At 72.4% G+C, this 57,671-nt stretch carries 39 protein-coding genes (2 of these 39 only partly in view); 19 read left to right on the forward strand and 20 right to left on the reverse strand.

Going from position 1 to position 57,671, the window contains the following annotated elements:
* Positions 1–1,037, reverse strand: partial view of a helix-turn-helix domain-containing protein gene (locus DMA15_RS01785; RefSeq protein ID WP_125510898.1) — the 5' portion only. Its footprint begins 25 nt before the window's first position; the window shows 1,037 of its 1,062 coding nt (coding positions 1–1,037); its start codon is at positions 1,035–1,037; its stop codon lies off the left edge, out of view.
* A gap of 141 nt (positions 1,038–1,178) precedes the next feature.
* Between DMA15_RS01785 and DMA15_RS01790 the strand changes: the two genes are divergently transcribed.
* On the forward strand, positions 1,179–1,619 hold the full coding sequence (locus tag DMA15_RS01790; protein WP_125510899.1) for a nitroreductase family deazaflavin-dependent oxidoreductase: 441 nt from the start codon (positions 1,179–1,181) through the stop codon (positions 1,617–1,619).
* A 130-nt stretch (positions 1,620–1,749) separates the two neighbouring features.
* Here DMA15_RS01790 and DMA15_RS01795 read toward each other — a convergent pair whose 3' ends face one another.
* Positions 1,750–2,355 (reverse strand): CGNR zinc finger domain-containing protein, encoded by a 606-nt coding sequence (locus DMA15_RS01795; protein ID WP_125510900.1) that lies wholly within the window; start codon positions 2,353–2,355, stop codon positions 1,750–1,752.
* Positions 2,356–2,420: 65 nt separating this feature from the next.
* The gene (locus DMA15_RS01800) at positions 2,421–3,614 is read right to left on the reverse strand and encodes a 12-oxophytodienoate reductase (protein ID WP_125510901.1); all 1,194 of its coding nucleotides are present in this window, start codon (positions 3,612–3,614) and stop codon (positions 2,421–2,423) included.
* Positions 3,615–3,792: 178 nt separating this feature from the next.
* On the opposite strand from DMA15_RS01800, the gene DMA15_RS01805 reads away from it, so the two are divergent.
* Positions 3,793–4,662, forward strand: a complete 870-nt coding sequence (locus tag DMA15_RS01805) for a MoxR family ATPase (protein WP_125510902.1) — start codon at positions 3,793–3,795, stop codon at positions 4,660–4,662.
* Between the two features lie 77 nt (positions 4,663–4,739).
* Positions 4,740–6,125 carry a VWA domain-containing protein gene (locus DMA15_RS01810; RefSeq protein WP_125517191.1) on the forward strand — a complete coding sequence of 462 codons (1,386 nt, stop codon included), beginning with the start codon at positions 4,740–4,742 and terminating at the stop codon, positions 6,123–6,125.
* Positions 6,126–6,204: 79 nt separating this feature from the next.
* Here the strand turns inward: DMA15_RS01810 and DMA15_RS01815 are convergent, their stop codons facing one another.
* Positions 6,205–6,867 (reverse strand): endonuclease, encoded by a 663-nt coding sequence (locus DMA15_RS01815; RefSeq protein ID WP_125510903.1) that lies wholly within the window; start codon positions 6,865–6,867, stop codon positions 6,205–6,207.
* 135 nt (positions 6,868–7,002) lie between these two features.
* Between DMA15_RS01815 and DMA15_RS01820 the strand changes: the two genes are divergently transcribed.
* The 4 genes from DMA15_RS01820 (at position 7,003) to DMA15_RS01835 (ending at position 14,540) form a co-directional block, all read left to right on the forward strand.
* A complete protein-coding gene (locus DMA15_RS01820; protein ID WP_240659649.1) occupies positions 7,003–8,316 on the forward strand; it encodes an ATP-grasp domain-containing protein in 1,314 nt (437 codons plus the stop codon).
* 81 nt (positions 8,317–8,397) lie between these two features.
* Positions 8,398–10,437 (forward strand): CocE/NonD family hydrolase, encoded by a 2,040-nt coding sequence (locus DMA15_RS01825; protein ID WP_125510905.1) that lies wholly within the window; start codon positions 8,398–8,400, stop codon positions 10,435–10,437.
* 138 nt (positions 10,438–10,575) lie between these two features.
* Positions 10,576–12,129, forward strand: coding sequence for an FAD-dependent oxidoreductase (locus tag DMA15_RS01830; protein ID WP_125510906.1), 1,554 nt, complete (start codon positions 10,576–10,578; stop codon positions 12,127–12,129).
* Positions 12,130–12,320: 191 nt separating this feature from the next.
* A complete protein-coding gene (locus DMA15_RS01835; RefSeq protein WP_125510907.1) occupies positions 12,321–14,540 on the forward strand; it encodes a sialidase family protein in 2,220 nt (739 codons plus the stop codon).
* On the opposite strand, the gene DMA15_RS01840 is transcribed toward DMA15_RS01835, so the two are convergent.
* Genes DMA15_RS01840 through DMA15_RS01855 form a run of 4 tightly spaced genes read right to left on the reverse strand, consistent with a single transcriptional unit; the run spans position 14,519 to position 19,344 of the window.
* Positions 14,519–15,685: an XdhC/CoxI family protein gene (locus DMA15_RS01840; protein ID WP_125510908.1), complete on the reverse strand. Its 1,167-nt coding sequence runs from the start codon at positions 15,683–15,685 to the stop codon at positions 14,519–14,521. The two genes, DMA15_RS01835 and DMA15_RS01840, sit on opposite strands and share 22 nt — an antisense overlap.
* Positions 15,678–17,816, reverse strand: coding sequence for a xanthine dehydrogenase family protein molybdopterin-binding subunit (locus tag DMA15_RS01845; protein WP_125510909.1), 2,139 nt, complete (start codon positions 17,814–17,816; stop codon positions 15,678–15,680). The genes DMA15_RS01840 and DMA15_RS01845 overlap by 8 nt, the downstream gene beginning before the upstream one ends.
* A complete protein-coding gene (locus tag DMA15_RS01850) occupies positions 17,813–18,805 on the reverse strand; it encodes a xanthine dehydrogenase family protein subunit M (RefSeq protein ID WP_125510910.1) in 993 nt (330 codons plus the stop codon). The genes DMA15_RS01845 and DMA15_RS01850 overlap by 4 nt, the downstream gene beginning before the upstream one ends.
* Entirely contained in the window at positions 18,802–19,344 is a 543-nt protein-coding gene (locus DMA15_RS01855; protein ID WP_125510911.1) for a 2Fe-2S iron-sulfur cluster-binding protein, read from the reverse strand. The genes DMA15_RS01850 and DMA15_RS01855 overlap by 4 nt, the downstream gene beginning before the upstream one ends.
* A 244-nt stretch (positions 19,345–19,588) precedes the next feature.
* On the opposite strand from DMA15_RS01855, the gene DMA15_RS01860 reads away from it, so the two are divergent.
* Positions 19,589–20,167: a TetR/AcrR family transcriptional regulator gene (locus DMA15_RS01860; protein ID WP_125510912.1), complete on the forward strand. Its 579-nt coding sequence runs from the start codon at positions 19,589–19,591 to the stop codon at positions 20,165–20,167.
* Here the strand turns inward: DMA15_RS01860 and DMA15_RS01865 are convergent.
* A complete protein-coding gene (locus DMA15_RS01865; protein WP_125510913.1) occupies positions 20,130–21,089 on the reverse strand; it encodes a DNA-binding protein in 960 nt (319 codons plus the stop codon). The genes DMA15_RS01860 and DMA15_RS01865 overlap by 38 nt on opposite strands.
* Positions 21,090–21,245: 156 nt before the next feature.
* Between DMA15_RS01865 and DMA15_RS01870 the strand changes: the two genes are divergently transcribed.
* From DMA15_RS01870 to DMA15_RS01880, 3 genes are read left to right on the forward strand one after another with little or no spacing between them, the layout of a single operon-like run.
* Entirely contained in the window at positions 21,246–21,941 is a 696-nt protein-coding gene (locus tag DMA15_RS01870; protein WP_125510914.1) for a type 1 glutamine amidotransferase domain-containing protein, read from the forward strand.
* Positions 21,942–21,944: 3 nt separating this feature from the next.
* The gene (locus tag DMA15_RS01875; RefSeq protein ID WP_125510915.1) at positions 21,945–22,577 is read left to right on the forward strand and encodes a TetR/AcrR family transcriptional regulator; all 633 of its coding nucleotides are present in this window, start codon (positions 21,945–21,947) and stop codon (positions 22,575–22,577) included.
* Entirely contained in the window at positions 22,577–23,926 is a 1,350-nt protein-coding gene (locus DMA15_RS01880; protein ID WP_125510916.1) for an aldehyde dehydrogenase family protein, read from the forward strand. Before DMA15_RS01875 ends, DMA15_RS01880 begins: the two co-directional genes overlap by 1 nt.
* Before the next feature lie 12 nt (positions 23,927–23,938).
* Here the strand turns inward: DMA15_RS01880 and DMA15_RS01885 are convergent, their stop codons facing one another.
* Together DMA15_RS01885 and DMA15_RS01890 are read right to left on the reverse strand one after the other, a co-directional pair.
* Positions 23,939–24,628: a M15 family metallopeptidase gene (locus DMA15_RS01885; RefSeq protein ID WP_125510917.1), complete on the reverse strand. Its 690-nt coding sequence runs from the start codon at positions 24,626–24,628 to the stop codon at positions 23,939–23,941.
* 294 nt (positions 24,629–24,922) lie between these two features.
* Complete coding sequence (locus tag DMA15_RS01890; RefSeq protein WP_240659650.1) at positions 24,923–28,021, reverse strand: BTAD domain-containing putative transcriptional regulator; 3,099 nt, start codon at positions 28,019–28,021, stop codon at positions 24,923–24,925.
* A 188-nt stretch (positions 28,022–28,209) separates the two neighbouring features.
* Here DMA15_RS01890 and DMA15_RS01895 point away from each other — a divergent pair, with 188 nt between their 5' ends.
* A complete protein-coding gene (locus DMA15_RS01895) occupies positions 28,210–28,836 on the forward strand; it encodes a histidine phosphatase family protein (RefSeq protein ID WP_125510918.1) in 627 nt (208 codons plus the stop codon).
* 188 nt (positions 28,837–29,024) lie between these two features.
* Here the strand turns inward: DMA15_RS01895 and DMA15_RS01900 are convergent, their stop codons facing one another.
* A complete protein-coding gene (locus tag DMA15_RS01900) occupies positions 29,025–30,389 on the reverse strand; it encodes an FAD-dependent oxidoreductase (RefSeq protein WP_125510919.1) in 1,365 nt (454 codons plus the stop codon).
* A 268-nt stretch (positions 30,390–30,657) separates the two neighbouring features.
* Here DMA15_RS01900 and DMA15_RS01905 point away from each other — a divergent pair, with 268 nt between their 5' ends.
* From DMA15_RS01905 to DMA15_RS01915, 3 genes are all read left to right on the forward strand, one after another.
* Positions 30,658–32,001 (forward strand): hypothetical protein, encoded by a 1,344-nt coding sequence (locus DMA15_RS01905; protein WP_125510920.1) that lies wholly within the window; start codon positions 30,658–30,660, stop codon positions 31,999–32,001.
* 104 nt (positions 32,002–32,105) lie between these two features.
* Positions 32,106–33,371, forward strand: a complete 1,266-nt coding sequence (locus DMA15_RS01910) for a MoxR family ATPase (protein ID WP_125510921.1) — start codon at positions 32,106–32,108, stop codon at positions 33,369–33,371.
* On the forward strand, positions 33,368–34,648 hold the full coding sequence (locus DMA15_RS01915; protein ID WP_125510922.1) for a VWA-like domain-containing protein: 1,281 nt from the start codon (positions 33,368–33,370) through the stop codon (positions 34,646–34,648). The genes DMA15_RS01910 and DMA15_RS01915 overlap by 4 nt, the downstream gene beginning before the upstream one ends.
* Before the next feature lie 45 nt (positions 34,649–34,693).
* Here DMA15_RS01915 and katG read toward each other — a convergent pair whose 3' ends face one another.
* Entirely contained in the window at positions 34,694–36,925 is a 2,232-nt protein-coding gene (katG, locus tag DMA15_RS01920; protein WP_125510923.1) for a catalase/peroxidase HPI, read from the reverse strand.
* A gap of 267 nt (positions 36,926–37,192) precedes the next feature.
* Between katG and DMA15_RS01925 the strand changes: the two genes are divergently transcribed.
* Both DMA15_RS01925 and DMA15_RS01930 read left to right on the forward strand, forming a co-directional pair.
* Positions 37,193–37,609 (forward strand): Fur family transcriptional regulator, encoded by a 417-nt coding sequence (locus DMA15_RS01925; RefSeq protein ID WP_125510924.1) that lies wholly within the window; start codon positions 37,193–37,195, stop codon positions 37,607–37,609.
* A 242-nt stretch (positions 37,610–37,851) separates the two neighbouring features.
* On the forward strand, positions 37,852–38,496 hold the full coding sequence (locus tag DMA15_RS01930) for an FMN-binding negative transcriptional regulator (protein WP_125510925.1): 645 nt from the start codon (positions 37,852–37,854) through the stop codon (positions 38,494–38,496).
* Between the two features lie 66 nt (positions 38,497–38,562).
* On the opposite strand, the gene DMA15_RS01935 is transcribed toward DMA15_RS01930, so the two are convergent.
* A complete protein-coding gene (locus DMA15_RS01935; protein WP_164551662.1) occupies positions 38,563–39,117 on the reverse strand; it encodes an LmbU family transcriptional regulator in 555 nt (184 codons plus the stop codon).
* 655 nt (positions 39,118–39,772) lie between these two features.
* Here DMA15_RS01935 and DMA15_RS01940 point away from each other — a divergent pair.
* Positions 39,773–40,966, forward strand: coding sequence for a transposase (locus DMA15_RS01940; protein WP_240659651.1), 1,194 nt, complete (start codon positions 39,773–39,775; stop codon positions 40,964–40,966).
* Positions 40,967–41,407: 441 nt separating this feature from the next.
* Complete coding sequence (locus tag DMA15_RS01945; protein ID WP_164551663.1) at positions 41,408–42,250, forward strand: DUF4097 family beta strand repeat-containing protein; 843 nt, start codon at positions 41,408–41,410, stop codon at positions 42,248–42,250.
* A 31-nt stretch (positions 42,251–42,281) separates the two neighbouring features.
* Here DMA15_RS01945 and DMA15_RS01950 read toward each other — a convergent pair whose 3' ends face one another.
* The 6 genes from DMA15_RS01950 to DMA15_RS01975 all read right to left on the reverse strand — a co-directional run.
* Positions 42,282–43,040, reverse strand: coding sequence for an alpha/beta fold hydrolase (locus DMA15_RS01950; RefSeq protein WP_206302624.1), 759 nt, complete (start codon positions 43,038–43,040; stop codon positions 42,282–42,284).
* Between the two features lie 8 nt (positions 43,041–43,048).
* Entirely contained in the window at positions 43,049–44,371 is a 1,323-nt protein-coding gene (locus tag DMA15_RS01955) for a lysine N(6)-hydroxylase/L-ornithine N(5)-oxygenase family protein (protein ID WP_125510929.1), read from the reverse strand.
* A gap of 102 nt (positions 44,372–44,473) precedes the next feature.
* The gene (locus DMA15_RS01960; protein WP_125510930.1) at positions 44,474–46,030 is read right to left on the reverse strand and encodes an FAD-dependent monooxygenase; all 1,557 of its coding nucleotides are present in this window, start codon (positions 46,028–46,030) and stop codon (positions 44,474–44,476) included.
* 50 nt (positions 46,031–46,080) lie between these two features.
* A complete protein-coding gene (locus tag DMA15_RS01965; RefSeq protein ID WP_346428901.1) occupies positions 46,081–49,329 on the reverse strand; it encodes an AMP-binding protein in 3,249 nt (1,082 codons plus the stop codon).
* 136 nt (positions 49,330–49,465) lie between these two features.
* On the reverse strand, positions 49,466–52,582 hold the full coding sequence (locus tag DMA15_RS01970) for a type I polyketide synthase (protein WP_125510931.1): 3,117 nt from the start codon (positions 52,580–52,582) through the stop codon (positions 49,466–49,468).
* A gap of 1 nt (position 52,583) precedes the next feature.
* Positions 52,584–57,671, reverse strand: partial view of a type I polyketide synthase gene (locus tag DMA15_RS01975; protein WP_125510932.1) — the 3' portion only. It continues 1,515 nt past the right edge of the window; the window shows 5,088 of its 6,603 coding nt (coding positions 1,516–6,603); the start codon falls outside the window, past its right edge; the stop codon is at positions 52,584–52,586.

A 57,671-nucleotide genomic window follows, 5' to 3' on the forward strand; every position in this document is an offset into this window, starting at 1 on the left:
AGCAGGCGCGCGCCGATCACGGCGGTCTGCAGTGTGTAACGGTGCACGGGGTCCGAGGGGTTGGCCCCGGTCAGTCCGTGGATGCGTTCCAGCCGGTAGGTCAGGGCGCGCACGCTCAGCGTCAGTCGGCGGGCCGCCTCCGCCGCGACACACCCCGAGTCGAAGTACGCGGCGAGCGTGTCGATGAGCGGCTGCGCTCCGCCGCGGGCCTGGCGCAGCGGGCCGAGCGTGTTGAGCACGAGGTCGGCCATGGCCTGCCGGTCGCGGGTGAGGACGGGGTAGACGAGCAGGTCGGCCGCGTGCAGCACGGGGTCGTCGAGCTCCAGGCGCCCGGCGAGATCGAGGGCGTTGAGCGCTTCCTCGTACGACTGGACGACGCCGCCGGGGCCGGGCTGCGGGCGGCCGATGGCGACGCGGCCGCCGTCGGTGACGGCGTACGCGTGCTTGGCGAAGAAGGTCAGGACCTCGTCCTGGTCGCCGGGGGCGACGCACACCAGGCGGCCGTCCTTGGTGGTGAGCAGGATGCTGCGGTCGCCGAACCGGCCGATCAGGGCCCGCTCGACCTCGCGGGGGACCGCGTGCCCCTCCTCGTATCCGTCGGGGCCCTCGGCGACGGCGACGGCGTGCTCGTAGGAGAGGCGCAGTCCGAAGCGTTCCGCGCGCTCGGCGAGCAGGCCGAGGTCGCTGCGTCCGTAGAGCAGGTCGTCGATGAACTCGCGCCGGGCCGCCTCCTCCTGGCGTACGGCGAGGCGCTGGGCGCGTTCGTAGCCCTCGGCGAAGGCGTCCATGGCCTGCTCGGCGGCGGCCAGGGCGCAGTCGACGGAGAGCGCGCGCTCGGCGGGCCAGTGGGCGCGGGTCGCCGCGAGGTGCGCGCCCACCAGGGCCCGGAGGCCGAAACCGGCGTCGGCGGCCCGCTCCCCCAGCACGCGCCGTGAGGCCAGCTCATCCCGGGTGAGCCGACGGCCCGTCGACGAGGCGGCGGCGAGGATGTGGGCATAGCCGTCGAGGTACTCCTGCGGTATGTCCTGCCCCGCCATGCCGCCCCCTGTCGTCCTGTTGCCGTTGAACCGTTGATGCCTTTTTAACGCATGGCGCACCGGCGGGCGACGGCCGGGCCTGCCCGGCGCTCCGGGGCACGGGCCCGGAACAATCGGCTCGCCCGGACCGTTGGACAGGGCATGCCTTTGACTGGAGAGTACGAACCCGGCACGTGGGACTGGGCCACCAAGCAGACCGAGTTGTACGAGAGCTCGGGCGGCACGGAGGGCACGACTCTGAGGGGCAAGCCCGTCATCGTGCTGACGTCGATCGGCGCCAAGAGCGGGAAGCTCCGCAAGAACCCCCTGATGCGCGTCGAGCACGACGGGGAGTACGCGGTGGTGGCGTCGAAGGGCGGCGACCCCGCGAACCCGTCCTGGTACCACAACCTCATCGCCCACCCGCATGTGGAGTTGCAGGACGGGCCGGTGAAGAAGGACTACCGCGCGCGGGTCGTCACCGGCGAGGAGCGGCGGATCTGGTGGGAGCGGGCGGTCGCGGTGTGGCCGGACTACGACGACTACCAGAAGAAGACGGCCCGTGAGATCCCGCTCTTCGTCCTGACGCCTGTCGAGTCCTGACGCCCGTCGGGTCCTGACGCCCGTAAAGTCCTGACCCCTCGTCACCCGGCCGTTCGCTGTCCGCTCCGGCCCCCTGGGAGAGCCCCGGCGGCCGGAGCGCACGGCGTGCGGCTGACGCGCCGGGGTCGCGTCAGGACTCCTGTTGGCGTCGACGGGCCCGGTAGGCCCGCAGGTTCGCCGCGTTGCCGCATGTCCGCACGTCGTGCCAGACGCCGCTGTTGTTGCGGGAGCGGTCGTAGAACGCGACTCGGCAGAGCGGGTTGCGGCAGGTCTTGAGGCGGCGCGCGGTGTCCGTCTGCTGGCCTTCGTACACCGCCGCGAGGGCCAGTGCGACGAGGTGGGCCCCTCCGGTGCCCCGCGGCTCCAGGCGTACGACGCCGTCCTCACCGAGCCGTAGCGCGGCCTCTCCGGAGTACGCGCCGCCCGGCCCGAGGCCCCCGGCCGCCTCGCCCTGCTCTTGCCCCTGCCCCGCGACGAGCTTGCCCAGCGTCTCGCGGAACGACCGCAGCTCGCGCAGGCCCTCGGCGTCAAGGGTGACGCGCGGCGCTGGCTGCCCGGTGGCCGAAGTCCACTCGGCGACGACCTCCTTCGCCCACTCCTGCGCCGAGGCGCGCCCGTCGAGCAGGTCGGGGTGCGGGGGCGCGCCGGCGGCGACGGTGTTGAGCAGGTCCTGGACGAGTCCGAGGCCGCCGGGCGCGGCCTCCAGGCGGTACCGCGCGGTCGCGGGCCAGGTCATGGCGGATCACTCTCCGGGGTTCGAACGGGGCGCCCCACTCTTTCACGCGAGGCCGCGCGCCCCGCTCACACCAGGGCGTCGAGGAGCGAGGCGTCGTACGGCACCGCCTTGTCCAAGCGGCCGGTGAGCGCCTTGACGGGCCAGCCGGGGTCGGCGACCAACGCGCGTGCGACGGCGACGAGGTCGAACTCGTCGCGTTCCAGCCGGTCCAGGAGCGGGTCGATACCGGTGACGCCGGACCGCTGTGCGCGCCCCGGCGCCCCGGCGAACTGCCGGTCGAGACCGACGGAGCCCACGGTGATCGACGGCCTGCCGGTGAGCTTCTTCGCCCAGCCCGCGAGGTTCAGGTCACTGCCCGCGAACTCGGGGAGCCAGTAGCGCCGCGTGGAGGCGTGGAAGGCGTCCACACCGGCCGCCGCGAGCGGGGTGAGCAGCTGCTCCAGCTCGGCCGGGTTCTCGGCGACGCGGGCCTCATAGTGGTCGGTCTTCCACTGGGAGAGGCGGAAGACGACCGGGAAGCCGGGTGAGACCACCGCACGCACGGCGGCGACGATCTCGGCGGCGAACCGCGCGCGGGAGGCGTGGTCCCCGCCGTAGGCGTCACCGCGGGTGTTCGTGCCGTGCCACAGGAACGCGTCGATCAAGTAGCCGTGCGCGCCGTGCAGTTCGACGCCGTCGAAGCCGATGCGCTCGGCGGCGGCGGCCGCCTCGGCGAAGGCCTCGACCACCGCGTCGATGTCGTCGAGCGTCATGGCCCTGCCGTGCGGGCGCCCGTCGAGGTCGATCCCCGAGGGCCCTTCCGCGGGTACGCCGAGCGGCGGGACGGCGTCGGTGCGGAGCACGCCCGTATGCCACAGCTGGGGCATGATCCGGCCGCCCGCCCCGTGCACCCGTTCGACCACCCTCGCCCAGCCCGCCAGGGCCTTCTCCCCGTGGAAATGCGGCACGCGGTCGTACGCGGCCGCCGCGTCCCGCCCCACGTAGGTGCCCTCGGTGACGATCAGCCCGGCGCCTCCGGCCGCCCGCCGCGCGTAGTACGCGGCGACGTCCTCACCGGGCACTCCGCCCGGCGAGAAGCGTCTGGTCACGGCGGCCATCGCGATCCGGTTGCGCAGCGTCAAGTCACCCAGGGCGAAGGGCTGTCCCAGCAGGCGTGCGGCACGGGACCGCGAATCGAGGGCCGTGTCCGTAAGGACTGAAGGGGCCGAAGGGACTGAAGGGGCGTTAGGGGGCGAAGGCGTCGCGTCGGTCTTCTCCATCACAGGCTCCTCTGCCTTGCATACGTGATCGTCTCGCGCAGGTGATCGTCTTGCGTGCGAAATCAACGAAAGAAGCGTAACTCATTTACCTCTGTCGCCCTGGCTCCAGGACGTGACGTGCGCCGCAAACGGCGTCCGGGTGTTGTGGGGGTGCGGCCGGAACTGATCAGGTGCGCTCATGACGACCGGGTACTTCACGTCCGTCGACGAGGTCGCGGTCCGCCTGGCGGAGGCCGGATATCTGGCCTCGCCCGCGGTCGCCACCACCGTCTTCCTCGCCGACAGGCTCGGCAAGCCGCTGCTCGTGGAGGGCCCGGCCGGGGTGGGCAAGACGGAGCTGGCGAAGGCCGTCGCGCAGGTCGCGGGCGCCCGCCTGATCCGGCTCCAGTGCTACGAGGGCGTGGACGAGTCCCGCGCGCTCTACGAGTGGAACCACGCCAAGCAGTTGCTCCGCATCACCGCCGGGCGCGACGAGTCGTGGGACGAGACGCGCACGGACATCTTCAGCGAGGAGTTCCTGCTCTCGCGCCCGCTGCTCACGGCGATCCGCGGCACCGAGCCGAAGGTGCTGCTGATCGACGAGACCGACAAGGCGGACGTCGAGGTGGAGGGCCTGCTCCTCGAAGTCCTCAGCGACTTCCAGGTCACCGTTCCCGAGCTGGGCACGATCAGCGCGGAGCGGCGCCCGTTCGTGGTCCTCACCTCCAACGCGAGCCGGGAGCTGTCCGAGGCGCTGCGCCGCCGCTGTCTGTTCCTCCATATCGGCTTCCCCGAGGAGGAGTTGGAGCGCCGCATCGTCCGGATGAGGGTGCCGGGCCTGGACGAGGTGCTCGCCGATGCGGTGGTGCGGGTGGTGGGCGCGCTGCGCGCCATGGATCTGCGGAAGGTGCCGTCGGTCGCCGAGACCATCGACTGGGCGCGCACCCTGCTGGCGCTCGGTGTCGGCACCCTGGACGAGACGGTCGTACGCGACAGCCTCGGCGTCGTCCTGAAGCACCAGGACGACGTACTGAAGGCGGCAGCCAAGCTGGACCTGGACGCCGTGTGAGGGCGCTCCCCGACCCCGGGGCGCCCGCTGCCGAAGAGGCCGGTGCCGAAGGGGCCGCCGCCGCAGAAACCCGCGCCGTGGAGACCCGTGCCGAGGGGGTCACCGGCAGGCTCACCGGTCTCGTCAGGGCGCTGCGCTCGCACGGTCTGCGGATCGGCCCGGGCGAGACCGTCGACGCGGCGGCCGCCCTTGAAGCGCTCGGCCTCGCCGACCGCGAGCGGGTCAGGGAAGGGCTGGCCGCCGCGCTGCTCCACCAGGAGAGCCAGCGGGCGGTCTTCGATCCCGTCTTCGAGCTGTACTTCCCGTTGGGCAGAGGTGTCTCGGCACAGGAGGGCGGCGCCGAGCCCGACCGGGAGGCGCTGCGCGAGCGTCTGGTCGCCGCGCTCGCTGCGGACGACCAGGCGCTGCTCGGCCGGTTGGCGCGCGAGGCGGTGGACGGCTTCGGCGGGTACGGCTCGGCGCAGGGGTCAGACGGCTGGTCCTCCCACCAGACGCTGAGCCGCCTGCGGCCCGAGACGCTTCTCGCGCGTGTTCTCGCCGCTCTGCGCGCGGGGGCCACCGGCGCTCCCGAGGGGGCCGCCGCGTTCACGGACCGGCTTGAGCCCGACGAGATCCGGCGCCGCATCGAAGGGTTCCGCGAGCGCGTCCGGACCGAGGCGCGCCGCCGGGTCGCCGAGCGGCGCGGCACCGAGGAGATCGCCCGCCGGGCCGTGGCGACCAGCGCCGACCGGGTCGACTTCCTGCTCGCGGGCCGCGCGCAGCTCGACGAACTGCGCAGGGCCGTGTATCCGCTGGCCCGCAAACTCGCGACCCGGCTCGCCGCCCGGCGCAGACGGGCCGCACACGGCAGCATCGACCTGCGCCGCACCCTGCGCGGCTCCCTGTCGACCGGCGGTGTGCCGATGCGGCCGGTGCTGCGCCGCCGCCGTCCCGCACGGCCCGAACTGGTGCTGCTCTGCGATGTGTCCGGCTCGGTGGCGGGCTTCGCGAACTTCACGATGCTGCTGGTGCAGGCGCTGCACGACCAGTTCAGCAAGGTGCGCGTGTTCGCGTTCGTCAACCGTGCCGACGAGGTGACCGGGCTGCTCGCGCGCGGCTCCGCGGACCCGGCGGGCCTCGGCGCCCGCATCCTCGGCGAGGCAGCGGTGACCGGCTGGCACGGCAGCAGCGACTACGGCACCTCCCTCTGCGAGTTCGCCGAGCGCCACCTCGACGCGGTCGGCCCGCGCACCACGGTCTTCGTCCTCGGCGACGCCCGTACGAACATGAGCGACCCGAACCTCCCGGCGCTGCGGCAGATCGCCGGGCGGGCCCGCCGGGTGTACTGGCTCAACCCCGAGCAGCGCGCGCAGTGGTCGACCGGTGACTCGGCGGCGTACGCGTACGCGGAACTGGTCGAGATGCACGAGTGCCGCAACGCCCGGCAGCTCGGCGAGCTGATCGCGCGGCTGCTGCCGGTGTGAGACGCGGCACGGGGCGGCAACGGCCCGCGCGCGGCGGGCGACGCCCGGTCAGGACCGGTCAGGACCGGCAGCCAGGTCGTCAGGACCGGTCAGCCCCCGCCGCCACGTCGTCGGCGATGGACTTGTCCAGGGCGGCGCGCACCAGCGCCGCCGACAGGGCCGCGGGGTCCGTGTCCCCGGCGAGGCGCAGCAGTTCCTCCTCGTCCTCGGGCAGACCGAGCCGGCCCGCGCCTTGCAGCGCCTTGCCGCCCAGGCGGGGCCCGACCCGCGGCCACACCCGCTGCACCTCGCGCAGGAAGATGTCCGCGCCCGTCGGGCCGAGACCGGGCACGGTCTGGAGCAGGCGGCGCAGCGCGGCGTCGGTGTCGGCGGCGTCCCGCAGGCGGCGCAGATCGCCCCCGTACTCCCGCAGGACCAGCTCGGCGCCCTCGCCCAGCTGGGTGGAGGTGCTCTCGTCGTAGCGGCGGTACCCGCCGCGGCCCAGCGCGTCGACCCGCCGCTGCCACGACGCGTCGGCCATGCGCCGCGGGTCACGCAGGCCGGCGGCGAACAGCTCCTGGGCGGCACCGACGGCCGCGGCGGCGCGGATGCGGGCGCTCAGCAGTACGGACAGGACGAGGAGTTGGTACAGCGGCTGCGGGGTGTCCCGCAGCCGGATGCCCGCCTCCTCGGCGTAGGTGCGCCCGTGGGCGTCGAGCAGTGCCCGCACGACGGCCCGGTCGCGGTCGCGTCGGTCGGCCATGGTTCTCCTCCCGGTCGGATCGTCTCCCCCGCCATCATGGCCGACGTGTGCGTCTCCGGCCTGCGGGTACACAGCCGCTCTGACGTCGGAAAAGAGACTCGGAACAGAAACTCCGGGCAAGGAGAGGGAACATCTGTGGCTGCACACCAGAAGAACGTATTCGTGATCGGCCTGGACGAGGCCAATCTGCCCACACTGCGTGCCATCCCGCACGCGCGGGACTACCGGTTCCATCCGCTGCTCACGGTCGACGAGCTCCAGGGCGGCGAGGTCTCCGTACCGGATCTGCTGGCGAAGGCGCGGAAGGTGCTCGACGGGTTCGACGGCGACATCGACGCGATCGTGAGCTACTGGGACTTTCCGGGCAGCACGCTCGTGGCGATGCTCGGTGACCAGTACGGCACCCGCAGCACCAGTCTCGAGTCGATCGTCAAGTGCGAGCACAAGTACTGGAGCCGCCTGGAGCAGCAGAAGGTGGTCGACGAGCACCCCCGCTTCGGCCGGGTCGACCTGGAGGCCGAGTCCCCGCGGCCGCCCGAGGGCGTGCGCTTCCCGATGTGGCTCAAGCCCGCCCTGTCGTACTCCTCGAAGCTGGCGTACAGCGTGAAGGACCAGAAGGAGTTCGACGAGGCCGTGGCGAGGATCAAGGAGGGGATCGGCACGGTCGGCCGGCCCTTCGAGTACATCCTCGACCAGATAGAACTGCCCGAGGAGATGGCGGGGATCGGCGCCCAGGTCTGTCTCGCCGAGGAGGCGCTCTCGGGCATCCAGGTCGCGGTCGAGGGATACGTCCACCGGGGCGAGGTCACCGTCTACGGCGTCCTGGACTCCATCAACTACCCCGACTCCTCGTGCTTCCTGCGCCACCAGTACCCCTCCACCCTGCCGGAGCCGGTGGTGCGGAGGCTGCACGACGTCTCCGTGCGCGTGATGCGGCAGATAGGCATGGACGACGCGACCTTCAGCATCGAGTACTTCTACGACCCCGGCACCGACGAGCTGAACCTGCTGGAGATCAACCCCCGGCACTCGCAGTCGCACGCGGAGCTGTTCGAGTACGTCGACGGCGTGCCGAACCACCACTGCATGGTCAGCCTCGCCTTCGACGAGGACCCGGCGATGCCCCACCGCGAGGGCCCCTGCGCGACCTCCGCCAAGTGGTACTACCGGTGGTTCGCCGACGGCGTCGTGCACAACGTGCCCACGCGCGAGGACATCGACCGCATCGAGCGCGAGATCGGGAACGTGCGGATCGAGGTCAACGTCGAAGAGGGGCAGCGGCTCTCCGACTCCGGCCACCAGGACAGCTACAGCTTCGAGCTGGCCCACATCTACACCGGGGGCGACAGCGAGGAGGAGCTGCGGCGCAAGTACGACCGGTGTGTGGCCGCGCTCGGGCTCACCTTCGACGACACGGAGCCCGGCGGCCGCGACCAGACCAACGACTAGCACGACCGGACAGAACCCCACAGAACCCCAGGACTCCGCCTGCCCCGGCGGAGGAAGCAACCGAGAGGATGGCACGGCCCCATGCGTTACGTGGGCAATCTCCCGTACGCGACCAAAGAGGAAGAACACGTCGTCGTCCCGATGTCCGACGGCACCCGCCTTTCGGCGCGGATCTGGCGCCCGACGTCCTCGGACGACACGCCGGTACCGGCCGTCCTGGAGTACATCCCGTACCGCAAGCGCGATCTGAGTTCCGTGCGCGACTCGATCCACCACCCCTACATCGCGGGCCACGGCTACGCGTGCGTCCGCGTGGACGTGCGCGGCACGGGCGAGTCCGAGGGCGTCCTGCGGGACGAGTACCTGGAAGTGGAGCAGACCGACGCCGAGGAAGTGCTGGCCTGGCTGGCCGAGCAGCCCTGGTGCGACGGGTCGACCGGCATGATGGGCATCTCCTGGGGCGCGTTCGCCGCCCTCCAGGTCGCCGCGCGCCGGCCGCCGAGCCTGAAGGCCATCGTCATCTCGTCGTTCACGGACGACCGGTACGCCGACGACATGCACTACATGGGCGGCGCGATGCTGTCCGACAACCTCGCCGAGGCGGGCACCATGTTCGCCTACGCCACCTGCCCGCCCGACCCGGCCGTGGTCGGCGACCGCTGGCGCGAGATGTGGCACGAGCGCATGGACCAGGCACGCCCCTGGGTCCTGGAATGGCTGCGCCACCAGCGCCGCGACGACTACTGGAAGCACGCCTCGGTCTGCGAGAACTACCAGGACGTACGCTGCCCCGTCCTCGCCTCCAGCGGGTGGGCGGACGGCTACTCCAACGCCGTGACGCGGCTGCTCGGCCATCTGGACGTGCCGCGCAAGGGGTTGATCGGCCCCTGGTCGCACAAGTATCCGCATCTGGGTGAGCCCGGCCCCGCCATCGGCTATCTCCAGGAAGTGGTGCGCTGGTGGGACCACTGGCTCAAGGGCGAGGACAACGGCGTCATGGACGGCCCGATGCTGCGGGCCTGGATGCAGGAGAGCGTGCCGCCCTCGACCTCCTACGAGGAGCGTCCTGGCCGCTGGGTCGGCGAGCCCGAGTGGCCCTCGCCGCACATCCAGGAGGTCGCGCATCCCCTGCTGCGTCACCGCATCGCCTGGCAGGGCGAGCCGGTGGCGGAGCAGGAGGACGCCGGTGAGGCCATGACCGTGCAGTCCCCGCTGTCGGTCGGCCAGTTCGCCGGGAAGTGGGCCTCCTACAACGCGCCGCCCGACCTGCCCTACGACCAGCGCGAGGAGGACGGCGGCTCGCTGGTCTTCGACTCCCCCGAGCTGACCGAGCCGGTGGAGATCCTCGGCTCGCCCCGCGTCGACCTGGACCTCTCGGTCAGCGAACCGGTCGCCACAGTCGCCGCCCGCATCTCGGACGTCGCCCCCGACGGGCGGGCCACCCGGGTGACGTACGGCGTGCTCAACCTGACCCACAGGGACGGCACGGGCGAGCCGCAGCCGCTGGAACCGGGCCGCCGCTACCGAGCGACCCTCCAGCTCAACGGCGTGGCCCAGTCCTTCCCGCCCGGACACCGCATCCGGCTCTCGCTGTCCACGTCGTACTGGCCGCTGGCCTGGCCCCCGCCCCGGCCCGTCCTGCTCAGCGTGTACGAGGGCTCCAGCGCGCTGCGGCTTCCGGTGCGGCCGGTCGCCGAGCCGGACAACGCGCCGCAGCGCCCCTTCGAGGAGCCCGAGGGCACCGAGCCGCTGGCCACCACCCGGCTCTCGCCGCCGGACCAGCGCTGGGAGGTCAGGCGTGACCTGGTCGGCTACAACTCCGCGCTGGAGATCGTCAAGGACCGGGGCACCGTCCGGTACGAGGAGATCGGGCTCGACGCCGGCTGCCGCGCCTTCGAGCGGTACACGTCCACCGGTGACGACTTCACGTCGGTGGCCGGTGAGTCGGAGTGGACGATGCGGTTCGCGCGGGACGACTGGGACGTGAGCGTACGGACCCGCACGGTGCTGCGGTGCGACGAGGAGAACTTCTTCGTCGACGCGACCCTCGACGGTTACGAGGGTGAGCGCCGCGTCTTCTCCCGTACGTGGAACGAGACGCTGCCCCGCGACTGGCTCTGACCGGACCGGCGACCCCCCGCCCCACAAGCGCGCAATGCCCCTTTTGCGTAGCCTGTGGGCAAGATCCCCCGCCGGGTTAGCCCGGCGGGGGCGGGGGAACCCGCACCCCCCACGAGCACCCAGAGACCAGGAGTCCCCATGGCCGTCGCACCCCGCACCGGACCGCTGCCGGGCCGGCCCGAGTCCTACTGGATGGACAGCACCGGACCCACGTCCTACCCGCCGCCGGCCGGGGACAGCGAGGTGGACGTCGTCGTGGTCGGCGGCGGTATCGCGGGGCTCGCCACCGCGTGGGAGGTGGCCCGCGACGGGCGCACGGTCGCCGTCCTCGAAGCGGACCGCATCGCCGCCGGGGTCACCGGCTACACCACCGCTAAGCTGACCTCGCTGCACACCCTCGTCTACGAGGAGCTGCGCCGCACCCGGGGGCCCGAGGCCGCCCACCTGTACGCCAGGTCCCAGCAGGAGGCGGTGGAGCACGTGGCCGCGGTCAGCACGGAGCTGGGCATCGACTGCCAACTGGAGCGTGCCCCGGCCTACACCTACACCGTCCGGCCGGAGGAGACCGACAAACTGCGGGCCGAGGCGGAGGCGGCCCGTGAGGCCGGTCTGCCCGCCGAGTACACCGAGATCACCGGGCTGCCCTTCGATGTGGCGGGCGCGGTGCGCGTCGACGACCAGGCGCAGTTCCACCCCCGCGCCTACCTGCTGGCGCTCGCCGAGGACCTGTGCGCGCGAGGGGGCGTCATCCACGAGCGCACCCGGGTGACCGGTCTGCGCGAGGGCTCCCCGTGCAAGGTGACCACCGAGTCCGGGCACACGGTCACCGCGAAGTCGGTCGTCGTCGCCACCCATTACCCCGTCTTCGACCGGGCCCTGCTCTTCGCCCGGCTCTCGGCCCAGCGCGAACTCGTCGTCGCCGCGCCGCTCGCCCCCGGCCAGGACCCCGGCGGCATGTACATCACGCAGGACGAGGGCAAGCGGTCGGTGCGCACCGCGCCGTACGGCGACGACGGCGGGCGGCTCCTCATCGTCACGGGTGAGGGCTTCACCCCGGGCACGGGCGACGCCGCCGCCGGGTTCCGCGCGCTGGACACCTGGATGCGGGAGCGCTTCGACGTCGCGGAGACGGCCTACCGGTGGGCGGCGCAGGACAACTCCGTGACCGATGGCGTGCCGATGGTCGGCCCCTTCCATCCCGGCGCCCGGAACACCTATGTGGCCACGGGGTTCGGCGGCTGGGGCATGAGCGGCGGCATCATGGCGGGCAGGCTGCTGGCCCGGCTGATCCGCGGGGAGAAGTCCCCCTGGGCCGACCTGTACGACCCGCGCCGGCTGCTCAGCACCCTGCGCGAGGCGCCCGCGCTGCTGAGCCAGCAGGCCGAGGTCGCCAAGCACTTCGTCGGGGACCGGCTGCGCACCTCGCACGTCGACTCGGTGGACGAGATCCCGCCGGGCTCGGGCGCGGTGGTGCGGGTCGAGGGGCGCCGCTGCGCGGTCCACCGCGACGAGAGCGGCGCACTGCACGCCGTCTCCGCCCGCTGTACGCATCTGGGGTGCCTGGTCGCCTTCAACGAGGCGGAGACCACGTGGGAGTGCCCGTGCCACGGCTCCCGCTTCGGCACCGACGGGGAGGTCCTCCAGGGACCGGCCACCCGTCCGCTGGAGCCCCGGGAGCTGCCGGACTCCTGAACGGGCCGGGGCCCGCCCCCGGCGATGTGGCGCCGTGACGGCGCCGCTTTCCCGTACCGCCCTCGCGGCGCCACTCCTCACGTACCGCGCCACGTTCGGCCACAACGGCCAACTTCCGCCCTTCTGCTCCCCCGCCCTCTCTCGTAACGTCAGCACGGCTTGTTATGGCCATGACGAAGAAGAGGGTGCCCATGCGCAGACGCCTGCTTCATCTGGTCCTCGCCCCGCTCGCGGGCGTCGTCCTCCTGGCAACCGCACCGGCGAGCGCGGCGCCGCCGGGGCCGGATGATGTCTACCGCCCCGTCCGCGGGCCCGCCGCACCGGCCGAGTACCGCTATCTGCAGAAGACCGTGCCGGGTGAGTCGATCCCCCGGCACGCCCACGAGAACGCCGCCGCGCAGGCGCGTGGACTGCCCACCACCGGCGGCCGGTGGAAGGCGCTCGGCCCCACCAACATCGGCGGCCGGATCGTGTCGCTCGCCCTCGACCCGAAGCGGGCCGACACCCTGTACGCGGCGGCGGCGAGCGGCGGGATCTGGCGCAGCACGGACGCGGGCCAGACGTTCAAGTCCGCCTGGCCGGACAGCTGGACGCAGGCGATGGGCGCGGTCGCCACCGGGCCCGACGGCGCCCTGTACGCGGGCACCGGCGAGCCCAACCCCGGCGGCGGCAGCATCACGTACGAAGGGACCGGCCTCTACCGCAGCGCCGACGGCGGGCGCCACTGGCGGCGGATCGGCCTGCGTGACTCCGGTGCCATCAGCGCCATCACGGTGGACCCCCGCAACCCGCGCCGCATCTACGTGGCCGCCGCGGGCTCGCTCTACAACGGCGGCGGCGACCGCGGCGTCTACCGCTCGGAGAACGGCGGCAAGACCTGGCGGCGGATCCTTTCCGGCGCCAACGAGTTCACCGGAGCCACCGAGATCATCGTCCGGGGCAAGCGGCTCTACGCCGTGCTGTGGGACCACCGCCGCACGCCCGAACTGCGCACCTACGGAGGCGTGGGCTCCGGGATCTTCCGCAGCGACGACGACGGCAGGTCCTGGCGGCGGCTCGGCGGCGGGCTCCCCGAGCGGGGCCCGGACGTGGGGCGGATCGGTCTCGCGGTCGCGGGCGAGAAGGCGTACGCGATCGTCAACAAGACCGGCGGGCCCTTCGAGGGCTTCTACGCGTCCACCGACGGCGGCGACAGCTGGCGGCGCACCCCGGCCGACCAGAAGCTGACCGCGTCGCAGTCGACGTTCGGCTGGTGGTTCGGCAAGGTGTGGACCGACCCGAAGGACGCCGACCATGTGCAGGTCGCGGGCGTGCCGCTGATGACGACGAAGGACGGCGGCGCCACCTGGAGCGCCGACGACACCAGCATCCACGTCGACCAGCACGCGATGGTCTGGGACCCGCGCAGGCCGGGCCGCGTCTATCTCGGCAACGACGGCGGCGTCTACCGCTCCGACGCGAACGGCGACGGCGGCTGGGTCAAGGCCCGGCACGAGCCGTACACCCAGCTCTACAGCGCGGCCATCAGCCCGCAGGACACCGGCCGGATATCCGGCGGCTCGCAGGACAACGGCTCGCTGCGCTCCTGGGGCGGGGACCGCTTCAACGAATACCTCGGCGGGGACGGCGAGGAGAACCTGATCAACCCCACCGACGTGAACAACGTCTTCGCCTGCTACCAGTACGGCAACTGCTTCCGCTCCACCGACGGCGGCGACACCCTGACGTACTTCGCGGACAAGACGACGTACAAGCGGCGCAACTGGTTCACGCCCGTCGTCTTCGACCCCAGGAACCCGAAGATCCTCTACTACGGCTCCGAGGTCCTCAACCGCTCCACGGACGGCGGCGCGACCTGGCAGCCCATCAGCCCCGACCTGTCCGGCGGCCCAGGTCCCGACCCGAACTACGCCAACTACGGCACGATCACCTCGATCGCGCCCGCGGGCGACGGCCGCACGGTCTACGCGGGCACCGACGACGGCCGGGTCTGGGTGACCAAGGACCTGGGCGCGCACTGGACGAAGCTGGCCGAGGGCCGCGCCTGGGTGACCCGCGTGGTGGTCGACCCGCGCGACCCCGACCGCGTGTACACCACCCACTCCGCCTACCGCTCCGGGTCCAACAAGGCGCATGTGTACGGCAGTTCGGACGGCGGCAGGCACTGGAGGGACCTGTCGGGCAATCTGCCGGACGCGCCCGTGAACGACCTCGTCCTCGGGCACGGCGGGCGCCTGCACATCGGCACCGACCAGGGCGTGTTCACGTCCCGGTCCGGCAAGCCGTCGTGGTCGCGGCTCGGGCGGGGCATGCCCGCGGTCCCCGTCGACGACATCGAGTACGACGCGGGACACCACCGCCTGGTGGCGGCCACGTTCGGCAGGGGCTTCTACGAACTGGCCACCCGCTGAAGACGGCTTCCAGACGGGAGAAGGCTCCCGGGCGCCTCATGATGAATCGGCGTCCGTGAGCCGGTGAGCGGCAGACCCGTACCGCCCTGTCCGGCCGCGACGATCTCCGCCGCGATGGACAGGGCGGTCTGCTCGGGCGTACGGGCGCCGAGGTCGAGGCCGATCGGCGAGTGCAGCCGGGCCAGTTCGTCCTCGGTGACGCCGACCTCGCGGAGCCTGCGGTTGCGGTCCTCGTGAGTGCGGCGCGAGCCCATCGCGCCGACGAACGCGACGGGCAGCCGCAGCGCCGCCGAGAGCAGCGGCACGTCGAACTTGGCGTCGTGGGTGAGCACGCACAGGACCGTGCGCTCGTCCGTCGCGGTGCGCTCCAGATAGCGGTGGGGCCACTCGACCACGATGTCGTCCGCCTCGGGGAACCGGACCGGGGTGGCGAAGACGGGGCGGGCGTCGCAGACCGTGACGTGGTAGCCGAGGAACTTCCCGGCGCGGACCAGGGCCGCCGCGAAGTCGACCGCCCCGAACACGATCATGCGGGGCGGGGGCACGCTCGACTCGACGAGGAACGTCAGGGCGCTCCCGCAGCGCGACCCGCTCTCCGAGACGACGAACTCGCCGGTGCGGCCGGCCGCCAGGAGGGCGCGGCTCTCCCCCGCCGCCGTGCGGTCCAGGTCCGGGTGCCCGCCGAGGCTCCCCTCGCGGGTGCCGTCGGCGCGCACCACGATCGCCCTGCCGAGCAGGTCGGCGGGGCCCGCGGTGATCCGGGCCAGCGCGGCCGCCTCGCCGCGGGCGGCGGCCGACAGGGCGGCGGCGAACACCGCCCTGTCCGGCGCGTCCGCGGCCACCGGGGTGACCAGCACCTCGATGACACCACCGCAGGTCAGACCCACGGCGAAGGCGTCCTCGTCGCTGTACCCGAACCGCTCGACCGCGACCCCGCCCTCCTGGAGGGCCTGGACGCACAGGTCGTACACCGCCCCTTCCACGCAGCCGCCGGAGACCGAGCCGATGGCCGTGCCCTCGCCGTCGACCGCGAGGGCCGCGCCGGGACCGCGCGGTGCGCTGCCGCCGACGTGCACGACGGTGGCGACCGCGAAGTCCCGGCCCTCCTGGACCCATCGGTTCAGGTCGTCGGCGATGTCAAGCACCGCTGCCGCCCGCCTCGGTCGCACGGTCCTCGATCACCCGGTCGGGGCGAATCGGCAGGTTCCGGTGGCGGACGCCCGTCGCGTGCCAGACCGCGTTGGCGATCGCCGCGGCGGCGCCCACGATGCCGATCTCGCCGATGCCCTTGATCCCGACCGGGTCGTCGGGGTCGGGGTCGTCGACCCAGTCCGCCTCGATGTGCGGCACGTCGGCGTGCGCGGCGACGTGGTAGCCCGCGAGGTCGGGGCCGACCGGCGCGCCCGTGGCCTGGTCCCTGACCGCCTCCTCGTGCAGCGCCATGGAGAGGCCCCAGATCATGCCGCCGGTCAGCTGGCTGCGCGCGGTCAGCGGGTTGATGATCCGGCCCGCGGCGAAGATGCCGAGCATGCGGCGTACGCGCACCTCGCCGGAGGCGACGTCCACGGCGACCTCGGCGAACTGCGCGCCGTAGGAGTGACGTTCCTTCTGCGCGAGTGTGCCGAGCAGGGCGCCGGTGTCGGCCTTCGCGGTGATGCCCTCGGCGGGGATGTCACCGCCGGGGACGAGCTTGTCCCGCAGTTCGCGCGCGGCCGCCGTGACCGCCCAGCCCCAGGAGCGGGTGCCCATCGAACCGCCCGCGATCATCGCGAAGCCGAAGTCGCTGTCGGCGACGCGGACCCGGATCCGCTCGGGCGCCACCTCCAGGGCGTCGGCGGCGATCAGCGTGAGCGCGGTCCGCGCGCCGGTGCCGACGTCCGCGGCGGCGATGCGGACGGTGAACGTCCCGTCGGCCTCGGCCGTCACGCCCGCCGTCGCCGGGCCGACGAGCACCGGGAAGGTCGCGGCGGCCATGCCGGTGCCGATCAGCCAGCGCCCCTCTCGGCGCACGCGGGGGCGCGGATCGCGCTCCGCCCAGCCGAACCTGCGCGCGCCCTCCTCGAAGCAGCCCGAGAGGTTGCGGCTGCTGAAGGGCAGCCCGGAGACGGGTCCGACCTCCGGTTCGTTGCGCAGGCGCAGCGCTATGGGGTCCACGCCGCACTTCTCGGCCAGTTCGTCGAGCGCGCACTCCAGAGCGAAGGAGCCCGGGGCCTCGCCGGGGGCCCGCATCCACGTGGGCGTCGGCACGTCGAGGCGTACGACGCGGGTGTGGGTGTGGTGCGCGTCGGCGTCGTACATCGGACGCCCGAACCCGGCGCTCGGCTCGATGAATTCATGGATGGTCGAGCTGAGGCTCAGCCCTTGGTGGTCGAGGGCGCGCAGCCGGCCGTCGGGCTCCGCGCCGAGCCGGACGCGCTGCGTGGTGGGGCTGCGGTAGCCGACGAGGGAGAACATCTGGCGGCGCGTCAGCACGACCCGCACGGGCCGGTCGAGGACGGTCGCCGCCATCGCGGCGAGGACCTGGTGGACCCGCAGGCCCTTGGAGCCGAAGGCCCCGCCGACGTGCTCGGAGCGGACCCGCACCGAGCCGGGGTCGAGGGAGAACACCTTCGACAGCTCGTCCGCGACCCAGCTGCTGCCCTGGTTGGAGTCGACGACGTCGAGCCGGCCGCCGTCCCAGCGCGCGGTCGCCGCGTGCGGCTCCATCGGGCTGTGGTGCTCCTCGGGCGTGGTGTACTCGGCGTCCACGACGTGGGTGCTGGCGGCGAGTTGGGCCTCCAGGTCGCCCTTCTGCGTGCGCATGCCGTCGGCCTCGGGGGTGTAGCTGCCGGGGTGCGCGGCGGAGAACGCGATGTCGTGCGGCTCCTGGTCGTAGTGGACCACCAGGGACTCGGCGGCCTCCCTGGCCTGCTCGGACGTCTCGGCGACGACGAGCGCCACGGGCCAGCCCGCGAACGGCACCCGGTCGTGCTGGAAGACCCCGACGACCGGGTCGGGCGAGCCGAGGAGCCCCTGGTAGTCGACGTCGACTCGGGGCGCGTTCCCGTGGTGCAGGACGGTCAGGACGCCGGGCATCGCGAGGACCGGTTCGGCCTCGACGGAGGTGACGCGGCCGCGGGCGATGGTGGACAGCACCAGCCAGCCGTGGGCGAGGTCGGCGAAGGGTATCTCGCCCGCGTAGCGCGCCGCGCCGGTGACCTTGTCGCGGCCTTCGACGCGGGTGTGCGCGGCGCCGACGGCGCCGGTCACCTTGGTGGGTCCGGTCGTCGTGGTCATCGGGCGGCCTCCTCGGTGAGTTCGGTCAGCAGGGCCACGACGAGGTTGCGCGTGAGCGTCACCTTGTACGCGTTGTCGGCCAGCGGCTCGGCCGCGGCCAGTTCGGCGTCCGCGGCGGCGGCGAACGCCTCGGCGGTCGCCGGGCCGCCGGTCAGGACCCGCTCGGCCTCCCGCGCCCGCCACGGCCGGGACGCGACCGCCCCGAAGGCGACGCGCACTTCGCGTACGACACCGTCCCGGACGTCGAGCGCCCCGGCGATGGAGCCGATGGCGAACGCGTACGAGGCGCGCTCGCGCACCTTGCGGTAGCGGGAGCGGGCGGCCACCGGGGCGGGCGGCAGCGTGACGCCGGTGATGAGCGCGCCGGGCGGCAGCGCGGTCTCCAGGTGCGGGGTCTCCCCCACCGGCAGATAGAACTCGGCGAGCGGCGACTGGCCCGGCCCGTCGACCGTTTCGTACGTGACGACGGCGTCGAAGGCGGTGAGCGCCACGCCCATGTCGGAGGGGTGGATGGCCACGCAGTGCGCGGTGGCGCCGAGGATCGCGTGGTTGTGGTGCTCACCCTCCACGGCGGAGCAACCGCTGCCGGGGGTGCGCTTGTTGCAGGGCTTGCTCAGGTCGGTGAAGTAGCCGCAGCGGGTGCGCTGGAGCAGGTTCCCGCCGACGGTCGCCATGTTGCGCAGCTGACCGGAGGCGCCCGCGAGGACGGCCTCGGCCAACGCGGGGTAGCGGCGCCGCACTTCGGGGTGGGCCGCGAGGTCGCTGTTGGTGACGGTCGCCCCGACGCGCAGCCCGCCGTCGTCGGTGGACTCGATGCCGTCCAAGGGCAGTTCGCGTACGTCGACGAGGAGGGCGGGGCGCTCCACGCCGGTCTTCATCAGGTCGACGAGGTTGGTGCCGCCGCCGAGGTAGCGGGCGTCGGGGTCGGCGCCGAGCAGGGCGACCGCCCCGGGCACGTCGTGCGCCCGCTGGTATCCGAAGTCCCTCATGCGCTCTCCTCCTCGGCGCGGGCCGCCTCCGCGACGGCCTGCACGATCGATACGTACGCGCCGCAGCGGCACAGGTTGCCGCTCATCCGCTCGCGGATCTCCTCGGCGGTGAGTTCGGGGACGCCCGCTTCGGGCCGCACGTCGGTGGTGGCGGCGCTCGGCCAGCCCGCCGCGTGCTCCTGGATCACGCCGAGGGCCGAACAGATCTGGCCGGGGGTGCAGTAGCCGCACTGGAGACCGTCGAGGTCGAGGAAGGCCTGCTGCACGGGGTGCAGCCGGTCACCGTCGGCGACGCCCTCGATGGTGGTGATCTCGCGCCCCTCGGCGGCGACCGCGAGCTGCAGGCAGGAGACGGCGCGGCGGCCGTCCATCAGCACCGTGCAGGCGCCGCACTGGCCCTGGTCGCACCCCTTCTTGGTGCCGGTGAGGTCGAGCCGCTCGCGCAGCGCGTCGAGCAGGGTGGTGCGGTGGTCGACGGTCAGTGTGTGCTTCTCGCCGTTGATGTTGAGGGTGAGGGCACTGGACGTCGATGGGGCCATGAGCAGCCTTCTTTCGCAAAATCGCGTCGAACGAGGCGGTCCCGCCAAGAGATTCGGGAGAGGTTGCGCTGTACAGAGAAGCCGGAGAAGGAGAAGGGTGCCCGGGGCGGGCGGAGTGCCCGCGTGGCCGTGTCCGGCGCTATGGTGACCCTAAGTGGACAGCTGTCCATGAGCCTTCGAACTTAGCGGACACCTGTCCGCTTAGCAAGGCCGAATCGGGCCGTGAGGCGCGGGAGGAGAGCGAGTGGGGCAGCACAAGGACGCACCCTTGCGCTCGGACGCGCAGCGCAACCGCGAGCGCATCCTGGAAGTGGCCCTGGTGGAGCTGACGCGGGCGAGCGACGCGCCGTTGAGCGTGATCGCACGGAAAGCCGGCGTCGGCCAGGGCACGTTCTACCGCAACTTCCCCAACCGCGAGGCGCTCGTCCTTGAGGTGTACCGCTACGAGGTCCAGCAAGTCTCCGACGCGGCCTGCCAGTTGCTCCACACCCGCCCGCCCGACCAGGCCCTGCGGGAGTGGATGGACCGCCTCGTGCAGTACGCGATGGCCAAGGCGGGCCTGGCCGACGCCATCCGCCGGGCGACCAGCGCGCTCGGCAGTCTCGCCGGGGTGGGCCGCGGCCCGTTGACCCACGCCGTGGCGGTCCTCCTGGAGGCGAACGAGAAGGCGGGCACCATCCGGCCCGGCGTGAGCCCCGACGACTTCCTGCTCGCCATCGCGGGGCTGTGGCAGATCGACCCGCACGGCGACTGGGAGGCGCGCGCGGGACGCCTCATGGACCTCGTCATGGACGGACTGAAGGCCGGGGCTCCGGGGCGCTGAGCATGTCCAGAAGGTAGACCGCGCCCTCACGCAGCGAGGCGCTGGCTTTGGTGCCGGCGCGCAGCCGGAGCGCCGTGGCGGTGAGCGACTCCGCCGTGCGGGTGGACCGGAGGCGGGCGGCGCGGGGCGCGAGGTCGGCGAGGACGTCCTCGGCCTCCCGCCAGGCCCCGGCCCCCGCGAGCGCCGCCAGCAGCTGCGCGCCGAACAGCTCGCGATAGGCGGGGCCCCCGGGGGCCGTCGCGGCCCGGTGCAGCAGCGGGATCGCCCGGTCCCAGCGGTGCAGCCGGGCGAGGACCCAGCCCTGGTGGCCGAGGAGTTCGGTGTCGTCGATCCACCAGGCCCAGGGCGGGTCGTGGCGACAGACGCCGTCCAGGAAGCGGCTGCGGGCGCGGGCGAGCAGCGCCTCGGGCTCCTGGCGGGCGGCACCGAGCAGGGCGAGGGCATGGGCCCGGCGGATCAGGGCGAGCGTCTCGACCCTGGGCGGGAGGGCGCGGGGGCCGTACACCCGGCAGGCGGTCTCCAGGGCGGCGCGGGGCCTGCCGGTGTGGGCCTGGAGCATGCTGTGGTTCAGGAGCACGAGGCGCGCCGTCCAGCGGTCGCCGCACAGCTCCGCGAGGGCAAGGGCCCGCGCGTTCGCCCGGTGGGCGCGGCGGTGGAATCCGGCGTCGAAGAGGATCCAGCCGATGACCTCGCACAACTCGGCGAGCGCCGCGAGCAGCTCAGCGTCCGGGCCGCGCAGGATTTCCGGCTCGGTGGACAGCTCGGGCACGCGCCGTACGGCCTCGCGCAGCGCGGGCACGGCCGCGCGGGCGCCCCGCGTGGCGTCCAGGTGGAGGAGGTGGCGGAGGGTGCTCGCGACTCCGGGGACCGACGAGAGGGGCCGCTCCCCGTCCCGCCCCGGCGCCTCTTTCGCTTGAGCCATGCCGGAAACGTTATTCCGAGAAGCCCCATCGGTTTTCCGATAGCTCGTATTTATTTCCGCATTGGATACTTATGTCCGTTGGGTCTACGGTCGAGATATCGCCGCACTGACGCTCTGAGCACAGAACGTCAGACCCACACCCCCGGAGACCCCACCATGTCGAAGATCCTTTTCGTTGTCACCGGCGCCGACCAGTGGACGCTGGCGGACGACAGCAAGCACCCCACCGGCTTCTGGGCCGAGGAGGCCGTCGCCCCCTACGAGGCGTTCAAGGCCGCGGGCCACGAGGTCGTCGTCGCCACGCCGGGCGGCGTGGTCCCCACCGTCGACCGCGGCTCCCTCGCCCCCGAGGCCAACGGCGGTCAGGAAGGCGCGGACAAGGTCGCCGCCTCGCTCGCCGCCTTCACCGAACTGCAGGGCCCGATCAAGCTGGAGGACGTGGACCTCGCCGACTACGCCGCCGTCTTCTACCCCGGCGGCCATGGCCCCATGGAGGACCTCGCGGTCAACGCCGACTCCGGCAGGCTCCTCACCCTCGCCCTGGAGATCGGCATGCCGCTGGGTGTGGTCTGCCACGCCCCGGCCGCCCTGCTCGCCGCCACGAAGGACGACGGTTCGAACGCCTTCGCCGGGTACCGCCTGACCGGCTTCACCAACGCCGAGGAGACCCAGGCCGGTCTGGCCGAGCGGGCCAAGTGGCTGCTCCAGGACCGCCTCGTCGAGGCCGGCGTCGACTTCCAGGAGGGCGAGCCGTGGGCCCCGAAGGTCGTCGTCGACCGCAACCTCGTCACGGGCCAGAACCCCGCCTCCTCCGCCCCGCTCGCCGCCGAGCTGCTGAAGAAGCTGGCCTGAGCCATGGCCGCCGACCGGCTCGACGAGGTCCTCGACGCCGCCTACGACTGCCTGACGCGGTACGGCGCGCGACGCACCACGATGGACGACATCGCCTCCGCCATGGGTGTGTCCCGGTCCGCGGTCTACCAGTACGTGCGCAACAAGGACGACGCCTTCCGCCGGCTCGCCGGACGCCTCCACGAACAGGCGCTCCGGCGGGCCCGGGAGGCGGCCGAGGCGGACGCCCCCCACGAGGAGCGGCTGCGCGGCGTCCTTGCCGCCAAGCTCGACCTCGTGCTCCAGCTCGCCGGGGACTCCCCGCACGCCACGGAGCTTCTCGACGGGAAGACCCGGCTGTTCGGCGAGATCTGCACGACGTTCACCACGGACCTGCGGGATCTGCTGACCGCCCTGTTCACCGAGGCGGGCACGGCGAAGGGCGTCACCCCGCCCGAGGCCGCCGACATCTGCGTCGCGCTGGTCGTCGGCCTCGAATCGATGCCGGGCGCCCGCGACCTGCTGGCCCCCGCGACCTCCGCGCTCGCGACCGGCCTGCTCGGCGCGGCCCCCACCTCCCCAGGCCCCGGCGGGCTCCACGCCCCCCGCGGCCACAGCACCGACCCCGTACCCAGTACCACCCGAGGAACATCCTGATGACCACGACCACCGAGACCACCGACATATCCCTCAGGGAAGACACCGCGGCGCTCGTGGCCCGGCTGCGCGCCACTTTCGCCACCGGCCGCACCCGCCCCCTCGCCTGGCGCGAGGAGCAGCTGCGGCGGCTGCGCGCCCTGTTCACCGAGAACCGCGAGGCGATCGCCGACGCGCTCCACAGCGACCTGCGCAAGCCCCGCCGCGAGGCGTACGCCGCCGAGGTCGACCTCCCCGTGCACGAGATCGACCACACGCTGGCCCACCTGGCCCAGTGGCTCACCCCGACCTCGCTCGACCAGGAGTCCCTCGCCGGGCTGCCGCAGGGTTCCACCGCCGGTACGCAGTACGAACCACTGGGCACCGTGCTGGTCATCGCGCCCTGGAACTACCCCGTCCAGCTCTCGCTCGTGCCGGTCGCCGGTGCGCTCGCCGCGGGCAACGCCATCCTGCTCAAGCCGAGCGAGCTGGCCCCCGCGACCTCGGAGCTGATGGCCCGCCTCGTGCCCCGTTACCTGGACCCGGAGGCGGTCGCCGTCGTCGAGGGCGGCATCCCGGAGACCACTGCGCTGCTCGCCCAGCGCTTCGACCACATCTTCTACACCGGCAACGGCACGGTCGGCCGCATCGTGATGCGCGCCGCCGCTGAGCACCTGACCCCCGTCACGCTCGAACTGGGCGGCAAGTCACCGGTCTTCGTCGACCAGGACACCGACGTCTCCGTGGTGGCCGCGCGCCTGGCGGACGCCAAGTTCCGCAACGCGGGCCAGACCTGCGTGGCGCCCGACTACGTCCTGACCGACCCGGCCACCGCACGCGCCCTCGAAGTCGCCCTCGCCGAGGCCGTGGAAGGCCTGTTCGGTCCTGACCCGCAGTCCTCCGAGGCGTACGGGCGCATGGTGAACCAGCGGCACTTCGACCGCGTGTCCGCGCTGCTCGACTCCGGCACGAGGGTGTTCGGCGGGCGCACCGACCGCGACGACCTCTACATCGCGCCGACCGTCCTGGCCGGGGTGACGGGGGACGACCCCGTCATGCGGGAGGAGATCTTCGGTCCCGTCCTGCCCCTCGTCGAGGTCGCTGACCTGGACGAGGCCATCGCCTTCATCAACGACCGCGACAAGCCGCTCGCGCTCTACGGCTTCACGGAGAACGAGACCACCCGGCGACGCCTCGCCGCGGAGACCTCGTCGGGCGGGCTCGGCTTCGGCCTGCCGATGGCCCACCTGCGCGTCTCCGACCTGCCCTTCGGCGGCGTCGGTGAGAGCGGCATGGGCAGCTACCACGGCCCGCACTCCCTCGCGGCGTTCAGCCACCGCCGCGCGCGCCTCGACGTGCCCCTCGGCTGAGCCAACTGCTGGCTATGGCTGGGGTGTCACGCCTTGCGGCCCGGTGCGCGCGCCGAAGCTCACCGGGCCGTAGTGGGCGGTGGGGGCGCTGGTCGTATGGGCCCAGTAGCGGTCGCCGTAGGACCAGTGCCACCACTCCGTGGGGTAGTTGACCAGGCCCGCCGTGGCGAGCGCCGCGCCGAGGGTGCGGCGGTTGCGGCGGGCCGCGGCGGAGATGCGGTCGGTGTCCGTGTAGCAGGCGCCGTCGCTCTCCTCGGGGCTGGCGTTCACCGGTGTCCCGAGGTCGAGTTCGGTCCCGGCGGTGGTGCACAGCGTCACGTCGACGGCGGCGCCCGCGACGTGCGGGCCGACCTCCGGCGGTGACAGGGAGCGGCTCGTCTGCCGGTGGAGGTGGTCGTCCGACCAGTCGGGGTGGGCGCGTCTGAGTTCGGCCGCGTACTCCTCGAAGTACCTGATCTGGAGGTCGAGCGGGCGGTAGCCCTCGGTGACCAGCAGCCGCAGCCCCTCGGGGAGCAGCCGGGCGGCGCGGGCCAGCCGCCAGGCGACGCCCTCGCGCAGCTGGGCGTAGGCCCCCGCCGGGTCCGCGAGGCGTTCGTCGACGTCTACGAACGGCAGGTGACGCAGGTCGACGAGGGCCTCGCCGCATTCGTGGACCGGGATGTCGACCACGCGGGGATCGCTCATGAGGATGATCGGCGGCATGCTCGGCCCCTTCGTGTCAGGAGTGGCGGGCACAGCTCCGGGGGCGGGCCGCAGCCCGCCCCCGGAGTCCCCCATCTTGCGGTGGCCCCACGCGAAGGACGGCCCATACGGCCGACTGTCGCGGTCGTATGGGCCGTGCGAGGCAACAGTGGCCTTTCCCCCGTTAGATCCCCCGTTGCCGCCGGCCCCTTGGTGCCGCCGACATGTAGAGCATCGCGCGGGCCGCTGCAAGTTCTCTGCAAATCCACGGCAAGTGCCCCGTGCCGGGTGCGGTACGGCCCGCGGCGAGAACGGTCAGACCCCCGGCTCATCCCGCTCCCGTGCCTCGTACGCGGCGAAGACCTCCCGCGCCTCGGCCCGCAACGCGCGCGCCCGCGCGGGGTCGCCCGCGGCCTCACGTGCCGCGGCCAGGTCCCGCAGGGTGCGGGCGCGCGGCAGCGGCAGCTCCAGCGCGGCCCAGTGCGCGGCCGCCGCGGTCAGGTGCTTCTCGGCGGCGTCGGGGCGGCCCGCGGCGAGTTCGCACTCGCCGAGCGTGCGCAGGGCGAGCGCTTCGCCGAAGCGGTCGTGGTGGTCGCGGCAGGTCTCCAGGACGCCCCGCAGGTCGGCGGCCGCCTCGTCGCAGTGGCCCAGGCGGAAGCGGCACTTGGCCCTCGCCTGTACCGCGTACGCCGACATCAGCGGGTCCCCGATGAGGCGCAGCAGCTCCACCGCCGCGTCCGCCAGCTCCAGCGCCTTCTCGTAGGCGCCGAGCGCGCGGTGCACGAGGCTGAGCGAGCGCAGCGTCAGCGCCTCGCCGCGGCGGCTGCCGAGCCTGCGGTAGGCCCGCAGGGATTCGTCGAGGAGGACGAACGCCTCCTCGTGTTCGCCCAGTTCGAGGTGGACCGTGCCGGCGAACCGGCAGGAGAGCCCGAGTCCCGGGTCGTCGTGGAGCCCGCGGAAGCCCTCGACGGCCTGGGCGAGCACGTCGAGTGCGGCGCGCAGCCGGCCCGCCTCGCGCAGGGCGCTGCCGAGTCCGGCGAGGGCGGCGGCCCGGCCGCGCGCGTCGCCGAGTTCCGCGCAGAGCCCGGCGGCCTGGCGGAAGTAGTCCTGCGACTCGGCGAACCGGTCCTGTTCGTAGCGGAGTTGACCGAGGCCGATGAGGAGCAGGGCCTCTCCGGAGTGGTCCTCGGCACGGCGGGCGGCGGCCAGGGCCGCGTCGTGGCTGCGCCACCAGGCCTCGAAACGGTTGCCGACGGCGTACGCGGACGAGCACAGGGCGGCGGCCGCCTCGCAGGCCAGGGTGTGCAGGTCGTAGGCGGCGGCGCGCTCGACGGCGGCGGCGAACGCGTCGGCCTCGGCCTCGAACCAGGCGGCCGGGTCGGCGAGCGCCCGCCGGGTGGCCTCGGGCCCGACGGGCCGTACGAGGTGGCGCATGGCGTCGGATGCGGCGCCGACCGGGCCGCCCGAGTCCAGGAAGCCGCGGTGCAGTTCGACCGCGCCGGACGGCGTGGCGGAGGCGACGCGGCCGGTGAGCCAGAGCCCGGCGCCGAGCGCCCTGCCGACGGCGGCGGAGCGTTCGGCGGGGGTGTCCTCGGCCTCGGCGCGCTCGGCGGCGTACACCCGTACGAGGTCGTGCGGCCGGTAGCGGGGCTGTCCGGCGCGGTCGACGACGGTGCAGTGCAGCAGCTGGGCGTCGATCAGCTGCTCCACGACGCGGTCGGCGTCGGCCTCCGCCACGTCGAGCAGGGCGGCGACCACCCAGGAGGCGACGTCGGGCGCGGCGAGCAGGCCGATGCGGCGCAGCGCGGTGCGGGCGGGGGCGTCTAGGGCCCGGTAGCTCAGGCCGAGTCCGGCGCGGACCTCCAGGTCGCCGACGGAGAGTTCGTCCAGGCGGTGGTGTTCGTCGGCGAGCCTTTCGGCGAGCGTGCGCGCCGTCCAGTGTCTGCGGGTGGCGAGGCGGGCCCCGGCGATGCGCAGGGCCAGCGGGAGGCCGCCGCACAGCTCGACGATGCGGCGGACGGCGTCGGGCTCGTCGCGGACGCGTTCCGCGCCGGCGACGCGGGCGAGGAGGTCGGCGCCGGGCCGTGTGTCGAGCACGTCGAGGTCGGTGCGGTGGGTGCACGGCAGGGCGCCGAGCCGGGCGCGCGCGGTGATCAGCACGCCGCAGGTGGCGCTGCCCGGGAGCAGCGGGCGCACCTGGGACTCGCTGCCCGCGTCGTCGAGCACGAGCAGGACGCGGCGCCCCGCCACCAGGCTGCGGAAGAGGTCCCTGCGCTCGGCGTCGCCCTCGGGCGGGTTGGCGCCGAGGGCGCGCAGCAGGCGGCCGAGCACCTCGCCGGGGGCCACGGGGTCGGTGGCGCCGCGCAGTTCGGCGTAGAGCTGTCCGTCGGGATAGGCGTCGGCGACGCGGTGGGCGGCGGTGACCCCGAGGACGGACTTGCCGACGCCGCCGGGTCCGGTGACGGCGACCACGGGCATGGTCTCGCGCGGTTCCGGCCCCGTCAGCGCGTCCCGCACCTCACGCAGCTGCGCCTCGCGTCCGGTGAAGTCGCCGATGGCGGGCGGCAGCAGGGCCGGGGCGGGCACGGGGTTCTCGTCGCGGGAGCGTGCGGCGGGCCCGGGCCCGCGGTCGCCCTCGGCGGCCACCGGCGCGCTCTCCGCGGCGGGCAGCAGTTCCTCGTCCGCCCGCAGGATGGCCTCGTGCATCGCCCGGAGCCCCGGCCCGGGGTCGATGCCCAGCTCTTCGGCGAGTACGTCGCGGCCCTCCGCGTACACCGCGAGCGCGTCGGCCTGCCTGCCCAGCCGGTAGAGGGCGAGCATGAGCTGGCCGCGCAGCCGTTCGCGCGTGGGATGCGTGGCGACGAGGGCGGTGAGTTCGGCGACCAGTTCCGTCTCGCGGCCCGCCTGGGCGAGGTCGGCGGCGATGCGCTCCTCCAGCGCCGCCTGCCGGGCCTCCTCCAGCTGGTCGGCCATGGCGCGGAGCGTCTCGCCTATCCCGCCGAGCGCGGGGCCGCGCCAGAGCGCGAGGGCCTCGCTCAGGAGCCGGGCGGCGGCGGCGTGATCACCGGCGGCCGCCGCCCGCCGCCCCTGCGCGGTCAGCCGTTCGAACGCGACGCGGTCGACGACCTCCGCGTCCGCGTGGATCAGATAGCCGGGCGGTTGTGTCTCGATGACATCGGCGGAAAGGGCGCGGCGCAGCGCGGAGACGTACGACTGGATGAGGGACCGTGCCGTGTCCGGCGGCCTGTCGCCCCAGATCGCGTCGATCAGGGCGTCGGCGGAGACCACCCGGCCGGGCTCCAGGAGCAGCGCGGCGAGCAGCGCCCGGGGTTTGGGGCCGCCGAGCGCCAGGCGACGGCCCTCGCGCCACGCCTCGACCGGTCCCAGCAAGCGGTAGTGCATGTCCGTGTCCACGCCCATCTCCATGGGTCCTTGCCCCGCACCGCCCCCGCTCCGTGATCCCCGCTCCCCGAGCCCTTCACCGTGCCCCTGCCCCCGATCGACTGGTCATGGTACGTCCGCTCGGCGCCAACTCCCTTCCCGGCACGTGGAATCAGCCACTCGTGAAGCATGGTGGTCACTCCCACGAAAGGCAGGCACGCATGCGCAGCTTGTACGTCATCGCCCACCCGGAGGCGACCCATCACCTCGAGCGCGTGGTCGGCGGCTGGCACGACTCGCGCCTCACCCCGGCGGGCCGCACGGCGGCGGCCGCCATCGCCCGGGCACTGCGGGCCGAGATCCCCGAGGGCGCGGAGGTGGAGCTGGTCTCATCGGATCTGCGCCGCGCGCGGGAGACGGCGCGAGCGGCGGGCGAACTCCTCGGCGTGGAGCCGGTGCTCGACCGCAGGCTGCGGGAGAAGTCCTACGGGGAGGCCGAGGGGCGGCCGCAGGAGTGGCTGGACCAGCGGTTCGTCCCGCCGCCCGCCGAGGGCGACCGAATGGGCCACCACGAGGGCATCACGGGGTCGGAGACCAGAGGGGAGTGCGCGCGGCGCGTGTACGAGGCCATGGACGAGCTGCTGCGCCGTCCCTGCGCCCACCAGATCGTCGTGACGCACGGTTTCGCCCTGACGTTCGTCGTGGCGGCCTGGATCAAGATGCCGTACGCGTCGCTCCACTCGGTCAGTTTCCGGGCGCCCTCCGGCAGCATCACGGTGCTGCGCGAGGACGACTTCTTCCACAACCGGCAGGTCGTCAGCCTCGGCGACACACGTCACCTCGACTGACGACAAAAGGCCCCGCAGGCGCCACGCCGGGGGCGCCCCGTCAGGGGCGCGGGGAACTGCGCGCGCAACCCACGCGGACCCGCACGCGAAAACCCTCCCGCATCCGCGGATCCGTCGTGGCTGATCGCGCAGTTCCCCGCGCCCCTAAGGGAGCCACCCGCACCGCCCCCCAAACCGGACGGGAGACTTCAGGCGCCGCTCGCGTCGAGCATCTCCTCGCGCTCCACGATCTTCACGCGCGCGCGGCCCTGCGGCTCGCCCAGCGCCTTCTCGGCGGCGTCGAGGCGGTACCAGCCGTCCCACGTGGTGAAGCGGACGTTCCGCTCGCTGAGGAAGGCGTCGACGGCCTCGGGGGCGGGGGCCTCGGGGGTGTGCAGGCGGCCGTTCTCGTGGTCGTCGAGGAGGCTGGCGACGGTCTCGTTGGCGTCGCCCTTGGTGTGGCCGATGAGGCCCACGGGGCCGCGGCGGATCCAGCCGGTGACGTACGTCGACCGAAGGTGCTCGCCGGTCTCCTCGATCACGCGGCCCGCCTGGTCCGGGACGGTGCCCGAGGCGACGTCCCAGGGCAGCTTGGGCAGTTCGTCGGAGAGGTAGCCGACGGCGCGGTAGACGGCGCCGAGGTCCCAGTCCTTGAACTCGCCGGTGCCCTTGACGTTGCCGGTGCCGTCGAGGGCGGTGCGCTCGGTGCGCAGGCCGACGACCTTGCCGTCCTCGCCGAGGATCTCGACGGGCGACTCGAAGAAGTGCAGGAAGAGCTTGTGCGGGCGGTCGCCGACGTCGCGGATCGCCCAGTTCTCCAGGGTCTTGGCGACCATGTCGGCCTGCTTGTTGCCGCGCCGCGTGGCGATGGAGCCCTCGTCGTAGTCGATGTCCTCGGGGTCGACGATGACCTCGATGTTCGGCGAGTGGTCCAGCTCGCGCAGCTCCATCGGGCTGAACTTCGCCTGCGCGGGCCCGCGGCGGCCGAAGACGTGGACCTCCAGCGCCTTGTTGGCCTTCAGGCCCTCGTACACGTTGGCCGGGATCTCGGTGGGCAGCAGCTCGTCGGCGGTCTTGGCGAGGACGCGTGCCACGTCGAGCGCGACGTTCCCGACGCCGAGGACGGCGACCTTCTCGGCGTCCAGGGGCCAGGTCCGCTCCACGTCGGGGTGGCCGTCGTACCAGGAGACGAAGTCGGCGGCGCCGTGGGAGCCGTCGAGGTCGATGCCCGGTATGTCCAGGGCGCGGTCGGCGGTCGCTCCCGTGGAGAAGATCACCGCGTCGTAGAAGGTGCGCAGGTCGTCCAGGCTGATGTCGCTCGGATAGTCCACGTTGCCGAAGAGGCGGATCTGGGGCTTGTCGAGCACCTGGTGCAGGGCCGTGATGATGCCCTTGATGCGCGGGTGGTCGGGCGCGACGCCGTAACGGATCAGCCCGAACGGCGCCGGCATCCGCTCGAAGAGGTCGATCGACACACCGGGTTCGACGGCCACCGCGGACTTCAGCAGCGCGTCGGCAGCGTAGATCCCGGCAGGTCCGGCACCGACAATGGCTACCCGCAGAGGGCGAGGCATGTTCAGGTTCCCTTCGAGCGGTGATGGGGGACTTCCCGGGAAGCCTAAACTAAGGCAAACCTAAGTAAGTAGCCGGGTCGGCTTTATGACCTCATAAGCCAGCCTTATGAGTCCCCCATCGGTCCGCCTTATGGGTCCGGCCTCCCCGGCCGCACCGCGAACTCGCCGAAAATACCTGGTAGATCGAACGGTGGAGCGATAAGGTCGCCGCGATGACGACTCATTCTGATCACAGATTGGGGGACCCGTCCGCGCAAGGTGAGTGCTGATGCTCACCCACACCGCGCTCGGGGATTCCCGCCTCTCCTTCTGGCCGCGCGTGCGAGAGTTCGCCGTGCCGCCGCCCATGATCGAGTCTGCGACCGCCCGCCGTCTCGTCGGCGACTGGGCCGGGGCGTGCGCCGCCGCAGGCATCGACGTCGACTTCCCTCCGCGTTCCGTGGCGCGCACCCACGGCTCGGAACTCGCCGCCCGGCTCCGGGCCGACCTGCGCCACCTCGCCCCCGACCTCCTGCGCTGGCACATGCCGCGGATCGCCCCCGACGGGCTGCTCCGCCCCGGCCTGACCATCTCCCTGGCTCGCTACGCCGACGCGGGGCGCGATGGCCCCGGCCCGCTGCACCTGGTGGCCAGGACGCCACCGGCGTGGGCGGACTCCGGCCAGCGGATCAGCCTCGCCCTGTGGGACGGCTCCCCTGCCAACACCACCGCCGCGCGCCATCCGCACCCGCACCCCAGTCGGCGGTTCCGCCTCGATCTGCACCGCCACCTGTGGGACGTACGCAGGACCGACGAGCTGCGGACGCGGGGCGGGAACAGCCGCCGGTGGGCGGTGGACCGGTGGGCGGCCGAGGCAGACCTCCTGCTCCGCGCCGACGGACGGCCGCCCGGACCCGTCGCCGTGCGGGTCGGCGCCCGACAGCGGCTCGTCCTGGAGCGGTACGGGGATGGCGTCGGCGCTCCCCATATCGCGCCCGCGCCCCTTGGCGGCAGCGTTTCCGCGCTGCCGGTCCTGCCCGACGCGGCGACCTGGGTGCCGCCCGACGTGGAGCTGGTCCGCAGCGGCGCGATCGAGGTCGAACGGCTGCACCCCCTGGTCGCGTCGGCGCTGGCCCCGGGCTGCTCCGCGACCGGGCCGCCCCCGGCCGCGGAGGGGGCGGGACGGCCGCGCCCGGTGAAGTGCCGTGGAGCCGAACACCGCATCGGCCTGGTGGACGGGACGCTGACCGCCCTGGACCACGACCCGGCCGAGATCCGGCGCGAAGAGCTGCTGGCCGCGCTGGGCGGCACACCGCTCCCCTGCCTCCAGGCGATCGACACGGCACACCGCGATCCGGCCTGCCTCACCGATGTCCGCGAACGCCTGCGCCACGGTGACACCGCCGGTGCGATGGCCGTCGTCGAGAACCTGCTCGGCCCCGCCGCGGTGCTGCGCGACGGCGCTCTGCGCGACGAGTGGGAGCGGGCCATACAGGGGCGGATCACCTACGGGCTGTACAGGGCCGGTCTGTTGGGGCCCGCACCCGAACGCGTCCCGCCGACACGGGGCCACACCCCCGGCCGTCGGACACGCCCGCTCCGCTCGGGCCCACGTCACTCAACCCTGCGCTGACCTCGGGCCGGAGGCCTTCAGGCCCTCCGCCATAGCGCCCATGCCCCCCCATGACACCGCACACCCCACACCGCACGCCACATCGACCCCAAAGGTGATCACACATGCCCACGTACACCCCGCCCCTCTCCCCCACCACCACTCCCTCCGGCTCCGGTGGCCCCGCCCAACTCGACGTCGCCGACGACCTGCTGACCCTGCTGCGGGACACCACCACCGAGCCGCGCCCCGACACCCAGCTGGAAGCGCTGACCCTGGCCGTCGCCGCCGATTTGCCCGTACTGCTGTGGGGCGAGCCGGGCATCGGCAAGACCGCCGCCCTGACGCAGCTCGCCGCGACCCTCGACCTGCCGCTGACCACGGTGATCGCCAGTGTCCACGAGCCGTCCGACTTCTCCGGGCTGCCCGTCGTCGGTGACGACCCGGCGGAGCACGGCGTCCCGATGGCCCCGCCGGACTGGGCCGTGCGCCTGGTGCGGGCCGGCCGCGGGCTGCTGTTCCTGGACGAGCTGTCCACCGCGCCCCCGGCCGTGCAGGCCGCCCTGCTCCGCCTCGTCCTCGAACGGCGGATCGGTGCCCTGCGCCTGCCGCCCGGCGTGCGGATCGTGGCCGCCGCCAACCCCCGGTCGTCGGCGGCCGACGGCTGGGAGCTGAGCCCTCCCCTCGCCAACCGGTTCGTCCACCTCCAGTGGGTCCACGACCACGACGTCGTCGTACGCGGACTCGGCGGCACCTGGCCCCGGGCGGCCCTTCCCCGACTCGCCCCGGAGAAGCTGCCGGAGGCCGTGGCCTTCGCCCGGCGCGCGGTCTGCGGACTCCTCTCCGCCCGGCCCCGACTCGTCCACCAGCTCCCCGGCAACGAGACGCGCCGGGGCGGCGCCTGGCCCTCCCCCCGCAGCTGGGAGACGGCGCTGCGCCTGATCGCCTTCGCGACCGCCGCCGGCTCGTCCCGCGAGGTGCTCTCCCTGCTCGTCAGGGGCGCCGTGGGGGACGGCCCGGGGTTCGAACTCCTGGCGAGCCTGGACCGGATGGACCTCCCGGACCCCGAGACGCTCCTCGCCGACCCGGCCCACGCCGCCCTTCCCGAACGGGGGGACCTGCGCCAGGCCGTGCTCGACGGCGTGGTGGACGCGGTGCACCGCAAGCCGGACAAGTCCCGCTGGGAGGCGGCATGGGCCCTGCTGGTGCGGGCGGTGGAGACCGGGGCCCCGGACCTGGTCGTCGTCCCCGCGACGACGCTCGCCTCGCTGCGCCGCGCGGACTGGGACGTCCCGGAGTCGATCGAACGCCTCACCGGAACGGTCTCCCTGTCCCGGCGGGCCGACCGCGCGGCGGCCCGTGCCGCGGCGGCCACCCAGGCACGCCGATGACCACGGACGCGCCGCACGCGCCGGAACGCGACAAGCTCGACCTCGACCTCGACCTCGACCTCGACCTCGACAAGCTGTACGCCGCCCGGTTGCATGCCGCCCGCGCCCGGCCCTATCTGGCGGCGGCCCTGTTCGCCCTGCACACCGTCGCGTCGCGGCAGGTACCGACGATGGCCGTGGACCGGCACTGGCGGTGCTACGTCTCACCGGCGTTCGTCGACCGGACGCCGGTGGAGGAGCTGGCCGGGGTGTGGGTGCACGAGGTGTCCCATCTGCTGCGCGACCACCACGGGCGCGCTGACCGGGTCGCCCGGGAACGCGGGCTGAGGGGCCCGGGAGAACGGCTGCGGATGAACATCGCCGCCGATCTGGAGATCAATGACGACGTGTTCGGCGACGGTCTCGTCCGGCCCGAAGGGGCCGTCGTACCCGAGTCGTTGGGGCTGCCCACGGGCGCGCTCATGGAGGAGTATCTGCGTCGGTTCCGGCTCGGCCCGCGCACGCAGCACCTGGCCTGGCTGGACTGCGGCAGTGGCGCCGACGGGCTGGCGCGGGAGTGGGAGCTGGGCTCGAAAGGCGCGCACGGGCTCAGCGAGCAGGAGCGCGACGCGGTCCGGTTCCGGGTGGCGCGGGGCATCACCGGCCGGCCCGGCAGCGCCCCGGAGGGCTGGCGGCGGTGGGCCGAGGAGGTGTTCCATCCGCCGCAGCCGTGGCGGGAGTTGCTGGGCGCGGCCCTGCGCTCGGCGGCCTCCGGTCCCGGTGCGGGTGAGGACTATACGTATGGCAGGCCGGCGCGGCGCTCGGCCGGGGTGCCCGGCGTCGTACTGCCGAGTCTGCGGCGCAGGCCGCCCCGGGTCTCCGTGGTCATCGACACCTCCGGCTCGGTCAGTGACACCGAACTGGGCAGCGCGCTCCTCGAAGTCGCCGCGATCTCCCGCGCCGTGGGCGGCCGCCGGGACCTGGTCTCCGTGCTGCCGTGCGACGCGGCCGCCCGGCTGGTGCACCCGCTGTGCCGCGGCGAGGGGATCCCGCTGATGGGCGGCGGGGGCACGGATCTGCGTACGGGCTTCGCCAGGGCGCTGCGGTCGAATCCGCGCCCGGACGTGATCGTGGTCCTGACCGACGGCCAGACGCCGTGGCCGACCGTACGGCCTCCGTGCCGGACCGTCGTGGGCCTCTTCCCCCGGCAGGGGTCCGACGGGTCGTGGGACGAGGACGACCCCGATCACGTGCCGGACCTGCCGCCCGACTGGGCACGCGTGGTCGAGATCGGATGACGTGCGGGCCGGCCCACGCGGGCCGGCCCGGACGGCGTACGCGGATCAGACCAGGTCGAACCGGTCGAGGTTCATGACCTTGTCCCACGCCGCGATGAAGTCCTTCACGAACTTCTCCTTGGCGTCATCGCTGGCGTAGACCTCCGCCAGGGCCCGCAGCTCCGAGTTCGAGCCGAAGACGAGGTCGGCGCGGGTGCCGGTCCACTTGACCTCGCCGGTGACGGCGTCGCGGCCCTCGAACATGTCCTGCGCCTCGGACGTCGACTTCCACTCCGTGCCCAGGTCGAGGAGGTTGACGAAGAAGTCGTTGGTCAGCGTCCCGGGGTTGGTGGTGAGGACGCCGTGCTTCGTCTCCTGGTAGTTGGCGCCGAGGACGCGCAGGCCGCCGACGAGGACCGTCAGCTCGGGGGCGCTCAGGGTCAGCAGGTTGGCCTTGTCGAGCAGCAGGTACTCGGCGGGCAGGCGGTTGCCCTTGCCGAGGTAGTTGCGGAACCCGTCGGCGGTCGGTTCGAGCGCGGCGAACGACTCGACGTCCGTCTGCTCCTGCGTCGCGTCCACCCGGCCCGGCGTGAAGGGCACCTCGACGTCGAACCCGGCGTCCTTGGCGGCCTGTTCGACACCGGCGGCACCGGCGAGCACGATCAGGTCGGCGAGCGAGACCCGCTTGCCGCCGCTCTGCGCGGAGTCGAAGGCGTCCTTGATGCCCTCAAGGGTGCGCAGGACCGTGGCGAGGCGGTCGGGCTGGTTGACCTCCCAGCCGCTCTGCGGCTCCAGGCGGATGCGCGCGCCGTTGGCGCCGCCGCGCTTGTCGCTGCCGCGGAAGGAGGAGGCCGCGGCCCACGCGGTGGACACCAGCTGCGACACGGAGAGGTCGGAGGCGAGGATCTGCCCCTTGAGGGCGGCGATGTCCCCGGCGTCGATGACCTCGTGCGCCGCCTCGGGCAGCGGGTCCTGCCACACCAGCGTCTCCGCCGGGACCTCCGGGCCCAGGTAGCGCGCGACCGGACCCATGTCGCGGTGGGTCAGCTTGAACCAGGCGCGTGCGAAGGCGTCCGCGAACTCGGCGGGGTTGGCCAGGAAGCGGCGCGAGATCTGCTCGTACGCCGGGTCGAACCGCAGCGAGAGGTCCGTCGTCAGCATCGTCGGCGCGTGGGTCTTCGAGCCGTCGTGGGCGTCGGGAACGGTCCCGGCCCCGGCGCCGTCCTTCGGCCGCCACTGGTGCGCGCCCGCGGGGCTCTTGAACAGCTCCCACTCGTAGCCGAAGAGGATCTCGAAGAAGCTGTTGTCCCAGCTGATCGGCGTGTTCGTCCAGATGCCCTCAAGGCCACTGGTGATCGTGTCGGCGCCCTTGCCGGTGCCGTAGGAGCTCTTCCAGCCGAGGCCCTGCTGCTCCATCGGGGCGGCCTCGGGGTCGTCGCCGACGTGGTCGGCCGGGCCCGCGCCGTGCGTCTTGCCGAAGGTGTGGCCGCCGGCGATCAGGGCGACGGTCTCCTCGTCGTTCATCGCCATCCGGCGGAACGTCTCGCGGATGTCGCGGGCCGCGGCTATCGGGTCCGGATTGCCGTTCGGGCCCTCGGGGTTGACGTAGATCAGGCCCATCTGGACGGCGCCGAGGGGGTTCTCCAGCTCGCGGTCGCCGGTGTAGCGCTCGTCGCCGAGCCAGGTGGTCTCGGGGCCCCAGTAGACGTCCTCGTCGGGCTCCCACACGTCCTCGCGGCCACCGGCGAAGCCGAAGGTCTCGAAGCCCATCGACTCCAGGGCCACGTTGCCGGTGAGGATCATGAGGTCGGCCCACGAGATGCTCTGGCCGTACTTCTTCTTGACCGGCCACAGCAGACGGCGGGCCTTGTCCAGGCTCGCGTTGTCCGGCCAGCTGTTGAGGGGGGCGAAGCGCTGCTGACCCGCACCCGCGCCGCCGCGGCCGTCACTGATGCGGTAGGTGCCCGCGCTGTGCCAGGCCATCCGGATCATGAACGGGCCGTAGTGGCCGAAGTCGGCGGGCCACCAGGGCTGCGAGGTCGTCAGGACCTCCGCGATGTCCCGCTTCACGGCCGGCAGATCCAGGGCCTTGAACGCCTCGGCGTAGTCGAACTCCTCGCCCAGCGGGTTGGCCACGGCGGGGTTCTTCGCGAGGATCTTCAGGTTCAGCCGCTCCGGCCACCACTGGCGGTTTCCGCCGCCCTGGGTCGGGTGCGGGGCACGCCCGTGCGCGACCGGACAGCCGGTCACCTCCTCCGGCTTGGGGTCGGTGACGATCGCGTCATGGTTCTCAGTCATGGGAATCCTTCCGGACGGGGCGGATCACGATGCTCGGAACTGCGGACGGCTGCACCGTCGGACACGGGCCCCCAGGGCGGACCCGGCTGCTGAAGTCACGTGTCTTTCCCCGTTGTTGCCTATGCCTTGGCTATCGGCCGGATCCGATCCTACGATGGACCTAGTCCAAGTCAATACGACGAACAGGCCGGTACGGATTCATTTGTCGGACGCCGCACTCGACGGGCGGACGACGCACACCGACGAGGCACATGAGGGCTGGTGGCCATGAGTGACCTGCTGGAACGGCTGCGCGGACGCGGCTGGCGGATGACCGCTCAGCGCCGGGTGGTCGCCGAGGTGCTCAACGGCGACCACGTCCACCTCACCGCCGACGAGGTGCTCGCGCGCGCCACGGCCCGGCTGCCGGAGATCTCCCGCGCCACGGTCTACAACACCCTCGGTGAACTGGTCTCGCTCGGCGAGGTGGTCGAGGTGACGGCCCACGGCCGCGCCAAGCGCTACGACCCGAACGCCCACCGCCCCCACCAGCACCTGGTCTGCTCGGAGTGCGGCACGATCCGGGACGTCCACCCCGGCGGCGACCCGCTGACCGACCTGCCGGACTCGGAGCGGTTCGGCTACACCGTCTCCGAGGTCGAGGTGACCTACCGGGGCCACTGCCCCGACTGCGCGGGCTTGTGAGGCAACGGCGTCACTCTGCGCCTTACCGGCATGGCCGATCCTTCGCTTCATTGCGCCGGAGACGACGGGGCGCCACGATGGAATACCCCCGTTGTCCTGCCAACAGGACACCGCAGCGGTTCCGTCGGTTAATCGCCGCATTAATTCCGCGCCCCACGGACGCGACGCCGCAGAGCCACCGCTCCCAGAGTCGCCGTTCTCGGAGTCACCGTTCTCGTCATACCCCGAAAGGTGAGTGCCGCATGTTCGTGCCCAGCCAATACCGAGAACCGGACGTCTCGTGGATGCTCGACCTGATGCGCGAGAACCCGCTGGCACTGGCGGCCAGCAATGGGCCGCCCGCTCAGGGGCCGTTCGCCACTCACCTTCCGGTCATCACCGACCCCCAGTGGACGGGACAGCCCCTTTCGGACCTGGCGGGAATGCATCTGCTGGGACACATGAACCGGGCAAATCCGCACTGGAAGGCGCTGGACACCGGGACGGTGGTTTTGCTGACGTTCACCGGTCCGCACGCCTATGTTTCGCCCACCGTCTACGACATCACACCCGCCGCCCCTACCTGGGACTTCACCTCGGTGCACGTCCACGGCACGGTGGAGCGCATCGAATCCACGGAGGAGACGCTGGATGTCGTCCAGGCGACGGTGCAGGCCTTCGAGAAAGAATTGGGCGACAACTGGGACATGACCCGATCCATCGACTATTTCCGTAAGATAGTGCCGGCCGTCGGCGCCTTCAGGGTCCGGGTGAGCAAGGCCGAGGGCATGTTCAAACTCAGCCAGGAACAGAGCACCGAGATCCGCGAGCGGGTGGTGCGGTCGTTCGCCGAGCGCGGCTGCACCCGGCACGCGCAGACCGCGGAGCTCATGAACCGCCTGCCGTGACGGCCCCTTCCGTGCCGCGGGGTCCGCACCCGCCGAAGCGTGTGCGGACCCCGGGGGGCGGGCCGGTCACTCGACGGGGAGCGTCCGGCCCGTCTCCCTCAGCACCTGGTCGGCCGCGGCGTCGAGCGTGGCCGTCACCCAGTCCCCCAGCTCGGTACCGGCCTCGACCGCCGCCTTGTGCCACCACTGGAGCCGGTTGTCGGGCACCGCGAGCCGACGCGTCGTCGCCACGGCCTCCGGCTCCTGTGTGGTGCCCTCGCGCTGGGCCTTGAGGGCATGACGCAGTTGCTTGGTGCTCCACTTCATCCGCTCGGCACGGTCGAGCCAGGCGTCCTGTTCCTCGACGTGCAAGGACGCCAGCTCGGCATGGTGCTGGAAGCTGAGCGCGTGCCGTCGCCGCTCCACCTCGAACCGGCGGGAGACCCAGGCGTAATTGCGCAGCGTCTGGTATTGGAGACCGGCCGCCCTGATGCCTAGTTCATAGCGATCGGCATAGTGGTCCTTACCGTAGACGAGCCAGTCACCGAGCCACCATGACGACGAGTTGAGAAGCCCGGAGAGCTGACGTCCGGCGCGTTCCCATTCCTCGAAGGCCAGTCCTATCGGTATGTGTAACCCCACGTTTGTCGTGAGTACCTGTTCGCGACGCGACTCCGCCCCGCCGGCTCTTCGGGGCCTTTCCCCGGGTCCTGCGGTCCTGCCGAACATGGTCGGCTTGGAGTCCTGGCAGTTCTCGACCTGCTGTGTCATCACGCCTCCGTCTCAAGGTGCGTATCGACCGAGCGGTTCCGCGGTGGCTCCCCATCGATTACGGAAAGCGTTCCACCCCGTTTTCTGAACGCATACCAAATGCGGTGGCCACTACTCGCAGATGAGTACTGCCGACCTGAATGAACCGGACATTGCGCGGTCCCCGTTCCGGCCGGGAGGGTCAGCTACCGCTCTCCGAGTAGATCCTGACATCGATGCCAATTCAAGGATCTTGGCGACCTTGAACACTACTTTGCAGAGTTCTAGCGCTTCTCTTACGCCGTGATCCAGCCCGCTGATTGGCGTGAATTGAGCAGGCGTACAAGGCCTGTGACGACTTACAGTGCCCGCCGCGCCACGGCCCGCCCGCCCCGTCGCCGCCGAACGCCCGGGAGTGAGCGCCATGGGAGGTGCCATCGGAGGCGCCACAACAAGTCAGCCAAACTCCAGCCTCTGGCACCACACTAGAGCGCGCCCTACACTCTCTCCCCACAACGCTCAGTAGCCTCGGGGGAGTTATTGCGGCATGCGGACGACCCAAGCAGGCACCTCGTCGGGTTCCGGAGACGTGGCCTACGCCCTCACTTCGGCCCTGCCTCTGGATCTCTTCAGCGGCACGATCTTCAAGAGCCTGCGCCGGACCGACCAGCGCAAGTGGGCGCACGCCTATCTGAAGGGGCTGCTCGTCACGCCGGGCAAGAAGTCCGTGCGCCGGCTCGCCGCCGCACTCTCCCGCGATCCGTCCGTCGCCCAGTCACTGCGCCAGTTCGTCAGCCTCAGCCCGTGGGATTTCGACGAGGTCATGGAGGAGCTCACCCACTGGGTGGCCGACCGCCGCCCCGGGCCCGTCTGGGCCATCGGCCGGGCCGTCCTGCCCAAGCGGGGCGACCGGTCGGTCGGCGTCCACCGCTACTTCGACCGGTCCTCGGGCCGTACGCTCAACTGCCAGCTGGGGCTGGGCTCCTTCTGGTGCGTGGGCGGCGCCCAGTTTCCCGTCGACTGGTGTCTGCACCTGTCGACGGCCTGGACGCAGGACCCCGCGCGGCGCAGGGACGCGCGGATACCGGACGGTGAGCAGTACCGGCCGATGTGGGCGGAGGCCCTGCGGCTCGTCGACCGGCTCTCGGCCCGCTCGGCCTCCCCCTCCTCCGTCGTCCTCGCCGACATGAGCGACGAACCCGACGTCGGATACCTGCTGCGCGGACTCACCAGACGGCACCGCGACTTCGTCGTGGCGGTGCCGCCCTACCTCGCGGTGCTGCCCGCGGGCGAGGGCGCCTCGGCACCGGTGAGCGCGAAGTCCCTGGTCTCCGTGGAGAGCCCGGATCCGGCCGTCGTCCTGTCGCTCGACAAGGAGAGGCGCCCCGCGCATTCCCAGAGCGCGCTCGTCCGGCTGACGGGCGGGCCCCCGGGGCGCGCCCCCGGCCCTCTCTACCGGCTCTACACCGAGGCGGACCCCACCGGCGCCCCGAGCCCGCTGTGGCTCACCAGCCTCGCCCACCACACCCTCGCGGAGGTCTCCTCGATCACCGCGCTGCACGCCGGGACGGCGGACGCGATCGGCTCCATGCGGCGGGACTTCGGACTGCTCGACTTCGAGGGGCGTTCCTTCCCCGGCTGGTACCACCACATGGCCCTCGTCTCGGCGGCGTACACCTACCGGCGCCTGCACGGCTCCGCCGCGGTGTCACCCCCCGACACGGCTCAACGGGTGCCGTAGCGGTCGGTGTGCGGTCGAGCCGCCCCTGCCATCCTCGCATCGGCTGGCGCCACACGTACCGCCAATCCGCGCCACTTTGGCGCGCGATGGGCGACATCGAGACAGCGGGGATCGGGCACGCGCGAACGACGGAACGCCGGATGAGCCGACTTTGACGCCTCGTCGTCACCTGACCCACCGTCACCTTCCTGTTCGCACAGCTCGTGTCGAGGATGAATGCCTTCCTTGACGCACGAGCAGCGCGTCGCCCGTCGCTTACGTGACCGATTCCGCTCGCTTCCCACCGCGTTCCCCACCCCGGGATCCCGCCCGCGCCGCGATGGCGCTAGTGTGGCACCACATGGTGCCAGCACCGGATGCACGGTGCTGGCCGTACAGGCTCGTGCTCCGGTGGACCGGGGCAGGGACCGAGCCTCCGCAGACTCCCGAAGGCGGCCCGCCATGCCGACGTTCGAGACACCCGCACCTGTGCGGGTGGTGCTCAGCCTCGTGTGCGGCCAAGTGCGGATCGTCGCGAACGACCGCCCCGAGACGACCGTCGAGGCATATCCGCGCGACAGCGACGACCAGGACGACGTGCGGACCGCCGAGCGGCTGCACGTCGACTACGCCGACGGCCGCCTGACCGTGACCGCCCCGGAACCGGGTTGCGGCGGTGGCGCGGTCATCGTGGTGATCACCGTGCCCACCGGATCGAGCCTGCACGGCCGGGGGATGTGCGCGGACTTCCTCGGAGCGGGAGAGTTGGGCGAGTGCCGGCTCAGCACGGGCCTCGGGCACATCAGGCTCCACCACACCGGCAGCCTGCACCTGGGCGCCGCCCTCGGTGACATCACGGTCGACCGGGCGGTCGGCACGGTCGAGGCCACGGCGGACCGTGGCGACGTCCGTCTGGGGCTGGTCGAGGGCAGCACCACGGTCAGCGCGAAGGGCGAGAGCGACGCGACGGTGGAGGAGGTGCACGGTGCCGCCCGGCTGTACGCGGAGCGCGGGACCGTCTGGATCGGCCGGGCGCACGCCGACGTGGAGGCCCGGACGAGCCATGGTGACATCGACGTCGGGGAGGTGCGGCGAGGTTCCGTGAGCGTCGCCACCACCTTCGGCAGCATCCGCGTCGGGGTGGCCGAGACCAGCGGTGCCCGGCTGTCCCTCGACTCCGCCGCGGGCACCGTCTCCACGGCCCTCTCGCTCCTGACGGCGCACGAGCAGGCCGACGAGGTCGTGTGTGTCGAGGCCCGGACCGTGATCGGCGACGTCGTGGTGGAGCGTTCCGGCGCGGAGTGAGCCCGACCTCAGGAACGGGATGGACCGTGCCTCAGGAGGCGGCCTCGGTGCGGTGCCCGGCGTGGCGCAGAACGTCACTCAGGTCCGCCAGGAGCGCGGCCTCCTGGGGCACGAGGTAGAAGTGCCCGCCGGACAGCACCCGGAGCCGGAAGGCGTCGTGCGTCATGTCGGCCCAGCCGCGCATCTGCTCGGGAGTCACCTCGGAATCGGCGTCACCGGTGTAGCCGTACACCGGGCAGTCGAGCGGAGGCCGGTGGCCGCCGCGGTACCCGTCCACGAGCCGGTAGTCGGCGCGGACGGCGGGGAGGACCAGCTCCCGCAGATCGGGGTCGGCGAAGACCGGGGCGCGGCTCTGGTCGAAGCGCAGGATGTCCGCGATGATCTTCTCGTCGGGGCCGAAGTGCCGCCGGATGCCGCCCATCGCGTGCGGCGGACGCCTGCCGGACACGCACAGGGCGACCGGCGGACACCCCCGCTCGTGAAGGCGCAGCGCCACCTCGTGCGCCACCGAAGCCCCCATGCTGTGGCCGAACAGCACCAGCCGGTACCGCGCCAGCCCGCTGAGCGCGTCGGCTATGTCGTCCGCGAGGGCCTCGAGCCCCGACGGGAAGGGCTCGCCGTGCCGGTCCTCCCGGCCCGGGTACCGGATGGCGAGCACACCGGCGTCCGCGGGCAGGCCCGGGGGCCAGGTGCGGTACGCGCTGGCCCAGCCGCCGGCGTGCGGGAAGCAGACGAGTTTCGTGCCGTACGCGTCGTCATCACGGAAGCGGCGTATCCACTGCTCTTCCACCGGACTCCTCATCGCAGCGCGGGCTCGGCGGCCCGCTCCACGCACCGGGAGATGATCGAGTCGGCGATCTCACCGCTCCTTACGGCAATGTTCGACAGCAGCGACGAGGTCAGGCCGTGGGTGTGTTCGGTGCCGCCCTGGAGGTAGATGCCGCATCGCATCTCCGGATCGGTGACGATGCGGTAGTCCCGCTCCACGCGGTAGCGGCCCGCCTCGTCCCGCAGGCAGTGCCGGTCGAGTTCGCCGAGCAGGCCCGTGGGCTCCATCGTCTGGTAGCCGGTGGCGCAGATGAGAGCGTCGAAGTCCAGTTCGCGTACTTCGGCGTCGGGACCCACCTGTAGCGAGACGCGGGTCTCGGCGCCGACGCGCTTCACGCCGGTGACCCTCGACAGGTTGAGGAAGTGGAGGCGCTCGACGTTCCGCACCTCGTCGTCGTACGACCTGCGGTACAGCGCCCTGATCACCTCGTCGTCGACGACGGAGTAGTTCGTGTTGCGGTGGTACCGCCAGAACGCCTCGCGTGTCTGGTCGGTGCCGTAGTAGTAGTCGTCGACGGCCCCCGGGTCGAAGATCTGGTTGGCGAAGGGGGTGTCGTCCGCGACGGAGTAGCCGTAGGACGGGATGACCGCCCAGACCTCGGCGTGCGGAAGCTCGTCGTACAGGAACCTGGTGATCTCGGCAGCGCTCTGGCCCGCCCCGACGACCGCCACCCGGCGCAGCTCCCCGGGGTCGGCCCGGTGGTACTTCTCCAGGAACTCGGAGCTGTGCCACACCCGTTCGTCGCGCTCGGTTCCCTCGGGCATGCTCGGGACGAGGCCCGTCGAGATCACCACGTTGCGCGCCTCGACCACGCGGCCGGTCCGGCCGGTGGCGTCCGCCACCTCGAGGCGCAGCCGGTCCGCCCGCTCGGCGTCGGCCCCCGGTGGCAGTCGGATCGACGTCACCTTCGAGTCGTACGCGATGCGATCGGCCACCCGTGCCTGCGCCCACTCGAGGTACTGGTGGAACTCCTGGCGGGTGGGGAAGAAGTCCTGGTTGTTGACGAACTGCGGGAGTCGCCCCGACTCGTGCAGATACGCGATGAAGCTGAAACTCGACGTCGGATTGCGGAAGGTGACGAGGTCCTTGAGGAACGATATCTGCATGGTCGCCGACGGCAGCAGCATGTTGCGGTGCCAGCCGAACGACAACTGCCGCTCCAGGAACAGGGCGTTGATCTCATTCTGTGGATCCTTCGCCCGGAATTCCTCCAGGGCGATGGCAAGTGACAGGTTGGAGGGTCCGAACCCAATGCCGACCACGTCGTAGGTCTCGTGTTCACGATCACTCATAGCATTCTCCCGCTGGCATGAAGGTGCGATGCGTTTGTTCGGATCTCCGATGAACCGTTCGTGTCCCGTCGGCGGGACGCGGACGCACAAGCGGGCGGTGTCTCACCCGCGTGACGCCGGACCGAACCAGGTGGTGAGGGCGGCCCGCAGTGCGGAGGTGTCGGACACGCCGCCGGCGCCCGCCGCCCAGGCGACATGGCCGTCGGGGCGGATGAGCAGCGCGCTGGGGGCGGGGATCTCACCGACGGCCGGGACGGGCCAGTGGTCGTCCTCGCTCCGCGCCTCGACGACGTCGACGCGATCGGTCCAGCCCTCGGCCGCCGCCACCACGTGGGCACTGCCGCGCAGGTCGAGCAGGACGGGGCGGGCGCCGTGCAGCAGTTCGTAGATACGGGTGGCGCCGTCCGTCGTCTTGAGGTCGGCGTCGGGGACCCGGCGGCCGGCCAGCAGATGGTCGCCGTCGGCCGGGTAGCGGATGTCCAGTGCCGTGAGCATGCCCCGCAGATACTGGTTGACCTCGTCGAAGACGATGAGCGAGGCGAACACGTCGCGCAGCGCGTCCGAATGGGCGCCGGGGCGGGCCAGGGCCGCCTGCGCCCGGGTGTTGTGCAGCACGCGCTCCCCGACGGGGTGGCGCTCGGCGTGGTAGCTGTCCAGCAGGCTCTCGGGGGCCTGTCCGCGTACCACCGAGGCGAGTTTCCAGCCGAGGTTGACCGCGTCCTGCACTCCCATGTTCAGCCCCTGCCCGCCGGCCGGGAAGTGGATGTGCGCCGCGTCGCCCGCGAGCAGGACGCGGCCCTCCCGGTACCGGGCGGCCTGCCGTGCGGCGTCGCTGAACCGGGAGACCCAGCGCGGGCTGTGCATGCCGTAGTCCGTGCCGGCGATCCTGATCAGCGAATCGCGGAGCTGCTCGAACGTCGTCGGTTCGTCGCGGTCCGCGACGCGGCCGTGCTCGGTGGTGATCAGCCGGTACCAGCCCGGCTCGAAGGAGATCACCGAATAGTCGCCGCCGGGGCAGCGCCGCCCCCAGATGTAGTCCTCGGGCAGGTCGGGGAGTTCGACGTCGCCGATCAGCGAGGTCATCGTGGCCGGAGTGCCGGGGAAGTCGATGCCCGTCAGCTTGCGCACGGTGCTGCGCCCGCCGTCGCAGCCGACGAGGTAGCGGGCGCGCAGCGTCGCCGGTGCGGTCTGCGCCGTCCCCAGCTCCACCGTCACACCGGACTCGTCCTGGCGGATGCCGCTCACCTCGGACGACCAGCGCACGCGCACGCCGAGTTCGGCCGCCCACTCCTCCAGGAGCCGTTCGATGGTGGACTGCAGGATCATCAGCGGATAGGGGTGGCGGGACTCGAACTCGTCGAATTCCAGGCGCAGGCCGGAGAAGTGGCCCACCCCCTGGAGTTCGCCCACCGCCAGGAAGCGGTCCAGGATGCCGCGCTGGTCCAGCACCTCCAGGGTGCGGGAGTGCATCCCGCCGGCCCGGGACTCGCCGGTCCGCTCCGCGAGTCGTTCGACCACCACCACGTCGGCGCCCGCCAACCGCAGCTCGCAGGCGAGCATCAAGCCGGTCGGCCCGGCGCCCGCGATCACCACATCCGTCTCCATGCCGGTGTGCCCCACCTCGTTCTTCCCCTCTGTCCCGTGCGCCTCTGACGTCATGAACCCACCTCGGCCTTCTCGTGCAGAAGCCTTCTCGTTCGAGCCTTCGTTCAGAGGACTTCGCCTTCCTTCGTCCTTCGGCGCAGCGTCGGCCTGCTGGACTGCGCGAGGTCCTTCCACGTGTCCGACAGACCGGCGACGGTGCGTACCGCGAAGAGGGTGCGGATGGACACCTCTTGGTTCAGCTGGGCCCGGATCAGGCCGACCAGCCTGATGGCCCGCAGCGAGTTGCCGCCGAGGTCGAAGAAGTCGTCGTCGATGCCGACCCGGCCCACCTCGAGCACGTCGGCGAACGCCTCGGTCAGCACTTGCTCGGTGCGGTTGCGCGGTGCCCGGTAGCGCCGCCCGTCGTCGAAGGCGGGCTCCGGCAGCGCGGCGCGGTCCACCCTGGCGCCGGGCGTCAGCGGCAGGTGTTCGAGGACCATGAACAGCGACGGCACCATGTACTCCGGCAGCCGTCCGGCGGCGAAGCGGCGCAGCTCCTCGACCGCGAGGCCGTCCCCGCGGTCACGGCCGCCCGCCGGGACCACGTAGGCCACCAGGCGCTGCTGCCCGGTGTCGTCCTTGCCCGCGACCACGACGGACTGCGCGAGGCCGGGGTGCTCGGCCAGCGCCTCCTCGACCTCGGCCGCTTCGACGCGGACACCTCGTATCTCCGCCTGGGCGCCGGCCCGGCCCACGTACTCGACCAGGCCGTCGGCCCCTCGGCGCACCCGGTCGCCGGTGCGGTACATGAGCCCGCCGGCCGAACCGAACGGACAGGGCACGAACCGCTCCGCCGTCTGCCCGGGTCGCCCGGCATGACCACGCGCCACCCCGGGCCCGGCCACGTACAGCTCTCCGGTCACGCCGACGGGGACCGGTGCGAGGCCCGGTCCCAACACATAGAGGGCGGTGTCGTCCATGGGCCGCCCGCACAGGGTCGTCGCCGTGACGCCGGGGCCGTTGACGACCGTCAGCTCGGGGCAGGCCTCCCGCACCCGGCGCACCGCGGCCTCGGGCACGCGGTCACCGCCGGTCCACACCTCGCGGAAGCCGGCGAGCTTCTCGGGGCGTTCCGCCGAGACGGCCGCGAACTGGGCCGTGGGCAGCCATGTCGTGGAGACCTGGTGCGCCTCTCGCAGCTCGGTCAGCGCGTCGATGTCGAGCTCTCCGGGAGGAGCGACGACCACCCGGCCGCCGTTCAGCAGCGGCACCCACAGTTCGAGGGCGAGCGCGTCGGAGGTGTGCGGCGCATGCCACAGCACGGTGTGGGGGCCGCTTTCTCGCCAGTGGCGGTCGAGGGCGAACCGCTCCATGTTCCGGTGTGTCACGGCGACGCCTGTGGGCGCGCCGGTCGCCGTGGAGCCGTGCACGACGGCGAGCAGGTTGTCCCGGTGCAGCGGGGCAAGAACCCCTTGCTCCGCGTCTCCGTCGGCGGTCTCCGAGCAGATGTCGTCGAACAGGATCGCGGGGAGTCCCAGGTCTGCGGCGAACGCTTCGGCTGCCGTGGCATCGGTGAGCAGTACGCGCGCCGAGGAGTCACCGACCACCGACGCGATCCGCGCCGCCGGGAACGCCGGGTCCACCGGCAGATAGGCCCCGCCCGCCTTCGCGACCCCCAGCAGGGCGACGGCCAGGTCCACCGAGCGCGGCAGGGCCACCGCCGTGACCGTCTCGGGGCCGAGGCCGCGACGTCGCAGCGCCTCGGCCAGGCGGCCCGACCGCTCGTCCAGTTCCCGGTACGAGACCACCGCGTCCCCGGACGCCATCGCGACGGCGTCGGGCGTCCGCTCCACCTGGCGGGCGAACAGCTCCGGAAGGGGCAGCCCCGGCAACGGCGCGTCCGTCGCGTCGGGTGCCGGAAGCACCTGGTCCCGCTCGGCGCCGCTCAGCACGTCCAGGGCGCCGACCGGCGCCTGGGGGCCCGCGGCCAGCAGGGCGCGGATGTGGGCGATCAGATCCGCGCCGATGGCGTGCAGGTCCGCGCGGGAGTACAGGCCCGCGGGGGCGTCGAGCCGGAAGCACAGATCGCTGTCGGGGCTTCCGTCGGTGCCGACCGCGATCGACAGTTCGTCGAAGGTGCCGGTCGTCGCGCAGAGGTAGCGCGCCGGGTGGTCGGCGAAGTGCAGTTGCTCCGCGAACTCGGTGACGTTCACGACGGCGCCGAAACTGCCGCGGTCGCTCAGGGCGGCGCCGCTCGCACGCTGGATCTCGGAGTAGTGGCAGGCGGTGTGGTCGAAGATCTCGTACGTCTCGTCGCCCAGCGTGTCGGCGATCTCGGTGAGGGTCGCACCGAGCGGAACCTTCGCCCGTACCGGCACCACGTTCACCGCGAGACCGGGTGTCCTGCTCGCCACTCCGACCCGGTTGCCCACGGCCAGCGAGAAGAGGAACTCGGGACGGTCGCAGCGGTGCCGGAAGAACACCGCCGCGGCCGCGGTGAGCATCGACGACATCCACACGCCCATGGACTTCGCGGCCTCGGTCCACGCGTCCGCCTCGGCGCGCGGGACGGTCAGCGTCCGGCTCACCATGCCGATGGCACCCGCCACTTCCGACCAGCGGTCGGCGCTGCTCAGGGGTGCGGAGAGCGCGGTCCGCGCCGGTTCGGGCAGGGCCGGGCACGGTACCTGCGCGGGCGCGGGCGAGTCCTTGAGGTAGTCACGCCAGAATTCCGTGTCCTCGGCGAATTTCGGGGAGGCGTGGTATTCCGCTGCCTCGTTCGTGAACGATTCGGTGTCCCACGAATGCGGTGGCTCCGGCGTCTTCTCACCCCGTGCCAGTGCCGTGTACACCTCGGCGAGGCGCCGCGACAGCAGGCCGGCCGCGCCGTACCCGTCCGATATCAGGTGGTGGTAGGCGATCACCACCAGCGAGCGGGTCGGCGCGAGTGTGACCACGCCCAGGCGGAACAACAGATCCCGCTCCAGGTCGAAGGGTTGGCGCACCATCTCGGCGAGCGCTTCGCGCGCCGCCTGCTCGGGGTCGGACTCTGCGCTGAAGTCCAGGGAGAACGGCCGCCAGTCCCCCAGCTCCCGGGGCACGAGCCGCAGCCCGCCGCCGTCGTCGACGAAGTTGACCCGCAGCACTTCGGCCTCATCCAGCACGTGCCGGAACGCGGACTGCATGGCTGCCGTGTCCAGCTCGCCGTCCACATCCCACATGATCATCGCGTGGTTCAGTGAATCGGAAGCCATTTTCTGCGCCAGCCACATCCCTTTGTGCGCAGCCGGTGCGTCGAATGAACGCAAACGGATCAACCCCTCAACAAATAGGCCCGGGAAGCGGAGGAATTCACAGATCGCCTCCACCTTCATGAAGGCGGATCAGCCGGTCAAGACAGTTGGGTTCCGGGGCGGGACAGGCCGCCGTCGACTTGCGGTGTCCCGCCGGCGGGACATCCCGCGCGACGCGGAGCTGCCGGGCGCTGAGGGATTCCGGAGTGCGGACGTATTACCGCGGATCCCGGCCGGTCATCGAGGACATGATGTGCCCGGTGATCAGTCTGGGCGTCGGATGCCGCAGCACCACATTCGCCCTCAGCTTGACTCCGGTCGTCGCGGCCAGTCGTTTGCTCAGCTCCACCGACAGCATCGAGTCGAAACCGATCTCCCCGAATTTCTGGTCGGGGTCGAGGGCCTCCGCGGAGGGGTGTCCGAGTACGACGGCGACCTTCTCCAGGACGTGGTCCAGCAGGAGCGCTTCGGCCTCGTCGGCGGGGAGCGTGGCGAGCTTGTCCGACAGGGGGACGAGTTGTCCGTCGTCCGCGGGGAGGTCGATCGAGGGCACCTCCTCCGGCGCCGCCGCGGGCGAGGGGGCGTTCAGCCAGTAGCGGCGTCGCTGGAAGGCGTAGGTGGGCAGGTCCACCACCCGTGCTCCGCGACCCGCGAACACCGCGGGCCACTCCACCTCCACCCCCGACACCCACGCCTCACCCAACGAGGCATAAAACCGCCCCAGCCCACCCTCACCACGGCGCAACGTCCCCACCGCCGCCACCTCACACCCGACATCCTCAGCGGTATCCACCACCCCCAACGTCAACACCGGATGCGCACTGGACTCCACAAACACCCGAAACCCATCCCCCAACAACGACCGCACCACCGGCTCAAAACCCACCGGCCGACGGCAATTCTCAAACCAATACCCCGCATCCAACTCCGACCCGTCCAACACCCCACCCGTCACCGTCGAATACAACGGCACCGACCCCACCCGAGGCCGCACAAAACCCAGCAACCCAACCAACCGCTCCCGCAACCGATCCACCTGCCCACAATGCGAAGCAACCGTCGCCGGCACCACCCGCGCCCGCACACCCTCCACACCCAACGCGGCAACAAACTCCTCCAACGCCGCCACCTCACCCGCCACCGTCACCGCACGAGGACCATTCACCCCCGCCACAGACAACCGACCCCCAAACACCCCCAACCGCTCCTCCACCTCCCCACACGACAACGCCACCGACGCCACCGCACCACACCCCACCAACTCATCCGCGAACAACTGCGAACGCACCACCACCAACCGCGCCGCATCCCCCAACGACAACGCACCCGCCACACACGCCGCCGCAATCTCCCCCTGCGAACTCCCCACCACCGCCGAAGGCACCACCCCACACGAACGCCACAACTCCGCCAACGACACCATCACCGCGAACAACACCGGCTGCACCACCTCAATACGATCCAAAGACGGCGCACCCTCCACCCCCCTCAACACATCCACAACCCGCCACCCCACCCACTCCTCAACCGCCCCCGCACACTCCCCCAACCGCGCCGCGAACACCGGCGAAGAATCCAACAACTCCACCGCCATCCCCACCCACTGCGACCCCTGACCCGGAAACACCAACACCGTCCGGCCGTCGATGTCGGCCGTTCCGCGCACCACCGGCTCGGCGAGTTCTTTCAGCAGTTGGTCCCTGTCCGCGCCGACCACGACCGCACGGTGCGAGAACGCCGACCGCGAGACCGCGAGCGACAGCCCCACGTCCGCCACCGACACATCCGCCCCGGCACCCGTGGCCAAGAACTCCCCGAGCCGCCCCGCCTGCGCCTCCAGCGCCGCCACGCTCTTGCCCGACACCACCCACGGCAGCGGACCGTCCGCGGCGCCCGCGTCCGGGCCGGGCCGGGCGGCCGGTTCCAGCGGAGGTTCCTCTTCCAGGATGACGTGCGCGTTGGTGCCGCTGACCCCGAAGGACGACACCCCGACGCGACGCGGACCGTCCGGCCGGGCCCACGCGCGCCCCTCCTTCAGCAGTTCGACGGCGCCGGATGACCAGTCCACGTGTTGCGAGGGCGTATCGGCGTGCAGGGTCCCCGGCAGGAACCCGTGCCGCATGGCCATCACCATCTTGATCACACCCGCGACCCCGGCGGCGGCCTGGGCGTGGCCCATGTTCGACTTCACGGACCCCAGCCACAGCGGCCTGCCCTGGGCGCGGTCCTGCCCGTAGGTCGCCAGCAGCGCACCCGCCTCGATGGGGTCCCCGAGCGCGGTTCCGGTGCCATGGGCCTCGACCGCGTCCACGTCCCGGGCCGCGACCCCCGCGTTCGCCAGCGCCTTGCGGATCACCTTCTCCTGGGCGCGTCCGTTGGGGGCGGTCAGTCCGTTGCTCGCCCCGTCCTGGTTCACCGCGGAACCACGCAGGACCGCCAGCACCGGGTGGCCGTTGCGGCGGGCGTCGGACAACCGTTCAAGCAGCAGCACACCCACGCCCTCCGCCCAGCCGGTCCCGTCGGCTCCGTCCGCGAAGGCCTTGCAGCGGCCGTCGGCCGACAGCGCGCGCTGCCGGGAGAACTCCACGAGGGTCGCGGGCGTCGACATCACCGAGGCTCCGCCGGCCAGTGCGAGCGAGCACTCGCCCGAGCGCAGTGACTGCGCCGCCAGGTGCAGGGCCACGAGCGACGACGAACACGCCGTGTCCACCGACATCGCGGGCCCGGTGAACCCCATCTCGTACGCCACCCTGCCGGAGGCGACGCTCAGCGTGCTGCCGTGCAGGAGGTAGCCCTCCAGCTCGTGCGTGCTCGTCTCCAGGAAACGCGCCCCGTACTCGGGCGAGCTCACCCCGGTGAAGACGCCGACGTCGGCCCCTCGTACACCGGCGGGGACGATGCCCGCCCGCTCGAAGACCTCCCATGACGTCTCCAGGAGCAGGCGCTGCTGCGGGTCGGTCGCCAGCGCCTCACGCGGGCTGATGCCGAAGAAGTCCGCGTCGAATCCGGCCACGTCCGTCAGGAACCCGCCATGACGTACGTACGAGCGGCCGGCGGTGTCGGGGTCCGGGTCGTACAGGTCCCGCCACCCGCGGTCCCGCGGGAACTCGTCCACGGCGTCCCGGCCGGCGCGGACCACCTCCCACAGCTCCTCGGGCGACGACACGCCCCCCGGGTAGCGGCAGGCCATGGCCACCACGGCGATCGGCTCGCCGCGGCCGGCCTTCAGCGCGTCGTTCTCCTGCCGGAGGCGGTCGCGCTCCTCGATCAGGGTGCGCAGCGCCCGCTGGATCCGGTCCGTGCCCTCCGCTGTGCGATCCGGCGAGTCGCTCATGTCACTTGCCCCTCTCGTCCAGAGCCAGGTCGACCAGTGCTTCCACGTCCATGGCCGCCAGTTCGCCGGCCTCCCGGCCCGCGTTCGTGTCCCCGTCCGGCACCGGTCCGTCGGCGTCCGGTCGAGGCGGGTCGGCGCACGCCAGGACCAGGTCCAAGAGGCCCGCGCTGCGCAGGCCGTCGATGGAGATGGTGCGCAGTACGTCCCTGATCTCCGCGTCCTCGGCGGCGCCCGGGTCCGGTGCCGGACGGAGCAGATCGCAGAGGTGTCGGCTCAGCTCCCGTGGGGTCGGGTAGCTGAAGACGAGGGTGGACGGCAGCCGGAGCCCGGTCGCCGATGCCAGGCGGTTGCAGAGTTCGACGGCTGTCAGCGAGTCGAATCCGAGGTGGGTGAACGCCTGGTCGGCTTCGACCGCCGCGCCGGTGGGGTGGCCGAGCACGAGGGCGGCCTGCTCGCGGACCCGGTCGAGGACGGTCGCCTGGGCCTCGTCCTCCGGCAGACCGGCCAGTTGGGCGGGCAGGGCGAGGGGGCCGCTCTCCCTGGTCGCGCTCGTCCGGTTCCTGCCGGGACGGCTGCCGTCGACCAGGTCGCGCAGGAGGAGCGGCAGTTCGTCGCCGCCCTTGTCGCGGAGTGCGGAGAGGTCCATCCGGGCCGGGACCAGCACCGGCTTGTCCAGCGCGCACGCCGAGTCGAACAGGGCAAGCGCCTCGGGTGTCGGCATCGCGGCGACGCTGAGGCGCCGGGTCCTCGAGAGGTCGGCCCGGTCCAGTCCCGCCGTCATGCCGCTGCGCTCTTCCCACCAGCCCCAGCACAGTGACGTGCCGGCCAGGCCGGACGCCCTGCGCCGGGCCGCCAGACCGTCCAGGAAGGTGTTGGCCGCGGCGTAGTTCGCCTGGCCCGCGCTGCCGAGCGTGCCCGCAAGCGCGGAGAACTGGACGAATGCCGACAGGGTGTGTTCCCGGGTCAGTTCGTGCAGGTTGACCGCACCGCCGACCTTCGCCCGCAGCGCGCGTCCCAGGCTCTCGGCGGTCAGCGACTCGACGGTGCCGTCCGCCAGTTCACCCGCGGCGTGCACGACCGCCGTCAGCGGGTGCTCGCGCGGCATGTCCGCCAGCAGGTCCGCCACGGCGGCCCGGTCCGCGACATCACAGGTCACGACGGTGACCGTGGCGCCCGCCGTCTCCAGGTCCGCGACCAGCTCGGGGACCCCCTCGGCCGCGGGGCCCCGACGGCTCGCCAGCACCAGGCTCCGTACGCCGTGGGCGGTGACGAGGTGCCGTGCCACCAGCGAGCCCACTCCCCCGGTCCCGCCGGTGACCAGTACGGTCCCGCCGCCGAAGGCGTCGCCCACCTCAAGGATCAGCTTGCCGATGTGGCGGCCCTGGCTCATCTCGCGGAACGCCGTGCGCGCGTCGCGGATGTTCCGGACGGAGAGGGGGTTCAGCCGCACCCGCCCGTCGGCGAACAGCTCCATGACGGCCCGCAGCATCTCCTGGGTGGCGTCGGGGCCTTCTTCGTAGAGGTCGAAGGCCCGGTAGTCGACCCCGGGGTGGTCGGACGCCACTTGCCGGGGGTCGCGGATGTCCGTCTTGCCCATCTCGATGAAGTGGCCGCCCCTGGGGAGCAGCCTCAGCGAGGCGTCGACGAACTTGTGCGCGAGGGAGTTCAGTACGACATCCACGCCGCGACCGTCCGAGGAGGCGAGGAATTTCTCCGCGAACTCCAGGTCCCGTGACGACGCGAGGTGCTCGTCGTCCAGGCCGAGCGCGCGCAGGGCGGGCCACTTGGCCGGGCTCGCGGTCGCGTATATCTCGGCTCCGACGTGCTTCGCCAGCTGTACGGCGGCCATGCCGACGCCGCCCGCCGCGGCGTGGACGAGGATGCGCTGGCCCTTCTCGAGCTTCATCACGCGGAAGAGCGCGTGGTAGGCGGTGAGGAAGGCGCTCGGCACGGACGCCGCTTGGGCGTGGCTCCACCCGTCGGGGACGGGCACGAGCAGCCGCTGGTCCGTCACGGCCACGCGCCCGAAGGCGCCGGAGAACGCGCCCATGACTCGGTCGCCCGGGGAGAGACCGGTGACGTCGTCCGCCACCTCGAGCACCGTTCCCGCGCCCTCGCTGCCGAGTTCGGTGCCGACGGCCGTCCTGCCCACCAGTCCCAGGGCGATCGTGACGTCCCGGAAGCTGAGCCCCGCCGCCTGCACGGCGACGCGGACCTGTCCGCTCGTCAGGGGTGCCGTCACCTCGGGGCACGGGACCCAGGTCAGGTTCTCCAGTGTCCCCTTGGCCGGGATGCCCAGCCGGTGGGCGCCTGCCGGAGGCGGTTCGAGCTGGTGGTGCGCGGGTGCGGCGGGCGTCAGACGGGGTACGAGGTAGGCGCCTTCGCGCAGCGCCAGCTGGTCCTCACCGAGGGCGAGCGCATCCGGGAAGCGGGACCAGGAGGTCTCGTCGTCGTCGATGTCCACCAGCCGGAACCTGCCGGGGTGCTCGGTCTGGGCGGACCGGATCAGACCCCACACGGACGCGCCGGGGAGGCTCTCGACGCTCTCGTCGCCGCTGGTGTCGACGGCGCGGCGGGTGAGCACCACCAGCGTGGAGTCGGCGATCCGTTCCTCTGCGAGGAACCGTTGGACCCGGTCGAGTACGCGCGTGTCCACGTCGGCGACCTCGGCGAACAGATCCGGGCCGGCGGCGGTGAAGTCGTCCGGGCAAAGGACGAGGTGCCGGGGGGCCTCCCCTGAGAGGACGTCGTCCATGGACGCGTACGACACGGCGTTCCCGCCGCCCGTCCCGGTGAGCCGCGAGGCCAGGCCGTTGTCCGCCCCCCACACGCCCCACCGCTCGCGGGGGGTTTCCCGCTCGCTCTGCTGGAGCGGTCGCCATCGCGTTTCGAACAGTGCTTGCTCGTGCCCGCCTCGTGCCGCGCGCAGTTGCTCGGGACCGGCCGGGCGGAACGTCAGCGCCTCGACGTGTGCGAGGGGCCGGCCCTGCTCGTCGGCGATCGCCAGGGACACGGCGGCGTCGCCCGCCGGGGTCATCCGGACCTTCACGCTTGGGCCACACCGACCGCTCAGCTCCACCCCTGACCAGGAGAAGGGCATCCAGCCCCGGCCGTCGGCCATGTCGAGGAGACCGCCTGCCGCCACCGCGTGCAGCACCGAGTCGATCAGCGCCGGGTGCAACGCGAACCCGCCGTCGCCCAAGCCGTCGTCGGCCGACGGCAGAGCGGCCCGCACATAGAGATCGCCGCCGTGCTGCCACACCTCGCGCAGCCCGCGGAAGGTCGGCCCGTACTCGAACCCCGTGTCCGCGAGGGAGTCGTAGAAACCGTCGAGGGCGAGCGGGCGCGCCCCGGCCGGTGGCCACACGGCGAGCGAGTGCGCGTCCTCGGCCCGTACGGCCGTCGCCCGCGGTGTGCTCGGTGACAGGCTCCCCGTCGCGTGCCGGGTCCAGCCGCCCACCGCCCGGTCGTCGTCGCCGGGGCGTGAGTACACGTCCAGGGAGCGGTGCCCCGTCTCGTCCGCCGCTCCGACGACGACACGCATGCGCACGTCACCGGTGTCGGGGAGGATCAGGGGGACTTCCAGGGAGAGTCCCTCGATCACCGCGCACCCGACGAAGTCGCCCACCCACAGCGCCAGGTCGAGGTAGGCCGTGCCGGGTACGACGACCGCGCCGAACGCGGCGTGATCGGCCAGCCAGTCGTGGGTCCGCAGGGACCACAGGTCGGTGAAGACCACTTCGCCGGTGCCCGGGTGGTCCACCACGGCGCCGAGCAGCGGGTGCTCCGGAGCCGAGAGACCGGCGGCGGCCACGTCCGCCGCGCCCGCCCTCTCCGAGGGGTCGAGCCAGTAACGCTGCCGCTCGAACGCGTACGTCGGAAGAGCGACCCGTCGGCGCGCGCCGAACAGGGCGGGCCACTCCACGGACCCGCCCCGGACGTGGAGTTGGGCCAGCGAGCCGACCACCGCGTCCACCGCTCCACGGTCGCGCCGCGACGCCGAAAGCACCACCGTGTCGACCGCGTCCTCATCGGCGAAGGCTTCCCTGGTGATGCTCGCGAGGGCCGATCCCGGGCCTACGTCGAGGAAGACCTGCGCACCGGCGGCACGCGTGTACTTCACCGCGTCGAAGAAGCGGACGGGTTCGCGGACGTGCTTCACCCAGTGCTCGACGGACGTCAGCTCCGCGAGCGTGGCCTCGCGGCCCAGCCGGGTCGAGACGACCGGGATCTCCAACTCGCCCACGGGCAACGCGTCGATGGACCGAGCGAAGTCGTCCAGGATCGGGTCCATGAGCGGGGAGTGGAACGCGTGGTCCACCTTCAGCGGTTTCGCCTGTGTGCCGTCGGCGACGAGCCGGTCCCGGAGTGCGAGGACTTCGTCGTGGCTGCCCGAGACCACCACGGAGTCCGGGCCGTTGACAGCGGCGACGCCGAGACGGTCGTACGAGCGGAGCAGGATGCTCATGTCGGCCTCCGAGGCGCGCACCGCCAGCATGGCGCCCCGCTCGGTGACCTCCTGCATGGCCCGTCCCCGTGCGGCCACGAGCCTCGTCGCGCTGTCCAGGTCGATTGCGCCGGAGACGTGGGCGGCGGTGATCTCGCCGACCGAGTGGCCGATCAGGTGATCCGGCCGAGGGCAGTGCCGCGTCAGGAGCCGGTACATGCTGACCTGAAGGGCGAAGAGCGCCGGTTGCGCGACGTCGGTTCGCCGCGCTTGGGCTTCCGGTGGCGCGTCGGCCACGAGCAGGGGTTTCAGCGCGTAGGGCAGATGGGCGTCGAAGCGTTCGCAGACCTCGTCGAGGCTCTGCGCGAAGACGGGGAACGCGTCGTACAGCTCCCGCGCCACCCCGACCCACCCCGCCCCCTGCCCCGGGAACATGAGGACGGAGCCACCGAGTCTGCCCGCGGCGCCGCACACCACCCCGGCGGACTCCGTGCCGTCGCTCAGCGATGCCAGGCCCGCAAGGAGTTCCTCCCGGTCACGGCCGAGCACCACCGCGCGGTGCTCGAACAGCGCCCGGCTCGACACCAGGGAGAAGCCCGCGTCAGCGATGTCCAGGTCCGTGTCGGCGGCGGCGAAGTCACG

The sequence above is a fragment of the Streptomyces sp. WAC 01529 genome (genome assembly GCF_003945545.1).
Lineage (GTDB): Bacteria > Actinomycetota > Actinomycetes > Streptomycetales > Streptomycetaceae > Streptomyces > Streptomyces anatolicus.

What these genes read in the sequence shown, in the direction of transcription:
- DMA15_RS01870 (WP_125510914.1), top strand. Translation starts at nt 21,246, where the DNA reads ATGTCGAAGATCCTTTTCGTTGTCACCGGCGCCGACCAGTGGACGCTG.
- DMA15_RS01825 (WP_125510905.1), top strand. Translation starts at nt 8,398, where the DNA reads ATGCGTTACGTGGGCAATCTCCCGTACGCGACCAAAGAGGAAGAACAC.
- DMA15_RS01895 (WP_125510918.1), top strand. Translation starts at nt 28,210, where the DNA reads ATGCGCAGCTTGTACGTCATCGCCCACCCGGAGGCGACCCATCACCTC.
- DMA15_RS01915 (WP_125510922.1), top strand. Translation starts at nt 33,368, where the DNA reads ATGACCACGGACGCGCCGCACGCGCCGGAACGCGACAAGCTCGACCTC.
- DMA15_RS01835 (WP_125510907.1), top strand. Translation starts at nt 12,321, where the DNA reads ATGCGCAGACGCCTGCTTCATCTGGTCCTCGCCCCGCTCGCGGGCGTC.
- DMA15_RS01905 (WP_125510920.1), top strand. Translation starts at nt 30,658, where the DNA reads ATGCTCACCCACACCGCGCTCGGGGATTCCCGCCTCTCCTTCTGGCCG.
- DMA15_RS01900 (WP_125510919.1), bottom strand. Translation starts at nt 30,389, where the DNA reads ATGCCTCGCCCTCTGCGGGTAGCCATTGTCGGTGCCGGACCTGCCGGG.
- DMA15_RS01940 (WP_240659651.1), top strand. Translation starts at nt 39,773, where the DNA reads ATGCGGACGACCCAAGCAGGCACCTCGTCGGGTTCCGGAGACGTGGCC.
- DMA15_RS01945 (WP_164551663.1), top strand. Translation starts at nt 41,408, where the DNA reads ATGCCGACGTTCGAGACACCCGCACCTGTGCGGGTGGTGCTCAGCCTC.
- DMA15_RS01930 (WP_125510925.1), top strand. Translation starts at nt 37,852, where the DNA reads ATGTTCGTGCCCAGCCAATACCGAGAACCGGACGTCTCGTGGATGCTC.
- DMA15_RS01855 (WP_125510911.1), bottom strand. Translation starts at nt 19,344, where the DNA reads ATGGCCCCATCGACGTCCAGTGCCCTCACCCTCAACATCAACGGCGAG.
- DMA15_RS01830 (WP_125510906.1), top strand. Translation starts at nt 10,576, where the DNA reads ATGGCCGTCGCACCCCGCACCGGACCGCTGCCGGGCCGGCCCGAGTCC.
- DMA15_RS01800 (WP_125510901.1), bottom strand. Translation starts at nt 3,614, where the DNA reads ATGGAGAAGACCGACGCGACGCCTTCGCCCCCTAACGCCCCTTCAGTC.
- DMA15_RS01955 (WP_125510929.1), bottom strand. Translation starts at nt 44,371, where the DNA reads ATGAGTGATCGTGAACACGAGACCTACGACGTGGTCGGCATTGGGTTC.
- DMA15_RS01875 (WP_125510915.1), top strand. Translation starts at nt 21,945, where the DNA reads ATGGCCGCCGACCGGCTCGACGAGGTCCTCGACGCCGCCTACGACTGC.
- DMA15_RS01885 (WP_125510917.1), bottom strand. Translation starts at nt 24,628, where the DNA reads ATGCCGCCGATCATCCTCATGAGCGATCCCCGCGTGGTCGACATCCCG.
- DMA15_RS01795 (WP_125510900.1), bottom strand. Translation starts at nt 2,355, where the DNA reads ATGACCTGGCCCGCGACCGCGCGGTACCGCCTGGAGGCCGCGCCCGGC.
- DMA15_RS01790 (WP_125510899.1), top strand. Translation starts at nt 1,179, where the DNA reads ATGCCTTTGACTGGAGAGTACGAACCCGGCACGTGGGACTGGGCCACC.
- DMA15_RS01815 (WP_125510903.1), bottom strand. Translation starts at nt 6,867, where the DNA reads ATGGCCGACCGACGCGACCGCGACCGGGCCGTCGTGCGGGCACTGCTC.
- katG (WP_125510923.1), bottom strand. Translation starts at nt 36,925, where the DNA reads ATGACTGAGAACCATGACGCGATCGTCACCGACCCCAAGCCGGAGGAG.
- DMA15_RS01805 (WP_125510902.1), top strand. Translation starts at nt 3,793, where the DNA reads ATGACGACCGGGTACTTCACGTCCGTCGACGAGGTCGCGGTCCGCCTG.
- DMA15_RS01925 (WP_125510924.1), top strand. Translation starts at nt 37,193, where the DNA reads ATGAGTGACCTGCTGGAACGGCTGCGCGGACGCGGCTGGCGGATGACC.
- DMA15_RS01865 (WP_125510913.1), bottom strand. Translation starts at nt 21,089, where the DNA reads ATGGCTCAAGCGAAAGAGGCGCCGGGGCGGGACGGGGAGCGGCCCCTC.
- DMA15_RS01970 (WP_125510931.1), bottom strand. Translation starts at nt 52,582, where the DNA reads ATGAGCGACTCGCCGGATCGCACAGCGGAGGGCACGGACCGGATCCAG.
- DMA15_RS01910 (WP_125510921.1), top strand. Translation starts at nt 32,106, where the DNA reads ATGCCCACGTACACCCCGCCCCTCTCCCCCACCACCACTCCCTCCGGC.
- DMA15_RS01965 (WP_346428901.1), bottom strand. Translation starts at nt 49,329, where the DNA reads ATGAAGGTGGAGGCGATCTGTGAATTCCTCCGCTTCCCGGGCCTATTT.
- DMA15_RS01960 (WP_125510930.1), bottom strand. Translation starts at nt 46,030, where the DNA reads ATGACGTCAGAGGCGCACGGGACAGAGGGGAAGAACGAGGTGGGGCAC.
- DMA15_RS01845 (WP_125510909.1), bottom strand. Translation starts at nt 17,816, where the DNA reads ATGACCACGACGACCGGACCCACCAAGGTGACCGGCGCCGTCGGCGCC.
- DMA15_RS01850 (WP_125510910.1), bottom strand. Translation starts at nt 18,805, where the DNA reads ATGAGGGACTTCGGATACCAGCGGGCGCACGACGTGCCCGGGGCGGTC.
- DMA15_RS01880 (WP_125510916.1), top strand. Translation starts at nt 22,577, where the DNA reads ATGACCACGACCACCGAGACCACCGACATATCCCTCAGGGAAGACACC.